Source organism: Staphylococcus pasteuri (genome assembly GCF_030547725.1).
GTDB lineage: Bacteria > Bacillota > Bacilli > Staphylococcales > Staphylococcaceae > Staphylococcus > Staphylococcus pasteuri.
Window position 1 is genome coordinate 1 of the sequence record NZ_JAUOQO010000010.1, and the last position, 57,671, is coordinate 57,671.

Sequence of the window (57,671 nt, forward strand, 5' to 3'; positions counted from 1 at the left end):
GAATTAGCTCAGCTGGGAGAGCATCTGCCTTACAAGCAGAGGGTCGGCGGTTCGAACCCGTCATTCTCCACCATTTATTTTGTTTAAATAAATATGTCGGAGGGGTAGCGAAGTGGCTAAACGCGGCGGACTGTAAATCCGCTCCTTCGGGTTCGGCAGTTCGAATCTGCCCCCCTCCACCATCTTAATGGGCTATAGCCAAGCGGTAAGGCAACGGACTTTGACTCCGTCACGCGCTGGTTCGAATCCAGCTAGCCCAGCCATAAGAGCCATTAGCTCAGTTGGTAGAGCATCTGACTTTTAATCAGAGGGTCAGAGGTTCGAATCCTCTATGGCTCACTCAAAACATCTTTCTTAGGAAAGATGTTTTTTTTATTGTTTTATGTAAACGAATACATTATTCTATAACTAATACTTAAAAGAGGTGGAGAATAAGATGAAAAATATAGATATTATTGGGGTACCTTCAACATTTGGTCAAAGAAAATTAGGAGTCAATCTTGGTCCAGATGCAATAAGGTATGCTGGTTTACAAGATAGATTAGAAAATATTGGTCTAAATGTTAGTGATAGAGGTAATATTGATGTACCGACAATAGATTTAAAAAAATTCAACTCTGAGCAAGAAGGTTTAAGAAACTATGATGAAATTGTTCAAGTTTCAAACACTTTAAGTGATAAAGTTGATCAAACTATATCCAATAATAGTTTTCCTCTAGTGATAGGTGGCGATCATTCTATTGCAGTAGGCTCTATTTCTGGAATAAGTAAACACTACTCTAATTTAGGGGTAATTTGGTATGATGCACATGGTGATTTAAATATTCCTGATGAATCTCCATCTGGTAATATACATGGTATGCCATTAAGAATATTACTTGGAGAAGGGCCAAGTGAACTTGTGAATTTAAATGATTTTCAACCTAAACTAAAACCTGAAAATGTTGTTCTTATTGGTATGCGAGATTTAGATAAAGGGGAACGTCATTATATTAAAGAACAAAATATTAAAACTTATACAATGGCTGATATTGATAAGTTAGGTATTGAGTCTGTAATAAATGAGTCTGTACAATATTTAAAAAATAGAAATGTCGATGGATTACATTTATCTTTAGATGTTGATGCATTAGACCCTACAGAAACACCAGGAACCGGTACAAGAGTGTTAGGTGGTTTAAGTTATAGGGAAAGTCATTTTGCGCTTGAATTACTTCATGAAAGCAAAATGATTACATCTATGGATTTAGTTGAAGTTAACCCATTAATTGATTTACATAACAATACAGCGGAACAAGCTGTTTCATTACTTGGTACATTTTTTGGAGAAACACTACTATAATTTAATTTATGTAACTTGCATGTTAATCGACATGCAAGTTTTTTTCATTTTTATTAGTGTTCATATGACACGTGTTCTAATGATTGATATAATGAATAATATGGAAAATGTTATCGGAGGAGATGTTATGGATTTTTCCAATTTTTTTCAAAATTTTAGTACTTTAAAAGTCATAACTAGTGTCCTCGATTTATTGATTGTGTGGTATGTTCTTTATTTACTGATTACAGTTTTTAAAGGTACAAAAGCAATACAATTATTAAAAGGTATTGTTGTAATAGTAATCGGTCAACAAATCAGTAAAATACTAAATTTGACTGCAACTTCAAAATTGTTTGACATTGTGATTCAATGGGGAGTATTGGCATTAATTGTAATATTCCAACCAGAAATTCGAAGAGCTTTGGAACAATTAGGTAGAGGTAGTTTCTTAAAACGTTATACCAACGCCTATACTAAAGATGAAGAGAAATTAATTCAATCTGTATCAAAAGCGGTTCAATATATGGCTAAACGTCGTATTGGAGCACTTATAGTTTTTGAAAAGGAAACTGGTCTTCAAGATTATATTGAAACAGGTATTCCTATGGATTCTAAAATTTCTCAAGAATTATTAACCAATGTGTTTATACCTAATACACCATTACATGATGGTGCAATGATAATTCAAGGAACTAAAATAGCAGCAGCAGCAAGTTATTTACCATTATCAGATAGTGTTAAAATATCTAAAAGTTTAGGTACAAGACATAGAGCAGCTGTAGGTATTTCAGAAGTATCTGATGCTTTTACAGTTATTGTGTCAGAAGAAACTGGTGATATTTCAGTTACTTTTGATGGTAAGTTAAGAAGAGATATTTCAAATGAAGTGTTTGAAGAGCTATTATCTGAACATTGGTTTGGCACACACTTTCAAAAGAAAGGTGTGAATTAATATGTTAGAAAGTAAATGGGGATTAAGATTCGTTGCACTGATATTAGCTATATTTTTCTTCTTATCAGTGAATAATGTATTTGGGAATATCTTTAACTCTGATGACATATCACAGAAATCAACAAAAACAATACAAGATGTTCCAGTAGAAGCGATATATAACCATAAAGATTTACACGCTACACATGTACCAGACACAGTAGATGTAAATATTTCTGGTACACAATCAAAGTTAATAAAAATTGAAGATCCCGATGATTTAAAAGTTGTTGTAGATTTATCAGGTGAAAAAGCTGGTAAATATCAAAAGAAATTTCAAGTTAAAGGTTTAAATAATAGCATTAATTATAATGTTAAACCTAAATCAGCCAACATCACATTAGAAAAGAAAATAACTAAAACAATGCATGTAGAGCCTGATGTAAGTCAAAGTGATATTGCAGATGGTTACCAAATTGATAATCAAAAAATTTCACCTGAAACAGTTAAAGTAACTGGTGGAGAAGAACAATTAAAACAAATTGCTTACTTAAAAGCAACATTCAAAAATTCTAGTAAAATAAGTAAAGATACTAAAGATATTGCTACAGTAAATGCTTATGACAAAGATTTAAATAAAATGAATGTTTCTATTAACCCAGATGAAGTTGATTTGAAAGTGTCTGTTAAACCTTATAGTAAAAAGGTTAAAGTTAACACAAAGACGACTGGAAAATTAAAAGACAATAAAAAGGTAGATAATGTTAAATTAGATGACGATGAAGTTGAAATTTATGGTAGTAGAGAAGATATACAGGGTATAAATAATATTACAGCTGAAATAGACTTAGATGATATTTCAGAGTCCACTGAGAAAACTGTAAAATTTGATTTACCTAAAAGTGTAAGTAGGGTTAACCCTGAAGAAACAAAAGCTTATATCACAGTTAAATAATTGAAAGAAATAAAAGGAGAGTAAAACATGGGAAAATATTTTGGTACTGACGGTGTCAGAGGTGTAGCAAATGAAGAATTAACACCTGAACTAGCGTTTAAGCTAGGTAGATATGGTGGTTATGTATTAGCACATAATAAAGGGGAAAATCACCCTAGAGTCCTTGTTGGTAGAGATACAAGAGTTTCAGGAGAAATGTTAGAATCAGCACTCATTGCAGGACTTATATCTATTGGAGCTGAAGTCATGCGATTGGGTATTATTTCAACGCCAGGTGTAGCATATTTAACGAGAGAAATGGACGCAGAATTAGGTGTAATGATTTCTGCATCACATAATCCAGTTGCAGATAATGGTATTAAATTCTTTGGTTCTGATGGTTTCAAATTATCAGATGATCAAGAAAATGAAATCGAAGAATTACTTGATCAAGAAAATCCAAGTTTACCAAGACCAACTGGTACAGAAATCGTTCATTATTCAGATTACTTTGAAGGTGCACAAAAATATTTAAGTTATTTAAAATCTACTGTAGATGTTAATTTAGAAGGTATGAAAATTGTTTTAGATGGTGCAAATGGTTCTACATCTTCTTTAGCACCATTTTTATTCGGCGATTTAGAAGCTGATACTGAAACAGTGGGTTGTAGTCCAGATGGATACAATATTAATGAAAATTGTGGTTCTACACATCCTGAAGCTCTTGCAAAAAAAGTTCTTGAAACTGGAAGTGACTTTGGTTTAGCATTTGACGGAGATGGAGATAGAATTATTGCTGTTGATGAAAATGGTAAAATCGTTGATGGAGACCAAATTATGTTTATTATTGGTCAAGAAATGCATAAAAACCAAGAATTAAATAATAATATGATAGTTTCAACTGTAATGAGTAATTTAGGTTTTTATAAAGCTTTAGAAAATGAAGGCATTCAATCTAATAAAACTAAAGTTGGAGACCGTTACGTTGTAGAAGAAATGAGAAGAGGAAATTATAATCTTGGTGGTGAGCAATCAGGTCATATCGTATTAATGGATTATAATACAACAGGTGATGGCTTATTAACTGGTGTACAATTAGCAGCTATCATCAAAATGTCAGGTAAATCATTAAGTGAGTTAGCTTCACAAATGAAAACATATCCTCAATCATTAATAAATGTAAGAGTAACAGATAAATATCGCGTTGAAGAAAATATTGATGTTAAAGAAGTAATGACTAAAGTTGAAGTTGAAATGAATGGAGAAGGTAGAATTTTAGTACGTCCTTCTGGAACAGAGCCATTAGTAAGAGTAATGGTTGAAGCTTCAACAGATGAAGATGCAAAAAGATATGCCCAACAAATTGCTGATGTCGTAGAAGACAAAATGGGTTTAGATAAATAATTCAAATAAAGAACGTGCCATAAATGAAAAGGCACGTTCTTTAAATATATATAATAAAAATGGACCAGAAGCTTACATCTGGTCCATTTTTGATTCAACAAATATTATTTTGAAATAAGTTCATTATATTCTTTTTCAATTTCTTCTGCTAATGGTCCTTCAACTTTAGCATACGTTTGTAAGAATGATTTTACACCATGTTCTTGAATATAATTATTCTTTTCAACAGTTTCTTGGTCAGCTTTATCATCATATTTTAAAAGTAGGGCAGCTGCTTTAACTAAGCCATCTCTTTCTAAATTATGTTCATATAAATAATTTAATGGTTTAATAATACGATCTTTAGGACCAATTTTACGTAGAGTTCCGCGACCAACACGTGTTACTTCATCAGATAGATAAGAGTTATTGAAACGTTCAATAATTTTTTCTACATATTGAGATTGTTCTGATTTAGAAAAATCAAATTCACGTGTGATATAATCACTTGTTTCAGCTAGTACACGTCTTAAACCAGCTTCGATAGTGCTATCTTGAACTGCATCTAAAACAGTTGCTTTATTATCGTTATAACCAGCATATGCTAAGAAAGCATGTCCTGTATTAACAGTTAATAATTTTCTTTCAATATAAGGTGTTAAATCATCAACATATTTAATATGGTCTAATTCTTCGCCATACCAAGCATCTTTTTCAACAACCCATTCATAGAAAGGTTCTACCATAACATCTAAAATATTTTCATTTTTTTGTAATGGAACAATTCTATCAACTGCAGAGTTTGCAAAATGAATATTGTCGCCTAAAGGACCAGTAATATCTAAAATAGCTTTTTTAAGTGTATCTGTAGCCATAATAGCATTTTCACAAGCAACGATATTAACATGGTTTTCTTTTTCTTTTAAATATGGAGCAAATGATTTTGCAATAATAGGTAAAATGTTAACACCAACAGCAGTTGTAATTAAATCAGCTTCTAAAATAGCTTGTTTCAATTCATCTGAAGGTTTAGCAGAATTAATCGCATCTACATTGTTTACTCTTGTAGTAGTTTTAGCTTCATCTGCTAAAATAACATCGTATTCATGTTCCGTTTGTAATGCATTAATAATTTCATCATTTACATCTGCAAATGTAACTTTAATATTATTATCAGCTAAAATATATCCAATAAATCCACGACCAATATTACCGGCACCAAAATGTACTGCTTTCATTATGCATCAGCCTCCTCAAAGACTTGTTTAATTTCGTCAGCAGATTTAGCGTTGATAATACGTTCTACATTTTCTTCTTCACTGAAAGTAATCGCAATTTTAGATAATAAGTCTAAGTGTTCTCCGTCTTTACCAGCGATACCAACGACAACTTTAACTTCTTCGCCATTCCAATCAACACCTTCAGGAATTTGTAATAAACTTAAGCCTGATTGAATGACATTTCCTTTAGCTTCTTCAGTACCGTGAGGAATTGCTAAACCGTTACCCATAAATGTTGAAACAACATCTTCACGATCTTTCATTGCTTGAATATAATTTTCAGTTACAGCTCCGCTATCAACTAGAGCTTGTCCTGCTTTCTCGATTGCATCGTTTTGGCTTGCTACTGATACGTTAATAAAAATGTTTTCATTACTGAATAATTCGCTCATTATAAATACACTCCTAAATTAATTGTTTTTTAATTCGTTTTAAAAATTGCTTTTCCAGTATAATTTTAAAGTCATGTGGATTTTTCATAAAATCATCTAAGTTTTCCAAATGGTTGCTTAGTGTTTCGGAAATTGTACTAACAAGATCTACCATGATTGCATTATCTGGAATAAACATACTTAACATATAATTAATGTAGTCATTGTCATTTTGAATATTACTCATCTTTATAGGTTCCTCCAAAATAGTTATGAGGATACATGGTTCTTTAAACATTGAATCTCTCATATGAGGAATAGCTATAGGGTAGGGGCTTAGTATCCAATTAGGATTTTCCTCCAACCGATGTTGTAATAATTCAGCGAATGACTGACCATCATCAATAATACGATGACTTACTAGGTAATCAGATAAATATTGATTCCAATTATCTACTGATTTATATTCTATTTTCACGGAATCAACTAACTTTAAACCTTGACGTATTGTTTCCATAATATCTTCAGGTGAATAATTAATTAATTCTTTTCCTTCATTTTGATTCATATGGTGTGCTTCTTTAGTATTTAAAAATGAAGCGACATATCCTATGTCAGAATCAGGGAGTAAAGGATTAACTGTTAAAAATGGCCTATCTATATCCAAATTTACGGTGGATATAATACCATCGTATTGAGATAAATCAAGCACGTTTAGATCACTTACAGAAGCCTGTGTAATTCGTTCAATTTCACTAAACACTTGTTCAAGTCTAGTTGCTAATAGACGGCTTGTACCTATGCCACTACTACAGACGACTAAAATATTTAAAAATTGATGTCCTTGGTTTTTAATTGATCCTCCAAAATGAAGGACAATAAAAGCAATCTCGCTATCAGGAAAGATTAACTCTGGCCAAACAACATGCAATGCTTTGCTCACATTATCAAATAGTCTTGGATATTTGTACTTAATCATATCGGTCAAAGGATTATATGTTTCAATATTTGATTCTAAACGATTGATTGCTGGATTAATATGCAATGATAATCCATTAATTAGAGTAGTTTTTTCATCAAAGTATTGACCCGAAATCTCTTCTACGTTTTGCACGAAAGATTTTATTTTTTGTTCATTTTTCTTATCTTCAAATAAAGTATCTTTAGTATCTTTACGTTTTGAACCCCGCAAGTGAATGGTAATAAATGTGACTTCAGCTTGGTTGAATTGGACATCATATAAATCTTCTAGACGTTTAGCAATTTCACTAGCTACTTCATGTTCAAATGTATGTTTTACCGATTGATAAATATCTTCATTAAGTGATACATATTCATTGTTTTGCATACGAGTAATACTTAGTACAATATGAACGGTTAACGTGAGATAGCTAGATTCTGTTAGTGAATAGGGAAGCTCTCCTAAATAATCCATTAGAATTCTCTCAACTTTAAATATTCGGTCTAAATCCACAAGTGATTGTTGAGATTGATGTAATGATTGATAGACAAAATGATTTTCAATAACTGAATAAACACTTGTACTATTTAAATTATTTACCATTAGCTGACTTAAGAACTCTCTTTTTTTAGATTCAGTACCATTTAACATAACACCTTCGCCACGTTTTCGTGTTAAGGATAATTGATATGATTCTAAATCATGTTCTAATTCATCCAATAATTTAGCTAATGATTGGATAGAAACGCTGATTTCTTGAGCAAGACTATACTGTTTAACGGCATGTTTAGATTGAATAAGAGCATATAAAATAATGACCTTTTGTTCTTCAACTGATAAGTCTATAGTTTGTTGTTGCGTCATTTCATATTTTAAGCTTTGAATAGCTTGTTGATCCCCATTTAAACGAATACCTTTTTTGTTAACTCGGTCAAGTTGAATTGAAAAGGTATCTATATATGATTCAACGTGCTTTAATTCTCTATGAATAGTACGAGAGGACACTGCCAGTTGTTGAGCAATGTCATATATAGTGACATATTGTCCGTGATACTTGATTAAAAGTTCTATAATCTCTTTTTCACGTGTACTCAATAACATGGCGGTATCCTCCATTAATATTAATATTTAAAAATTATTGTTCTTCTTTTTTAAGGTTATTTAGTAATTCTTCATATCTTGGTGAGTTTAAGAAGTTATCAACTGAAATGTGAATTGCATTTGGTACTTGTTTAATTGCACGGTCAGTTAATGTTTTTTGAGTGATAACTAATTGAGCATCACTTGGTAATTGGTTAATTGCTGTGTTTGTAACATTTACATCTGAGATGCCAGCTTTTTTGAATTTATTACGTAACATACTAGCACCCATTGCACTAGAACCCATACCCGCATCACATGCAAAGATAACATGGTCAACATTACTGTAATCGTGGGCATCAACATCTTCAGTGTTATAATTATCTAATAATTGATCAGCATTATCTTCATCATCAGATTGTTCTGTTGAAGTAGCAGCACCTGCAGCGCCAGCACCTGTTGCAGCACCAGCAGTAGTAGCTTTAACTGATGAATCATTATTATCTTTATTAGTTAATTTTGAAGATACACTTGATTTTTTACCTTTAGTTGCTTCCATTTGAGCAGTAGCTGCTTCTAAATCTTGTTTAGGTTCTTTAGTGAACTTAAGAATAATTGCTGAAACAGCGAAAGAAACTAATGTCGCTAATACTACACCTAATAACATATGAAGGAATTCACCTTTAGGTGCGTTAATACAATAAGTGATAAATGATCCTGGTGACGCTGGACTTCTAAATCCAAATCCAGTTGCTTGATAAGTAGCAACGCCAGTCATACCACCTAAAATAACTGAGATAAATAACATTGGTCTCATTAATACGTAAGGGAAATAAATTTCATGAATTCCACCTAAGAAGTGGATGATTCCTGCACCGTAAGAAGTAGCTTTTGCAGTTCCTTTACCAAAGAACATATATGCAAGTAAAATACCAAAACCAGGTCCAGGGTTTGATTCAATTGTATAAAGTATTGATTGACCTGCTGTAGCAGCTTGGTCAGCACCAAGTGGTGTGAATACACCATGGTTGATAGCGTTATTTAAGAATACAATTTTAGCTGGTTCAACTAAAATACTTACGATTGGAAGTAAATGAGCATGAACTAAAGCCTCAACTGCAACTGATAATATATGCATGATGAATTTCATGATTGGAGCTAAAATTTCAAAACTTAAAATTGTCATGATGAAACCTAGGATACCAGCAGAGAAGTTATTGAATAACATCTCGAAACCTTGTGGTGTTCTAGGTTGAACAAATTCGTCAGTTTTTTTCATTAACCAACCAACTAATGGTCCCATAATCATTGCACCAAGTAACATTGGTGTGTCAGGTAATGCTACGATAACCCCCATAGTTGATGTAGCAGCAATGATACCACCACGTAATCCGTGGATTAAACGTCCACCACTAAATGCGATTAATAATGGGATTAAAAATTTAATCATAGGATCAGCTAATTGAGATAAATCTTTATTAGGCATCCATCCATTGTCTATAAATATAGCAGCGATAAATCCCCAAGCGATGAACGCGCCAATGTTTGGCATGATCATACTACTAAGAAAAGAACCGAATGCTTGAACTTTACGGCCAAAACCTTTGTTTTCTTGTTTCTGAGCCATATCTACACCTCTTTTTTAATTAGTATTTGACTATATTTATTGTAAATCTAAGTAGACAATTACTACAACAAGAACAAAATTCAAATTTGTCATAATAATCATGACAACAATCATTCTATAATATATAGGTAAAGATAATGTAAATTAAAAGCTTTATTACAATGAATTTTAAATGGAAATGGTAGTACATATTTTTTACAAAAACCTTGTGAAAATATTTGCAATTAAGACAAACTACATTGTACAATAGGTTCTAATGGAAGGGAGGATAGTAAAACAATATTACAAAGCGCCTGTGCAAGCTATTAATGACATGTGAGGATTAGAAATTAAATCTATTTGTATAAATTTCTATAGCGTACATTTATAACTTGTAGACGAGGAGGATAGTGATCGAATAGATCGGCGGATGCTATCCCGGATGTGGCTCATTCGTTAGCTTATTAAGTAAAACAGTAGGGTAACCTATTGGACAAAGTTAATAAGATCGCCAATTAATATTATATAAAATGAAAAACGTTAGAAGTTTAAGTGTGATAATTTATCACGCTTATTTTCAAGTGTGGTTAAACTAAGATAAAAGTTACTACAAATATGAACGCTAATGATAGTAGATTACTAAACTAAATTATAAGTAATAAATCATTGCTACTAACGTTATTTCAATAACTGGAGGAAAAGTAAATATGTGCGGAATAGTAGGATATATTGGCTATGATAATGCCAAAGAATTATTATTAAAAGGTTTAGAAAAATTAGAATATAGAGGTTATGATTCAGCTGGTGTTGCTGTAGCAAACGACGAAGGCACTAAAGTATTTAAAGAAAAAGGTCGTATTGCAGAATTACGCAAAGTAGCGGATAGTAGTGATATTGATGGCACTGTTGGAATCGGTCACACTCGTTGGGCAACACATGGTGTACCTAACTATGAAAACTCACATCCACATCAATCAACTACTGGTCGTTTTACACTAGTACATAATGGTGTAATTGAAAACTATGAAGAATTAAGAAATGAATATTTAAATGATGTTAAATTTGTTTCTGAAACAGATACAGAAGTTATCGTTCAATTAATTGAATACTTCTCTAAACAAGGTTTTGAAACAGAAGATGCATTTACTAAAGTTGTTTCATTATTACATGGTTCTTACGCTTTAGGTTTATTAGATGAAGAAGATAAAGATACTATGTATGTAGCTAAGAATAAATCACCACTTTTAATCGGTGTTGGTGATGGTTTTAATGTCATTGCATCAGATGCATTAGCTATGTTACAAGTAACTAATCAATATAAAGAAATTCATGACCATGAAATTGTTATCGTTAAACGTGATGAAGTTATTATCAAGGATATTAACGGTCAAGTTCAAGAACGTGACGCTTATACTGCTGAAATTGATGCATCAGATGCTGAAAAAGGTGTTTACGATCACTACATGTTAAAAGAGATTCACGAACAACCAGCTGTTATGCGTCGAATTATACAAGAATATCAAGATGACGAAGGTAATCTAAAAATTGATAAAGACATAGTAGATGATGTTGCACAAGCTGATCGTATCTATATTATCGCTGCTGGTACTAGCTATCATGCTGGTTTAGTTGGTAAAGAATTCTTAGAAAAATGGGCAGGTGTACCAACAGAAGTACACGTAGCTTCTGAATTTGTTTATAACATGCCTTTATTATCTGAAAAACCATTATTCATTTATATTTCACAATCTGGTGAAACTGCAGATAGTCGTGCCGTATTGGTTGAAACTAAAAAATTAGGTCATAAAGCGCTAACAATAACTAACGTATCTGGTTCAACATTATCACGTGAAGCGGATCACACATTATTATTACACGCAGGTCCAGAAATTGCCGTAGCTTCTACTAAAGCATATACAGCACAAATTGCTGTATTATCTATTTTAGCTCAAATAGTTGCTAAAACACATGGTCGTGAAGCAGACATTGATTTATTAAGAGAATTAGCGAAAGTTACTACTGCAATCGAATCTATCGTAGACGATGCACCTGTAATGGAACAAATTGCTACTGATTTCCTTGAGACAACACATAATGCATTCTTTATTGGTCGTACTATTGATTATAATGTCAGTCAAGAAGGTGCATTAAAACTTAAAGAGATTTCATATATTCAAGCTGAAGGATTTGCTGGCGGTGAATTAAAACATGGTACGATTGCATTAATTGAAGATCGTACACCAGTTATTGCTTTAGCTACTCAAGACAATGTAAACTTATCTATTCGTGGTAATGTTAAAGAAGTTGCTGCACGTGGTGCTAGTACTTGTATTATCTCAATGGAAGGTTTAGAAAAAGAGGGAGATACGTATGTCATTCCTCATGTTCATGAATTATTAACACCATTAGTTTCAGTAGTAGCACTACAATTAATTTCTTATTATGCAGCGCTACACAGAGATCTTGATGTTGATAAACCACGTAACTTAGCAAAATCAGTTACAGTTGAATAAATTTAAAAATTAAAAGTGATGAATACCATAATTTTGGTATTAAGAAACTTTAACATGTTGATATAAGGATAATCCCTTTTAGTTATGAGTTGACTAAAAAGGGATTATTTTTATTGCACTTTTCTTAAATAAGTGACAAAATTTTAAGTAATATAGAACTTAACATATTGGAGGATTATATGGACAACATAAAAGCGATATTTTTAGATATGGATGGTACAATTTTACATGAAGATAATAGAGCATCTGAATATACTAGAGACGTCATTAATTCACTAAGAGATAATGAATTCAAAGTATTCTTAGCGACTGGGCGTTCATATTCTGAAATTCATCAACTAGTACCAGAAGGTTTTTTAGTTGATGGTATTATAAGTTCCAACGGTACAACTGGTGAAGTTAATGATAAAAATATATTTAAGCATAGTATGTCTTTAGATTCTGTGAATCAAATTGTGAAATTAGCACAACAACATCACATTTATTATGAAGTATTCCCATTTGGTGAACAACGCCTAGTATTAAAAGAAGATCAATCTTGGATGAGTGAAATGGTGAGTGGCAGTGAAACGCCTCCTAATAATGTAGGACAAAGCGAATGGGCATCAAGACGAGAAGCCATAAAAGATAAAATTCAATGGGTAGATCAATTTCCTGAAAAGGATTATTCAAAAATATATCTATTTAATACAAACTTAGATAAAATTAGTCGTTTTCGTGATGAACTTCAACAAAATAAAATATTACTAAATATTAGTGTATCTAACTCTTCACGTTATAACGCTGAAACAATGGCTTATAATACTGATAAAGGTACAGGTATCAAAGAAATGATTGAATACTTTAATATTAAACAAGAAGAAACACTTGTGATAGGTGACAGTGATAACGATAGAGCTATGTTTGAATTTGGACATTATACAGTTGCAATGAAAAATGCTCGTACAGAAATTCAATCATTAACAGACGATGTAACTGAATATACTAATGAAGAAGATGGCGCAGCCAAATACTTAAAAAAACATTTTCTAAGTTAAGATATTGATTGAAATAGATATAATAAAAAGGTCGAAGTACAATTTTAAATATTTGTACTTCGACCTTTATTATTAATTATTTATTATTAGGATTATTATTATCAATTGTATCTTTAGCTGTTTCTTCTAAATTATCTTTATGAGATGTTGTAGAATTTGATAAATCATCTTTGTGTTGAGTAGCTTTATCGTTTAATTCTTTTTTAGAATCTTGAGTAGTAGATTTTGCGTTATCTTTTAAATCAGATGAATGTTGATCAACTTTATCTTTAGTTGTATCTTGTAAATCTTGTGTTTTTGTAGTTTTATTATTTGTGTCTTTATTTGCAACTGCTTTATTAGCTTTATTCTTTTTAGAGTTAGTTGTAACTTTTTCGCCACGGCGAATAAAGTATTGAACGATACCCATAAGTAAAGCATAGTAGATAAATAGTGTTACTAAAATAACAATGATTTGAAGTGTTACTAATAAGATTTGAGCAACAGTTTGTGACATACTACCAGTTGCCATTTGTACTAACGTTACTAGTACACGAGTAATAATTGTTATTAGTAAATTAATTAATAAAATACCAATAAAGAATTTCAACCATGTTTTATGACCATTCTTAATTGCTTTAAATCCATCTTTAACACTTGTCATAGCAGATTGTTTTGGATTTTCAGTATATGCTGCAGTGTAATTAATGATTAAAACAAAGAAGAACCAATAAAAGATAGATGTGATAAATCCAACGATTAATGTTACAGCAATTTGGAATGTTAAATATGCTGGCATTGGATTATCCATTTTGCTTAAAGGACCTTGTAAAGCACTAACTAATGGTGAAAGTGCCAAGTTTAATAATTTATTTACAAAATATAAAATGACTGACATGATAACAATCATTAATATTGTAATTAATGCTAGTAATAAACTTTTAGCATAGTGACCTTTTTTAAAGGCGATAAATAAATCAGAGAATTTAACTTTATCTTTTCTGATAGCTCTAGAAATAACATTTATAGCACCAGCTAATAACTGATAACCTAAAAATATAAATAATAAGATGACTAATACAGCTACACCAATAATTGGAATAAGTAATGGTCCTGCTGGTTGACCGAATTGCATCATCATTTGTAATTGCATCATTTGTTGGCCAATCATAGCCATTGCAACTCTACCGACTAAGAAAATGACGATAAAGCTTATTAATGTAAATAATATTGCTTTAAGATTCTGGGGTTTAGCATTCTTAAATGCTAAGTTATAATATTTAAACAAATTTTAAGCACTCCTTTTCGTTAATATAAATACAATATCAAAAATTTGGACTTTTTCAAATTAATATCTAACATAATAGGGTATTAAGTGTTAAAATGTTCTAATGAATTTAATATGAAAGGAGATATCATCATGAAATTTGCAATTATAACTGATGTACATGGTAACTTTGATGCATTAGAAACTGTATTAGATGATATTGATAGTAGAGAAGATATTGAAAAAATTTATAATCTTGGAGATAATATCGGAATCGGACATGAAACAAACAAAGTATTAGACCATATTTTCGATCGCGATGATATGGAAATGATTGCAGGTAATCATGATGAAGCTATTATGTCGGTTGTAAACGGCACTCCTTATCCGGAAGATTTAAAAGATAAGTTTTACGAACATCATCAATGGATTGCTAGCCATTTAGATGAAGAATATTATGAAGAATTAAATCAATTACCTCGATTTATCGAAAAAGAAATTTGCGGTAAAAAAGTGTTATTTATACACTATGAGATTGAAAATGATAAATTATCTTCTCCTATAGATGAAGTACCTTTTAGTCCTATAGTCAAAGATGATGAACAAGAAATGACACAATTATTTGCAGATAAAGATGCAGATTTAATTATTTTTGGTCATAATCACAGATTGCATATGTTTGACGATAAAAATAAAATGTATTTTAATCCAGGTTCTGTTGGATTAAATAACGGTTCAAATGCTGTTTATGGTATTGTTACTATTACAGAAACTGATATTTCAATTGAAAGAGTTAAAGTTGCATTTGATAATGAAGAATTTTTAGAGGGATTTGAAGCTAAACAAGTACCTGCTAGAGATTTTATATTTGATAAATTTATATAAAATAGAAGTTGCCTCTCCACAAGTTAATTTGAAGCATGGAGAGGCAATTTTTTTATTTAATGATGATGTTCTTGACCATGAATGCCTGAACATAATGTCGCGTCATCGTGATCATGATTTGCTGTTTCAAGTTGAATCGTCATATGTTGGATGTTTAAATGCAATAAGTCATGTTCAATTTGCTTAAGTAGTTGTTCTCCTTCTTTGATAGTTAACGTATCAGCAACAACTGCATGACAACTTAAGGCATTTAAATCATTAGAAATAGTCCAAACATGATAATCATGCACACTTTGGATAACGCTATGATTTGTTAGCGACTGTATAATTGCATCTAAATCAACATCGCTAGGTGTTCCTTCCATTAAAATGTTGATTGAAGATTTAGCTATACCATATGCACTTTTTAAAATAATGACGGACACTAAAATACTAGCGATAGGGTCAGCGATAGTCCAACCTAATGTCCAAATCAAAATGGCTGCTACAATCGCACCGATGGAGCCAAATAAGTCACCAAGTACATGTAAAAAAGCGCCTCTCATATTAAGGTTATGTGACGTGTCACCGCTTTTAAACATTAAAATTGCAACTGCAACATTAACGATTAAACCAATTAAACTAATAATAAACATTTCTTTCGATTGTACTTCAGGTGGTGCGAAAAATCGTTTGATTGCTTCTATTACTATTAAAATACTAATGACAAACAACGTCACGCCATTAAAAAGTGCTGCTAATACTTCAAAACGTTTATAGCCATAAGTCTTAGATGTAGTTGCATGTTTTTCTGCATAGATAAATGCGATTAACGCTACAAAAAGTGATAAAGAGTCACTAAACATATGAAAACCATCGGACAGTAATGCAAGACTATTAGCTAAAAAACCACCAATGATTTCTACTAACATAAATAGTCCGATAATAAGAAACGAGATAAATAGAACTTTTTTATTATTTGTGTGTACATGACCATGAGAATGATCATGATGATGTTGTGTTGTCATATTATTTTTCACCTTCTATTGGATGACTCGCATGATGAATAGCTTGCTTTAATAGGGTAGAGACATGTTGATCATCTAAAGAATAAATCATACTTTGACCTTGTCGTTTAGATTTAACTAGGTTGACTGATTTTAATAATTTAAGTTGATGAGAAACATTAGATTGTGATAGGTCTAATGTGTGTGAAATATGCCCTACACTAGATTCACCAGTTGCTAACAATTCCATGATTCTAATACGATTTATATCACTTAAAGCTTTGAAAATATCAGTAACTCTTTCTAATGTTTGATGATGGAATGTTTCAAGTTTACTTTCAGTCATACGAACACCTCTTAATATATGAATACTTGTTCATATATTAATGTACAATGGTTTGAAATTAAGGTCAATAATATAATGGAAGTTTAATTGGATATTTAAGTGGTAAATGAGTTATTACAAGAAATAAAAAGGAGGACGTTGGAATGAGTATATTAGTAATTGGTGCTAACGGTGGCGTAGGTTCTAAATTAGTAGATCAATTAAAAGAAGATAATGTTGACTTTACTGCCGGTGTTAGAAAAGATAAGCAAGTGTCAGAATTAGAAAATAATGACATTAAAGCTCTAAATATTGATGTTGAAAATGATAGTATCGAAGACTTAACAAACAAATTCCAATCATTTGATAAAGTGATTTTCTCTGTTGGTTCAGGTGGAAGTACAGGTGCAGACAAAACTTTTTATGTAGATTTAGATGGTGCTGTTAAAACAATCAAAGCAAGTGAAAAAGCAGGTATCAAACATTATGTTATGGTCTCAACTTATGATTCAAGAAGAGAAGCGTTTGACGCAAGTGGGGATTTAAAACAATATACGATTGCAAAACATTATGCTGATGATTATTTAAGACATTCAGATTTAAATTATACAATTGTACATCCAGGTGGACTCAAAGATGATGCAGGAACTGGAAAAATTAAAGCGGATTTATATTTCGATAGTTATAGCACAATTCCACGTGAAGATGTTGCACGAGTTCTAAAATATGTTGTAACTTCAGATAAATTCAGTAATCAAGAATTCCAAATTTTATCTGGAGAATCAACAATTGAAGATGCTTTAAAAGCATATGAATAATTAATTATAAGTTCAAATTATAATATGACTTAGGGGATATATTACAATCGTCCCCTAAGTTTTTTTATTTATAATAAACATGGAATATTTTTATGATTAAAATGAGGGATTTTATAACTTATCATCATTGCAATATATTGTTATAATAACTAGAACCATTTATTTTATAATAGAATCGTTAATTAAAATATAAAGATAATATTGTTTTGTAAATATTTATCAAAATCAACATAACCATTGAATTATGAATTATGATACAATCACATGTAGTGAGTTGAAATGATTATATAACATTTCAAACTAAAGTAACATATACATATTATTAGAACTTATGTTAGGAGATTTTTATATCACTAACAATTGATTAACATATACAACTAGAGTAATGGAGGTGTAGTAATGCCGCTGTTTTTAAAACCTATTTTTCATGAAAAATTATGGGGTGGTAATAAATTAGAATCATTTGGGTACAATCTTCCTAGCAAACATATTGGAGAATGCTGGGGTATTTCAGCACATCCCAATGGTACCAATGAAATTACCAATGGTCTTTATGCAGGCCAAACATTAGATAAAGTATGGGCAGAGCATCGAGAATTATTCGGTGAATTTCCAAGTAAAGATTTTCCATTGCTCGCAAAGATAGTAGATGCTGAATCGCCTTTATCTATTCACGTACATCCAGATGATTCATATGCTTATGAACATGAAAATGGCCAATATGGTAAATCAGAGTGTTGGTACATTATTGATGCGGAAGAAGGCTCTGAAATTGTTTTAGGGACGACTGCAGAATCTAGAGAAGTTTTTCAACAACAACTAGAACAAGGAACATTTGAAAATGATTTAAAGAAAGTAACAGTTAAGCCTGGCGAATTTTATTTTGTACCAGCTGGAACACTTCATAGTATAGGATCAGGAATTATCGCATATGAAGTGATGCAATCATCTGATATATCCTATCGTATTTATGATTATAAAAGAGCCAAGCATACAGGCGAGTCTAGAGAGTTAAATATACAAAAAGCTTTAGATGTGATGGAATTTAATAGTGATTTACCTAATATTATTCCAGAAAAAGAAATTATAGAAAGTCACCAATGTACGCATATTGTATCTAATGATTTCTTTACTATAGTAAAATGGGAAATTTCTGGCACATTAAATTATATGAAACCACGTGAATTTTGCTTAGTTTCTGTAATTGAAGGCGAAGGTAAACTTATTACAGATGGTGAAGTATTTAATATACAAAAAGGAAGTCATTTTGTATTAACTTCAGAAGATCTCGATAATATATTTGAAGGAGATTTTTCTTTAATTATTAGTTATATATAAACTTATATATTTAATACAAAGGATGTTCATAATTATGAAACAATTTTTATATATTTCTTTATTATGTGGTGTCATTTCAGGTGCAGGTGTGTTTTTTAATATGCCACATTATCCATCATTTATAATACCGAGAATAGTTGCTATTGTGGGAGTTATTAGTGCTATTCTTACAATTCGAGACAAAGAAAGTAGTTTTATGCTATCAATAGGCGGCATAATGATTAATTTGTTACCATTATTAGGCTCATTCCTACCTACACATTAAATAGCATAATAATTTTTATTGATAGTATACACATGCGCAGACTGATGATAAGTGTCATTGGTCTGTTTTTTAATAAAATATGTGAAAATAGTTGTAGTAGCGTCGTTTTGTTAGATATAATAAGGTAATTACAAAAACTTATTTTACATATAATAAGGTGAGGAGATTCGTGATGACAGAAGAAATTAATTACTTTTGGTTAAATTGTGGTTATAATAGGTGGAATCATAATGAACCTTTAGTAGGTCAAACGACATTATTTGAATCAGGTGCGCAATTTAATCCAACTCAAGGATATAGAGCATTTAAAAAAGCTAAAGCTGGAGACCAAGTCATTTTTTATCAAGTTCAAACTGATACAGGGCTACTTGGTTTTGGTGAAATCATTAGTGTCCAAGCTGGCGCCCAAAATAAAATTAGAGTTGAATTTCGTTTTAATGAAGTACTAAAACCTTTAACAACTGATTATTTAAAACGAAGCGAAGCGTTAGATTTTCGTATGAGTAATATGAAAGAAACGTTATTTAATCAAATTAGAAAAGAAGAATTTGATTTAATCATTCAACTTGGAAAAGGCGAAACAAAAATACCGCGTTATTTCTTTATGTCTGAAACTGAAGATTTTGAACCTGGTAAAAATTATACTATTTTTACTCACACATATAATGGCATTAAAAGAAATGGATATCATTTTTACACACAATTAGAAGTTGGAGATAATGTAATTATTTACAATAAATACCAAAACCAATCTGTTATAGGTATTGGTGAGGTTTCTAGACACATACATGAAAAGCCACCAATTCCTGGTAGAACTAATAGTACGGCAATTGAAATCATGTTTGGTAAACATATTACGCCAATTTCATTGAGTTATTTAAATAAACACCCTAAACTTAAAAACTTATATTTTCTTCAAGAAAATGCAAAACAAGCTATTGCAAGTATGTCACAAGTACAATATGACGCTATTTTAGAAATGAGCGATAATAATGGTATTAAAAATCCATTTGAAACTGTAGAAAAATCTCATTTATTAGAAGAAAACCAACAAGAAAATACACTTAAACCATTTATTTTATTAGTAGTTGATAAAAAAGAAGAGGGCTTAAAAGCCGCTAATGATTTATTACAAAAAACAAATGCTAATCCTATCATTACAACAGGCCATCCGGATTTTAGTGAAGATATGCTATACGGTAAGTATTTACCTAATGAAAGTGGCGCTCTATACTATCGTGAAGGTTTTATAACTCAAAATATGCCTAAAAAAGATAAAAGTTACCTTGTTATTGATAACTTTAATAGAATCGATCCAGATATATTCCAAACATATATTAACGTACTAGAAGGTTATGAAGTAACATTGCCTAGATATAATAAAGAAGGTAATATGATTAAATGGTCTAAAGACAAAGACTCATTTTATCATTTTAACCCGAATTGGCATATTATAGGTGTCACATACGACACTTTAGAAGAAATACAAGAGAAGTATACACAACAATTCTTAAAATATACTAGAATTGTGAAGGTTAACCAAGATTAATAATAAGTTGATTTTATGGAGTCGTTCAACTATTGCCATTCAAGTTATGTAACGGTAATTAGTAGATTTTCATAAAATCAACTTATTTTTTGTATATGAAAGGCTTAATTTGGTTTATAAATTTTCAAATAGGAAAAATGAGTAATGAGAAAGTAAGGAGTGGTGTTTAATATGGCAATTATTTATTATGATGGCAATTGTGTATATTGTTATAACTATGCAATATGGCTAATCCAAAATGGATTATCACATAAATACGAATTTGCTACTTTAGAAGGTGACTATGGTCAAAAATTATTTGATAAACATCCAGAAGCAAAAAATAGAAATAGTGTGATAGTTCTAGATGGTGATCATTTGGAATATCAATCAACAGCAATAGCATCATTAATTACATCTTTACCAAATCAGTATAAATTGTTAGGCGTACTATTGCGTATTATTCCTAAACCAATTAGGAATTTCGGTTATCAATTATTTGCAAATAATAGAGATAAAATGTGGAAGACACATTGGCATAAACCAAATGATTATGAGGCATCATTCTTTTTAGATAATAATCAAAAGATTAAATTAGTTCATTCTCAATTATAAACGACTAATTGAGAATGAAAATATTAGTTAAATTAAAAACAAATGTATTTTCAGTTTTTAAATATGTTTTATTGGGGTAATATAAATGTGAAAGGTTTATGAACTAGATTAGAATTATTATAAATTAAAGTGTCATATTCCTTTACAGATTATAATAATTCTAATATAATATATGTACAATCAATAAAACGATAACTCAAAGGAGCGTATATTAATATGGCAAATAATCAAGAAGTAGTAAAAGAATTAAATCAACAAGTTGCAAACTGGACTGTAGCGTATACTAAACTTCACAATTTCCATTGGTATGTAAAAGGACCTAACTTCTTCTCATTACATGTTAAATTTGAAGAACTATATAATGAAGCAGCACAATATGTTGACGATTTAGCAGAACGTATTTTAGCAGTAGGCGGTAACCCTGTTGGTACTATGAAAGAAAGTTTAGATATGTCAATTATTGATGAAGCAGGAAAAGGTTATGCTGCTGAACAAATGGTAGAAGAATTATCTAAAGACTTTACAAACATTTCTAATCAATTAGAAAAAGCTATCAAAGTTGCTGGCGAAGCTGGTGACGATGTTTCTGAAGATATGTTTATCGGTATGCAAACATCAGTAGATAAACATAATTGGATGTTACAATCTTACCTTGGTAAATAATGACGATTAAGAAAAGCATGGTTTGACGATGAACCATGCTTTTTAATATTAAACTAATAATAGTAATATTCTTGAGGTTATAAAAAGAGATTAAGTGTTATCTATGGAAGACATCACTTAATCTCTATTTTTTATGTTTTAATTATTCGGCAATTTCAAGTGCTATTTCCATCATTTGAGTAAATGAAGTTTGACGTTCTTCAGCTGTTGTAGCTTCATCTCTTAAAATGTGGTCACTAACAGTAAATACGCCTAATGCTTTTTTGCCAGCATGAATAGCATTTAAATATAAACCTGCTGATTCCATTTCAATACCTAAAATGCCCATTTTCTTCCATGCATCATTAAATTTATCATCTGCATTATAGAATGTGTCTGATGATAATACGTTACCAACATGTGATACAGCACCAATTTTGTCAGCTGCTTGTTTGGCTTTAGTAACTAAATCAAAGTCAGCAATCGGCGCAAAATGACCTGGAATGTGATACTGATCTACATAATTTGAGTTAGTTGAAGCGGCTTGTGCAATGATGACATCATATAAATTAACGTTTTCTTGCAAGGCACCACATGAACCTACACGAATGATTGTTTCAACATCAAAGAAATTGAATAATTCATAAGAATAAATTCCAATGCTAGGAATACCCATACCAGAACCCATTACTGAAATTTCTTTTCCTTTATAAGTTCCTGTGTATCCAAACATATTACGTACTTCATTAAATTGTTCAACATTTTCTAAAAAGTTATCTGCAATATATTTTGCACGAAGAGGATCTCCGGGCATTAATACAGTTTTAGCGATTTTTACTCCATTTGGTTGAATATGAGGTGTACCATTTGTCATTTGTCATCTTCTCCTTAATTACTTAATCATATTTAAGATAACATTTGTTTAATTTTTTTGCTAATTTTTGTACTATATATATGAAGGGTATGTTTATTGAATACATTCGCTTAACATAGAAAAATATAGAGTTTGTATTCAATGTAAATAAGTGAGGAGGACCTTTTAATGAATTATGCAAAATTTATAGATCACACACAATTAAAGCCTGAATCAACACGTGAACAAATTGATAAAATTATTAATGAAGCAAAAGAATATGGCTTCAAATCGATTTGTGTAAATCCAACACATGTTAAGTATTCAGCTGAACAATTAAAAGGAACTGACGTACTCGTTTGTACGGTAATTGGCTTTCCACTTGGTGCATCAACTAAAGAAGTAAAAGCGTTTGAAACTAAAAATGCCATTGAAAATGGTGCTTCTGAAATAGACATGGTTATTAATATTGGTGCATTAAAAGATGGTCGATTAGATGAAGTAAAGGATGATATTGAAAGTGTTGTAAAAGCATCAAATGGTAAAACAGTAAAAGTCATAATTGAAACTGTATTATTAACTGATGAAGAAAAAGTAACAGCTTGCAAAATTGCAAAAGAAGCTGGTGCAGACTTTGTAAAAACATCTACTGGTTTTGCTGGTGGAGGCGCTACAGCTTCTGATGTTAAATTAATGAAAGATACTGTAGGAGAAGCATTAGAAGTAAAAGCATCTGGTGGTGTTCGAAATTTAGAAGATTTTAATAATATGCTAGAAGCTGGTGCTACACGTATTGGAGCTAGTGCTGGTGTACAAATTATCCAAGGCTTAGAGTCTGATTCAAACTATTAAATCATTTCAGCAAAGTAAATCATATTAAATCAAGAAACAACCATCTAAAAGGAGGCTTTGTTTATGAGAATGATAGATATAATTGAAAAGAAACGTGACGGGTATGCATTAACAAAAGAAGAAATAGACTTTTTCATTAAAGGTTATACGAATGGCGATATTCCTGATTATCAAGCATCTAGTTTGGCAATGGCTATTTTCTTCCAAGATATGACTGAAGAAGAACGTGCAAATTTAACTATGTCAATGGTAAATTCAGGCGATGTCATTGATTTATCAAATATTGATGGAATTAAAGTAGATAAGCATTCAACAGGTGGTGTTGGTGATACTACTACACTAGTATTAGCTCCTTTAGTGGCTTCAGTAGGTGTACCAGTCGCGAAAATGAGTGGACGAGGATTAGGACATACTGGTGGTACAATTGATAAACTTGAATCAGCAAAAGGTTTCCATGTTGAATTATCAGAAGATGAATTTGTTAAACTTGTTAATGAAAACCAAGTAGCCGTTATGGGACAATCGGGTAATTTGACTCCTGCAGATAAAAAATTATATGCATTAAGAGATGTCACAGGAACAGTCAACTCTATTCCTTTAATAGCATCTTCTATAATGAGTAAGAAAATTGCGGCTGGTGCCGATGCAATAGTTTTAGATGTTAAAACTGGTAGCGGCGCATTCATGAAAACGATTGAAGATGCAGAAGCTTTAGCCCATGCTATGGTACGAATTGGAAATAATGTAGGTAGAAATACGATGGCAATTATTTCAGACATGAGCCAGCCACTGGGTAATGCTATTGGTAATGGTTTAGAATTAAAAGAGGCTATTGAAACATTAAAAGGTCAAGGTCCAGATGACTTAACGGAATTAGTACTTACTCTAGGATCACAAATGGTAGTACTTGCTAAACAAGCATCAACACTTGATGAAGCACGTGAATATCTAACACAATCTATTGAATCCGGTAAAGCATTGGAAAAATTTAAATCATTTATTAGTAATCAGGGTGGCGATGCTTCTATTGTCGATCATCCAGAAAATCTTGCTAATGCAAAATTTAAAATTGATTACGCTGCAAAACAAGATGGCTATATAACAGAAATGATTGCAAATGAGATAGGTGTTGCATCAATGATGTTAGGTGCCGGTAGACAGACTAAAGAAGATGTGATTGATTTAAGTGTTGGCATAGTATTAAATAAAAAAGTTGGCGACAAAGTCAAAGCCGGTGAATCTATATTGACGATTCATAGTAATAAAGAAAATATTGATGATATATTTGATAAATTGAATGAAAGTATTAGAATTGATAGTGAAAGTCATACACCAACATTAATTCACAAAATAATTACGGAGTAGGAGATGTAAATAATGACTACACCATTTAAAAGGGTTCATCTTATTGTAATGGACTCGGTAGGTATAGGAGAAGGACCTGACGCTGCAGCATTTAATGATGAAGGCTCACACACTTTAAAACATACACTTGAAGGATTTAATCAGTCATTACCTAACTTAGAAAAATTAGGTCTTGGCAATATTGATTCTTTACCAGTTGTCTCTAAAGTTGACCAACCACAAGCTTTTTACACAAAGTTAAGTGAAGCATCAGTTGGAAAAGATACAATGACTGGTCATTGGGAAATTATGGGATTAAATATTATGCAACCATTTAAAGTATATCCTAATGGATTTCCAGATGAATTAGTTGAAGAAATAGAAAGAATGACTGGTCGTAAGGTTGTTGCCAATAGACCCGCTTCAGGTACACAAATCATTGATGAGTGGGGAGAACACCAAATGAAAACTGGCGATTTAATCGTCTATACTAGTGCAGACCCAGTACTTCAAATTGCTGCACATGAAGATATTATCCCACTTGAAGAACTATACGATATTTGTGAAAAGGTTAGAGAATTAACAAAAGATCCTAAATATTTAATCGGTAGAATTATAGCACGTCCATATGTTGGTGAACCAGGTAACTTTACACGTACCTCTAATCGACATGACTATGCATTAAAACCATTTGGTAAAACTGTTATGAATTCATTGAAAGAAAACAATTACGATGTTATCGCTATCGGTAAAATTAATGATATTTATGATGGTGAAGGCGTTACAGAAGCTATTCGTACTAAAAGTAATATGGACGGTATGGATCAATTAATAAATGTAGTTAAAAAAGATTTCAATGGTATAAGCTTTTTAAATTTAGTTGACTTTGATGCGCTTTATGGACATCGACGCGATAAACCAGGTTATGCTCAAGCGATTAAAGACTTCGACGAAAGATTACCTGAACTCATCGAAAATTTAAATGAAGATGATTTAGTTATTATAACAGCAGATCATGGTAATGACCCAACAGCAGACGGCACAGACCATACGAGAGAATATATACCAGTATTAATGTTTAGTCCAAAAATTAAGGACTATCATGAATTACCAGGTGATACAACATTTAGCTCAATTGGGGCTACAATTGCAGATAATTTCAACGTAGAATTACCCGAATATGGAAAAAGTTATTTAAAAGAAATGGGAGTGGAACACGAATGAAATTATTAAGATGGACTTTAGGTTTAGTATTTGGATCAGCAGGTGTACTACATTTTACACATGAAAGAAATTTTAGAACGATTGTTCCTGATTATTTACCATTACAAAAGACAGCGGTTCTTGTCACTGGTGTATTTGAAATATTCTTTGGTGTAGCTTTATTAATTAAACGCCCAGCAAGTTGGTTGAAAAAAGGTATTAATTTATTCCTATTAGCAGTTTTACCAGCTAATGTTTATATGGCTAGAAAGAAATTACCACTAGGAGATAAACAAGTACCAGCATGGGCTTTATGGTTAAGACTACCTCTACAATTCGTTATTATGGGGTTAGTTAAAAAATTATAATAATAGCAATATGTAAAAAAAGACGTTATCCATTTTAGGATAACGTCTTTTCTTTATGATTAAGTTTATTATTTACCTTCTCCAAATACATCATGCCATTGGTCACGTTTATCTAAGAATGCTTGTGCAATTTCTTTTGCACCTTCAAGTGAATGGCTTGCAGCCCAACCACATTGAACTTCATTACATGCAGGAACTTCAGTTGCATTTAAAACATCGTTTAATGTTTTTTCAACTATGTTTAATACATCATCATAATCATCGTGATTAATGAATGATACATAGAAACCAGTTTGACAACCCATTGGACTTAAATCAACAACTTTATCTGTATGATTTCTAATATTTTCAGCCATTAAATGTTCTAAAGAATGTAATCCAGGCATTTCCATATGATCTTTATTTGGTTGTTTGAAGCGAATATCATATTTATTAATTTTATCGCCATTTAAGCCTTCCATAGTACCTGCTAATCTAATAAATGGTGCTACCACTTTAGTGTGATCTAAATTGAAACTTTCTACGTTCATTTTTGCCATTATATTACCCTCCTTGAATATACGTACAAACTCATTTAATGAATAACTAAATTGTAACAATACTATTTTGTTTTTACAATTTTAAGATAAGAATGATTAATGGTTAAATTACAAGTTTGAATTGTAAGAAAATTGTGTAAACATTAATAAATGTAATGACATTTAAAAGTAAATCCGATAAAATGAGTAATAATTAATTGAACGATAAAGTTTATGGGTATCTTTAGAAAGATAGTGGATTAGTAGAATGGGAGTTTGGTAATATGAGCGAAAAGCAAAATATATTAGATTATATTGAAAATAATAAATACGAATATGTAGAAATGAGTCATCGCATACATGAAAGACCAGAACTAGGAAATGAAGAAATTTTTGCATCTAGAACATTGATTGATACATTAAAAGCAAATGGTTTTGAAATCGAAACTGATATTGCAGGACATGCTACAGGTTTTATAGCAACATATGAATCTGATAAAGAAGGACCAGTGATTGGTTTCTTAGCAGAATATGATGCATTACCCGGTTTAGGACATGCTTGCGGTCACAATATTATAGGAACTGCAAGTACATTAGGTGGTATTGCTTTAAAACAAGTTATTGATCATATAGGTGGTTCTGTAGTTGTTTTAGGTTGCCCAGCAGAAGAAGGTGGAGAGAATGGTAGTGCCAAAGCCTCTTACGTTAAAGCAGGCATAATAGATGATATTGATATTGCTTTAATGGTACATCCTGGCAACGAAACTTATAGAACGATTAATACACTTGCAGTAGATGTATTAGATGTGAAATTTTACGGAAAAAGCGCGCATGCATCTGAAAATGCAGATGAAGCACTTAATGCATTAGATGCAATGATTTCTTATTTCAATGGTGTAGCGCAACTTAGACAACATATTAAAAAAAGTCAGCGTGTTCATGGTGTGATTTTAGATGGCGGTAAAGCTGCCAATATCATCCCTGACTTTACACATGCACGATTTTATACAAGAGCCACTTCAAGAAAAGAGCTAGACGTATTAACTGAAAAGGTTAAACAAATTGCACGTGGAGCTGCTATTCAAACGGGTTGCGACTATGAATTTGGTCCTATTCAAAATGGAGTGAATGAACTTATTAAATCTCCTAAATTAGATGATTTATTTGAGAAATACGCAACTGAAATGGGAGAAGCGGTCATTGATGATGATTTTGGTTATGGTTCTACAGATACTGGTAATGTCAGCCATGTAGTTCCAACAATACATCCCCATATTAAAATTGGTTCTAGAAATCTTGTAGGTCATACGCATCGTTTTAGAGAAGCGGCAGCAAGTTTACAAGGGGATCAAGCATTAATTAAAGGGGCAAAAATTATGGCATTAATGGGTTTAGAATTAATAAATGATACGTCGTTATTCAATGAAATTGTTGAAGAACATCATCATATGAAGGGACATGTGAAATAATGAGTGAAAATGTATATAGTCCAAAATTAACTTTAAGTGATTTATACCAGGATAATGTAGTATATACTTCTAGACCTTCATACATTTCTAACCCATGGCTTAAACCAGATGAACATCAGTCTAATTTTTTAACAGGGCGAGAATTACTTATTGCGAATCAGTTTCCCGTTATAGTGCATGAAGCAAGTGTAACTGATAAGCTAGAGAAATTATTTGAAGAGGTAGGAAAACGTATTCCACCAAGTATTTATAAGTTTAGTGATCAACAAACATATGAATCATTAATTAAAAAATTAGCACATGAAGAAAGAAAAAAGATATATTTTCAATATATACATGACGAAGATGTACTTGAAAAATCATACTACGCTTTAAACAAAGATGTATTTGTAGCTTTGAATAATAAAGCAAGAATACCAGAATGGACGAATGGTAAATATCTTCCTCAAAGAGAAATTATACCTATAGAGCAATTCGATGAAGCTATAGAACATTGGAATTATCCATTTGTTATTAAACCGGGAGACGATTTACCAACTGCTGGTGGATACGGAGTGATGATTTGTTATAATAATCAAGATTTAGCTAAGGCTAAAAAACGTATTAAAGATGCAACTGAAGCTACAGAACAATTAATCATTGAACAAAAAATTGAAGCTGTTCAAAATTACTGTGTTCAATTTGCTTATTCAGAAGATATAGGGATTCAATATTTAGGAACAGCTAGACAATTAACCAATGAATATGGCTTTTATAATGGTAATGAAAACGTTGAAGATGTACCACAACACGTCATTGATGCTGGTAGAGAGATTATGTCAATAGGAGTAAGTTTAGGCTTCTTCGGTGTGGCAGGGTTTGACTTGTTATTAGATGAACATAATGATGTTTACGCAATAGATTTAAACTTTAGACAAAATGGTTCTACTAGTATGTTATTACTAGCTGATGAATTAACTAATGGATACCATAAATTTTATAGTTACTTTTCTGATGGTAATAATGACCATTTCTTTAACACTATTCTTAGATACGTGAAAAAAGGAGTATTATATCCATTATCTTATTACGACGGTGACTGGTACGGCGTCAATAAAGTCAATTCAAGATTTGGATGTATATGGCATGGTAAAGATAAAGCATATATTCAACAAATGGAAGAAGCATTTTTAAATGATTTAAAAGTTAAATAAAATAGCGACCCTTGAATTTTAAGTACAATAGCTTAATTTTCAAGGGTATTTTATAAAAAAGAAACACTAATAATATCATTAATTAGTATAAATGATTAATCCAATCAATGAATAAGTACGGTATAGCATCATCGCTCTGTTGACTAACGAAAATGAGTCATTTAATATTTTTATTAAGTGATAAAATATAATATATGAATCGAGGGTGTAAAATGTCTTACAAAGAAGAACCATTTTTCAAAGAAATGTTAATTAATGAACATTTATATTTTGCTTCTAAAAATAAAAAAATAGTACGTTTAACGAAAAATGAACAATTATATGTAACTGTTTGGACTGATGATGAAACGGCGAAACAATATTTAAATGATAATGACATTAGTTATGATAAGATAGTGAAAATAGATTTAGACCGTTTTGTCGCATATGATTTAGATGAATTATTTGATGAAACAGATAAAGTACTCATAGATATAACTAATGAACAGAGTGGAAAACTAGTCAATATTTATGAAATTTCGAGAGAGTTAATGTCTGAACTTGATAAAATTAGAATTAAAGAATTTGTTAAAGATGTTGCTAAATATGACCATGTTTATGGTCTGACAAATAAAAGTGAAAAGAATTTTATCTTAATTGAAGATGATAGAGAAAATAAACCTCAAATTATGCCTGTATGGAGCTTGAAGAAAAGAGCGCAAAAAGTAAAAGAAGAAGATTTTGAAGAATGCGATTTAATTGAGATTGAGACAAGTGTATTTGACGACTGGCTTGATAAATTACGCGATGATGACAAAGCGGTAGGCATAGATTTAAAACCTGGTGTGATTGGTACAGTGGTATCCGCACAAAAATTATCAAATGAAATGACAACCTAATTGAATAGTATATTTGCTAAGATAAAAAGGAGTGAATTGAAATAAATAAGTTTCAATTCACTCCTTTTATGAGTTAATGATCTAATGTTAAATGTAAAGCACCTATAGCTCCAGAGAACGCACCATGCTCAATATAATAAGGTTTAAATCCTCTCAATACAGTATAATCTTCTATGACTTTACGTAATAATGGGTTGTTATTAAATGAAGATCCTATGTAAACTACATTTTCTGTTTGATGTTCTCGAGCAACAGTAATTGCCATTGTGGTAATCACTTCGCCAACAACACCAACTACAGAAGCGAGTTTATTTTCAATTGAAAAATCTTCATTCACATGATGTAAGACATTTCCAAAATTAGCTGCAGTTAAGTCGCCAGGAATAGGGGGTTCACAATCTTTATAGATATGTTTTACTTTCAAGTCTATTGAATCCCTGTCACCATTTTGAGCTAAATCTGTTAATTGTTTATAATCTGTTACTTGGCTTAATAAATAACCTAAACCTTGTATCATTCCGCCACCAGTACCGATACCGCCTACGCGTTGTTGTTGCTCACCGTCATAATAATGAAGAGACGTACCTGTTCCAACATTAGCAAAAATATATTGATTGATGTCATGTCCTTGTTCATTTAGTAGAATTCCAAGCCCTTTTGAAGCAGCATCAAACTCAACATATATTTGTGTTGGTTTGGAGATGTGTTCTGCAATAATACTTGCTTGACCTCCAGTTAAGCTTAAACTTTCAAAATCGATTTCATTTAACCATTTTATTACTTTATCAATATTGACAGTTAATTCAGTGTGATATTCACGTTGGTGTTCAGATTCTTGAACGATTTTGATTAACGTTCCACCAGCATCGATTCCTATTTTCATATTACTCCCACCTCAAATCAAAAATGCATCACCCATAATAGTATAATAAATTAAACGAAATACAAGAGTTTATTTCATATTCAACTTAAAATACAAATTTATCAAACGTATTGCATTATTTATTAAGTTGAAGTTAGACCTATTAAATGAACTGTTCAATTAAGACAGTTATATTTAAAATGATAATTTAAGTGTAAGTAATTTCGATTAATATGAGAAATAGTATTACAATAGGGTAAAGTAATATATAATAAGTGAGTATTAAATGAATAGGGGATTGACTTATGACTACAAAAAAGCAATTTGAAGATATTACAATTCAAGTTTTTGAAGAGCGATACCGTGAAGATATATTAAATTTTGAATTGAGTGAAAGACAACAAATATATTCTTCCTTGCCTAAATCAGTATTAGAAGAGGCACTTAATGATGAAGACCGAGTTGCTAATATAGCTAAAAATAGCGAAGGGGAAGTTGTCGGTTTCTTTGTTTTACATCAATATTATCAACATGAAGGCTATGATACGCCAGAAAATGTCGTCTATGTACGATCATTATCAGTAAATGAGCGATATCAAGGGCATGGATACGGTACTAAAATGATGATGTATCTACCTCAGTATGTCCAAACACTATTCCCAGATTTTAACCACTTATATTTAGTGGTCGATGCTGAAAATCAATCTGCTTGGAATGTATATGAACGTGCAGGTTTTATGCATGCAGCTACTAAAGAGGAAGGGCCAATTGGAAAAGAACGATTATATTATTTGGACTTGGATTCTAAACATGTATCCTCTTTGAAACTAGAAGAAAATGAGTCTTCAGAAGAGGCGAATATTCATTTAATCAATTTACTTAAAGATGATGAAAAAGTTGGTTTCATAGGTATTGAACAAGTTGAAGACCGTATGCGTATTTCAGGCATTGAAGTAAATAAAACACATCGGAATGAAGGTATTGCTGAAAGCGCGTTAAGACAATTACCAACCTATATACGTAAACATTTTGATAATATTAAAGTATTATCCATTACACTATATGGAGAAAATAACGAATTAAGTCCATTATGTATTAATAGTAATTTTGTAGAAGTAGAACAAGCAGAAGATTATATTTTATTTGAAAAGTATATAAATTATTAACAGAGATTGCGTAAACACCGATTGTCATTTATAATTTATTTTTGTTACTATTAATTAATGAAATTTGACCAACTTATTTAAGATAAAAATCCTTTGAAAGGAAGTATTTTATAATGAAAATTAAAGATTATACAAAAGAAATGGTAGATGAGAAATCATTTATTGATATGGCTTATACGCTTTTAAATGAAAAAGGCGACACAATGAATTTATACGATATTATCGATAAATTTAGAGAATTAGGTAATTATGAATACGATGAAATCGAGAATCGTGTAGTACAATTCTATACTGATTTAAATACAGATGGTCGATTTTTAAATGTTGGTGAAAACCAATGGGGTATTCGTGATTGGTACTCAGTAGATGATATTGAAGAAAAAATCGCGCCAACGATTCAAAAATTTGATATTCTTGATGATGATGACGAAGAAGATAAAAACCTTAAATTATTAGGTGAAGATGAAGCGGATGACGATGATGATATTCCAGCAGTCACAGATGATCAAGAAACATTAAATGATCCTGAAGATGAACAAGTTGAAGATGATATTAATGAAAATGATATTGTCATTGACGAAGAAGATGAAGACGAAGATGACTTCGACGATGAGGAAGATGACGAAGAATATCAAAGTTAAATTTCTAATTGACTTTTATCCTAAAAATGATAGAATTTTATTTGGGCTCCTTTAAATAGGACACGTGTATAAATGTAATACGCTCCCCTTACTGATATGTGAGAGGGAGCTTTTTTTATTTTTAATTAAACAAGATTCCAATGAGGTAATTAATATTGTAGAATAAGTATTATTTAAAACGAATGATTAAATAGACTATGATATAAAACGAATCAAAGTAAATCGCACGTATACATCGTTCCTCATAAACTAAATACATACTTAATTTAAATGCTTTATTAAAAATTCAGGAGGTCAAATTATGACAAAGTTTATATTTGTAACAGGTGGCGTAGTTTCGTCTTTAGGTAAAGGAATTACTGCTGCATCATTAGGTAGATTATTAAAAGATAGAGGTCTTGAAGTTACGATTCAAAAATTTGATCCATACTTAAACGTTGATCCAGGTACTATGAGTCCATATCAACATGGTGAAGTATTCGTTACAGATGACGGTGCTGAAACAGATTTAGACTTAGGTCACTATGAACGTTTTATTGATATTAATTTAAATAAATATTCAAACGTAACTGCTGGTAAAGTATATTCTCACGTGCTGAAAAAAGAACGTCGCGGTGATTATTTAGGTGGAACAGTGCAAGTTATTCCACACATTACAAATGAAATTAAAGAACGTTTATTATTAGCTGGAGAAAGTACAAATGCAGATGTAGTTATCACTGAAATTGGTGGTACAACAGGTGATATTGAGTCTCTTCCATTTTTAGAAGCAATTCGTCAAATTAGAAGCGACTTAGGTAGAGAAAATGTAATGTATGTACATTGTACATTATTACCATATATTAAAGCTGCCGGTGAAATGAAAACAAAACCAACACAACATAGTGTTAAAGAATTGCGTGGTTTAGGTATTCAACCAGACTTAATTGTAGTTCGTTCAGAATATGAAATGACTCAAGATTTAAAAGATAAAATTGCATTATTCTGTGATATTAATAAAGAAAGCGTTATTGAGTGTCGTGATGCAGACTCACTTTATGAAATCCCGTTACAATTGAGTAAACAAGATATGGATGACATTGTCATCAAACGTTTACAATTAAATGCTAAATATGAAACTCAATTAGATGAATGGCAGCATTTACTTGATACTGTAAATAGCTTAGATGGTAAAATTACTATCGGTTTAGTAGGTAAATACGTAAGCTTGCAAGATGCTTATTTATCAGTCGTTGAATCACTTAAACATGCAGGCTATCCTTTCAAAAAAGATGTCGTTGTTAAATGGATTGATTCAAGTCTTGTAACAGATGATAATGTTGAGAGTTATTTATCAGATGTAGACGGTATCTTAGTACCAGGTGGATTTGGTTTCCGTGCAAGTGAAGGTAAAATTTCAGCTATTAAATATGCACGTGAAAACAATGTTCCTTATTTTGGTATTTGTTTAGGTATGCAGTTAGCTACAGTAGAATTTGCACGTAATGTATTAGGTTTAGAAGGTGCACATTCAGCAGAGTTAGATCCAAGTACACCACATCCAATCATCGATTTATTACCAGAACAAAAAGATATTGAAGATTTAGGTGGCACATTAAGATTAGGTTTATATCCATGTGCAATTAAAGATGGTACGTTAGCACATTCTATTTACAATGAAAATAATATTGAAGAAAGACATCGTCATAGATACGAATTTAACAATAATTATAGAGAACAATTAGAAGCTAATGGCATGGTATTCTCAGGTACTAGTCCAGATGGTAGATTAATAGAAATGGTAGAAATTCCTGAAAAAGATTTCTTTATTGCTTGTCAATTCCATCCAGAATTCTTATCAAGACCTAACAGACCTCAACCAATATTTAAAGCTTTTGTTGAAGCATCATTAAAACATCAACAAAAATAATACGAAAAACACGCCAGGACATAAATCTCAAAATAAAAGCACTAAGATGATTTATTTTAATCATCTTAGTGCTTTCTTTATACCCAATACTTCGTATTGTATGGCTTCGCATTCTGAGGGTACAGTTTCAGCCAGAAATACTACACAGATAAATCTGTGAGAATTTGTAAGGTCTTCAACTAGTACTGTTCCCTCAGGAGTCTTGCCATAAATACTACGTATTTATAAGTAACTTTACATTTAAAATACTAAAAAAGTAATTTCTATATTATTTCAATAGAAATTACCTTTTTTCACTTGTCGAAGAATTTTATGTTCAGCGTTTTTTTGATAAATATTTTATAATTCTAAATCACGTGTCATTTCGATCATTTGTGTATAAATGTCGTAATAAATGTAGTTAAACGCGATAGGGTGAGGTTGAACAATTTTATCGTAGTCTTCAGTGTAAACGATAGGTCTTGGGGTAGATAAATTGATGAAATGCATTAAATGCTCTGGAAAGTCATCACTTTTTGGGCGATTACATATAAGGACAAAATCAACATCTAAATCAATTAATTGTTGAACATCTTTTTCAACGTCATCGTTGTATGTAGGAGAAAATAAAAATACTCTATCAGTCGTATCTAAATCATTCATATGTTTTAAATCTGCTAATGCACGACTGGATTTTAATTTTTCATTACTATTCAATATAAAGTCTTCGTAAAATTTTAAATCTTCATATCCTTTAATATATACATGACCTTCGCCACCAATAGCTTGGACTAAGCATTGAGCTCCCATTTGTATATCTAAAGACTGTTTTTCGATCCTATCGAAGATGCCAATTAATTGTGTATTGAGTATTTTTGACATAATTAACCTCCATTCTATTCATTAAAATATTTTAAATAAACGTCTCATTGAATGCAATGATTAAAAATAATTTTAATTGTATACGTTTGCAAAATGAGATGTAGTAAGGATTGTGAAAATTGTAAATTTTAAATCATCTATTCGAATGCAATTAAGGATTAAGTTTGTTATAATGAGTTTGAAAAATACGTGCATAAGCACTCAAGGAGGAACTATAATGCCTTTAGTTTCAATGAAAGAAATGTTAATCGATGCAAAAGAAAATGGTTATGCAGTTGGTCAATACAACTTAAATAACCTAGAATTCACTCAAGCAATTTTAGAAGCTTCACAAGAAGAAAATGCACCAGTTATTTTAGGTGTATCTGAAGGTGCTGCTCGTTACATGAGCGGATTCTACACTGTAGTTAAAATGGTAGAAGGATTAATGCATGACTTAAACATCACAGTACCAGTTGCAATCCATTTAGACCACGGTTCAAGCTTTGAAAAATGTAAAGAAGCTATCGACGCTGGATTCACTTCAGTTATGATTGACGCTTCACATAGTGCATTCGAAGAAAATATCGAAATCACTTCTAAAGTGGTTGAATATGCTCACGAAAGAGGCGTATCAGTAGAAGCTGAATTAGGTACTGTTGGAGGACAAGAAGACGATGTAGTAGCTGACGGTGTTATCTACGCAGACCCTAAAGAATGTCAAGAACTAGTTGAAAAAACTGGAATTGATACTTTAGCACCTGCTTTAGGTTCAGTTCACGGTCCATATAAAGGCGAACCTAAATTAGGATTCAAAGAAATGGAAGAAATTGGTGCATCAACTGGATTACCATTAGTATTACATGGTGGTACTGGTATCCCAACTAAAGACATTCAAAAAGCAATTCCTTACGGTACAGCTAAAATTAACGTAAACACTGAAAACCAAATTGCTTCAGCAAAAGCTGTTCGCGATGTATTAAACAATGATTCTGAAGTTTACGATCCACGTAAATATTTAGGACCTGCTCGTGAAGCTATTAAAGCAACAGTTAAAGGTAAAATTAAAGAATTCGGTACTTCAAACCGTGCTAAATAATTAATATCAATGAACAAGCCATTAAACTTAGGTTTAATGGCTTGTTTTTTATGCTATAATTATTACGTATTTTATAAGGCAAACGTCATTTTTAAATAAAAACAAATAAATCGCATGAGGTAAAAGTAAATAACATTTTAATCATATTTATTGGTGTATATTGAATAAAATGGCTATGATGTTTTAATATTTATGAACTATTTTACAAATAAAGTAAAACTATTTTATAATGCAAATAATGTGAAATTTTAATAAACGATAGAAACAAAGGAGATAAAAATATGGCTCAAGAAGTAATCAAAATTAGAGGTGGAAAGAAGCTTAATGGTGAAGTAGAGATAAGTGGTGCGAAAAATAGTGCAGTAGCAATTATTCCGGCTACTTTATTAGCTCAAGGGCAAGTAAATTTAGATGGATTACCACAAATCTCTGATGTAGAAACACTTGTAAGCTTGCTAGAAGATTTAAATATTAAAACTAAATTAAATGGTAAAAAATTAGATATTGATACCACTGAAATAGAAAACGCGCCACTTCCAAATAACAAAGTTGAATCTTTAAGAGCTTCATATTATATGATGGGTGCGATGCTCGGTCGTTTTAAAAAATGCGTTATTGGTCTTCCGGGTGGATGTCCTTTAGGTCCCCGTCCAATTGATCAGCATATAAAAGGATTTAAAGCTTTAGGTGCTGAAATAGATGAATCAAGTAATACATCAATGAAAATTGAAGCTAAACAATTAAAAGGTGCAAATATCTTTTTAGATATGGTAAGTGTTGGTGCCACTATTAATATTATGCTAGCTGCAGTACATGCAGAGGGGCAAACGGTTATAGAAAATGCAGCAAAAGAACCAGAAGTAGTGGATGTAGCTAACTTCTTGATTAGTATGGGAGCACAAATTAAAGGAGCAGGTACAACAACAATTAAAATAACTGGTGTTGATACATTACATGGTACTGAATATCAAGTGATTCCTGACCGTATAGAAGCAGGCTCATATATGTGTATGGCAGCAGCTGCTGGTGAAGAAGTAGTCATCAATAATATAGTTCCAAGACACGTAGAAGCTTTAACTTCTAAATTAAAGGAAATGGGTGTCGATATTGAGTTGAACGACGAAAAGGTTATTATCAGAAAGAATGAACCTTACCAAAGCGTTGATATTAAAACATTAGTATATCCTGGTTTTGCAACGGATTTACAACAACCCATCACACCTTTATTATTTATGACTAAAGGGCCATCTTTTGTAACTGATACGATTTATCCTGAGAGATTTAAGCATGTTGAGGAGTTACAACATATGGGAGCGGACATTAATAAAGATAATGGTACTGCGACGATTAAACCTTCAAAACTTAAAGGAGCAGAAGTATATGCAAGTGACCTAAGAGCAGGGGCTTGCTTAATAGTAGCAGGTTTAATTGCCGAAGGTGTAACGACTATTTATAATGTGAAACATATTTATCGTGGCTATACACAAATCGTTGAGCATTTAAAACAATTAGGTGCAGATATTTGGACTGAAACTATTTAAAAAATGTGGTATAATTAATATACTTAAAATTATAAGCACTTATTTAAGTGCATTAGTATTAAGATATTAGAGTGAGAGGTGAGTATCATGGAAGTTTGTCCTTATTTAGAAGAAACTTTTAAAATTTTAGGACGCAGTTGGAATGGCTTGATTATTAATTATTTATCAAGATGTGAAGATCAATCTGCACATTTTTCCGATTTGAAAAGAGACTTAAAAACAATCACGCCTCGTGCACTAAGTATAAAATTGACTGAATTAGGAGATTGGGGTTTAGTAGAAAAAAGAATAATTTCTACTAGTCCGGTTACTATTATTTATGAACTAACTGATAAAGGACGTTCATTAGCCGCATCTTTAAAACCAATTGAAGAATGGGCTCAAAATAATATAAATCTTGAACCAGAACCTGAAACTGTTAAATAGTACTTATAAATTGTACTACGTATAGTTTCTAAACCATTAAAATACTTAATTGCATATAGTATTTGATGGTGTGATTGATTTTTGAAAGAGATTGGGACATAAACGTTTAGGATTAGAACAACATTATTAAGTGTTTGTTAAAAATCCTGCTTCGGAAAGCATTGATTGTTTGTCTGAAGTGTTTAACTTTTATGTCTCTATCTCTTTTTTTGTTACTTAATTTTAAAAAAAGTGAAAACAAAACAAATCAAGTTCAATTTAATATGATGAGCAGATATGTTTAACTTTTAATAAAAGTGGTTAGAATAGTTGTATAACAATTCTAAGGAGTGAAGTTTGATGAGACAATTCACTAAACAATATATAAATGGTGAATGGGTTGATAGTACTAGCGGTGAAACAATAGATGTAATTAACCCTGCAACTGAAGAAGTTATTGGCTCAGTAGCCAAAGGTAATGAAGAAGATGTTAACAAAGCTGTAGAAGCAGCTGATAATGTATATTTAGATTTCCGTCATAGTACGGTTGAATATAGAAGAGATTTATTAGATAAAATCGTTAAAGAATATGAAAATAGAAAAGAAGATATCATTCAAGCGATTACTGATGAATTAGGTGCACCATTATCAGTTTCTGAAAATGTACACTACCAAATGGGTCTTAACCATTTTACAGCAGCAAGAGACGCTTTAGATAATTTCGAATTTGAAGAACGTCGTGGTGATGATTTAGTTGTTAAAGAAGCGATTGGTGTGTCAGGATTAGTAACACCTTGGAACTTCCCTACAAACCAAACATCACTTAAACTAGCTGCAGCTTTTGCAGCAGGTAGTCCAGTAGTGTTGAAACCATCTGAAGAAACACCATTCGCAGCCGTAATTTTAGCTGAAATTTTCGATAAAGTAGGTATGCCAAAAGGCGTATTTAACTTAGTAAATGGTGATGGTGAAGGTGTAGGTAATCCACTTAGTGAACATCCAAAAGTAAGAATGATGTCATTTACTGGTTCTGGTCCTACAGGTTCAAAAATTATGGAAAAAGCAGCTAAAGACTTCAAAAAAGTATCACTAGAACTTGGTGGTAAATCACCATATATCGTATTAGACGATGTAGATATTGAAGCCGCAGCTAAAGCAACTACTGGTAAAGTTGTTAATAATACAGGACAAGTTTGTACTGCAGGTACACGTGTTTTAGTACCTAATAGTATTAAAGAAGACTTCTTAAAAGCGGTTAAAGAACAATTCAGTTCTGTTAAAGTAGGTAACCCTAGAGAAGAAGGTACTCAAGTTGGTCCTATTATTAGTAAAAAACAATTTGATCAAGTTCAATCATATATTGATAAAGGTATTGAAGAAGGTGCTGAATTATTCTATGGTGGCCCTGGTAAACCAGAAGGATTAGAAAAAGGATATTTCGCACGTCCAACTATTTTCATCAATGTAGATAATAATATGACTATAGCTCAAGAGGAAATCTTTGGACCAGTAATGTCAGTTATCACTTATAACGATTTAGACGAAGCTATTGAAATTGCAAATGATACTAAATATGGTTTAGCTGGATATGTTATTGGTAACGACAAAGACACATTACACAAAGTGGCTCGTTCAATTGAAGCTGGTACAGTGGAAATTAACGAAGCAGGTCGTAAACCAGATCTACCATTTGGTGGTTATAAACAATCTGGATTAGGTCGTGAATGGGGCGACTATGGTATCGAAGAATTCTTAGAAGTTAAATCAATCGCAGGTTATTATAAATAAATAAAGTTAAATCTGAATAAGGTTTAATATCAATCATGCCAATGTACAATATTGAAGAATATTTGTGCATTGGCATTTTTATATTAACTTTTCAAAAAATCATTTTGTATTTAAATTAAAAATTTGCTATAGTTATTCTAGTATTTAGAAGGTAATGAATTACATTAACGAAAAACTTTGAAATCATTTTCGTTCACTGTTCTATCATCATCTTTTTACCACAAAAAATAAGGAAATGGGTGCAAGTCTATGCCTGAAAGAGAACGAACATCTCCTCAATATGAATCTTTCCACGAACTATACAAGAACAACACTACAAAAGAACTCACTCAAAAAGCGAAATCTTTAAAATTAACTAATTACAGCAAATTAAATAAGAAAGAACTTGTACTAGCTATCATGGAAGCTCAAATGGAGAAAGATGGCAATTATTATATGGAGGGTATTTTAGATGATATCCAACCCGATGGTTATGGTTTCTTAAGAACTGTAAACTATTCTAAGGGTGAAAAAGACATCTACATTTCAGCAAGTCAAATTCGTCGATTTGAAATAAAAAGAGGCGATAAAGTAACAGGAAAAGTCCGTAAGCCAAAAGATAATGAAAAATATTATGGTTTGTTACAGGTCGACTTTGTAAACGATCATAATGCTGAAGAAGTAAAAAAACGTCCTCACTTCCAAGCGTTGACGCCTTTGTATCCAGATGAAAGAATTTTACTAGAAACAGAACCTAAGAATTATTCCACACGAATTATGGATTTAGCTACGCCTATTGGTTTAGGTCAACGTGGTCTTATTGTAGCGCCACCAAAAGCTGGTAAAACATCCTTACTAAAAGAAATAGCTAACGCAATTATTACAAATAAACCAGATGCTAAATTATTTGTTTTATTAGTAGGTGAAAGACCCGAAGAGGTTACAGATATTGAACGTTCTGTAGAATCTGCAGAAGTTGTACATTCAACGTTTGATGAACCACCTCAACATCATGTTAAAGTTGCAGAGCTATTATTAGAAAGAGCAAAGCGTCTAGTAGAAATTGGTGAAGATGTTATTATTTTAATGGATTCTATCACACGTTTAGCTAGAGCTTATAACTTAGTTATTCCTCCAAGTGGTCGTACTTTATCTGGTGGTCTTGATCCAGCTTCACTACACAAACCTAAAGCCTTTTTTGGTGCAGCTAGAAATATCGAAGCGGGTGGTAGTTTAACTATTTTAGCTACAGCACTAGTAGATACAGGTTCACGAATGGACGATATGATTTATGAAGAGTTCAAAGGAACTGGAAATATGGAATTACATCTAGACCGTAAATTATCTGAACGTCGTATTTTCCCTGCCATTGATATTGGTAGAAGCTCAACTCGTAAAGAAGAATTATTAATTAGCAAAGCAGAACTAGATACATTATGGCAACTTCGAAATCTATTTACTGATTCTACTGATTTTACAGAAAGATTTATTCGTAAGTTAAAACGTTCAAAAAATAATAAAGATTTCTTTGAACAATTACAAAAATCAGCTGAAGAAAGTACGAAAACAGGTAAACCTATTATTTAATGTTACAAAGGGTTGCGTTTTACATTAAATACTATTATAATTACACAGTATTGGGTAAAAAACTCACAAATAACTCTGTTCCAGATGGTTCAGGGCAAAGGAGCTGAAAACAATGAAACAAGGAATTCATCCTGAGTATCATAAAGTTATCTTTTTAGATACTACTACAGATTTTAAATTTTTAAGTGGTTCTACTAAAACATCTTCAGAAACAATGGAGTGGGAAGATGGAAATGAATACCCAGTTATTCGTTTAGATATTTCTTCTGATTCACATCCATTCTATACTGGACGTCAAAAATTCGCTGCTGCGGATGGTCGTGTGGAACGCTTCAACAAAAAATTTGGTCTTAAATCAAATAATAACTAATTTAAGTTTAGACTGTCTACGCCATTGTAATGGATTTGTAGGCAGTTTTTTTATTTTATAGTGAGAAATCAATCATGTTAATAATGCATTTTTACCGTAATTAATATATAACTTAAAGTGAGTGAAAAAGTATGATTGTTAATATAACATTTAAACAAGCAAGTCTAGTAAATAAGTTATAAGCAAATTTTCAAAAATGATTTAACGAATCAATTGTTAAAATAGCATTTATGAAATTTCAAAATATGATATAATTAAGCGATTATGTTTTGAAAAAAGGTGGAACGTTTAATGTATGAAACTTATCATTCCGGATGGATCGAATGTATTACCGGAAGTATGTTTAGTGGTAAATCAGAAGAACTTATTCGTCGTTTAAGACGAGGTATTTATGCTAAACAGAAAGTCATTGTTTTTAAACCAGCTATAGATGATCGTTATCATAAAGAAAAGGTAGTTTCACATAATGGAAATGCTATTGAAGCAATCAATATTGCAACAGCTAGAGAAATACTCATTCATGATGTATCACACGTAGATGTTATAGGGATTGATGAAGTTCAATTTTTCGATGAAAATATTGTAAGTATCATACAACAACTTGCAGATAATGGTCACAGGGTTATTGTAGCCGGATTAGATATGGATTTTAGAGGAGAACCCTTTGAACCTATACCTAAATTATTATCTTTAAGTGAGCACGTGACTAAATTACAAGCTGTTTGTGCAGTATGTGGTAGCCCTTCAAGTAGAACACAAAGACTTATAGATGGGCAACCGGCTAAAGCAGATGATCCAATAATTCTAGTCGGTGCAAATGAAAGTTACGAACCTAGATGTAGAGCACATCACATAGTGGCTCCAAGTGAAAATGAGAAGGAGGAAATGTAGTGTTTGATCAATTAGAAATTGTAGAGGAAAGATATGAACAATTAAATGAAATGTTAAGTGACCCTGATGTCGTTAATGATTCAGATAAATTACGTAAATATTCTAAAGAACAAGCAGATTTACAAAAAACTGTAGATGTTTACAGAAGCTACAAAAGCAAAAAAGAAGAATTAAGTGATATTGAAGAAATGTTGAATGAAACTTCGGATAAAGAAGAAGTTGAAATGTTAAAAGAAGAAAGTGCAACATTGAAAAATGAATTACCAGAAATGGAAGAACAACTTAAATTATTACTAATTCCTAAAGACCCTAATGATGAGAAAGATGTTATCGTTGAGATTAGAGCAGCAGCTGGTGGGGATGAAGCGGCAATTTTTGCTGGTGATTTAATGAGAATGTATTCTAAGTACGCAGAAATGCATAACTTCAAAACTGAAATTGTTGAAGCTTCTGAAAGTGATCATGGCGGTTATAAAGAAGTTAGTTTTTCAGTATCAGGTAATGGTGCGTATAGTAAATTAAAATTTGAAAATGGCGCACACCGTGTTCAACGTGTACCTGAAACAGAATCAGGTGGTAGAATTCATACTTCCACAGCAACCGTTGCAGTATTGCCAGAAGTAGAAGATGTTGAAATTGAAGTTAGAAATGAAGATTTGAAAATTGATACGTATCGTTCTAGTGGTGCAGGTGGACAACACGTCAATACTACCGATTCAGCAGTACGTATTACTCACTTACCAACAGGTATTATAGCTACTTCTTCAGAAAAATCACAAATACAAAACAGAGAAAAAGCTTTAAAAGTATTAAAAGCAAGATTATATGACATGAAGTTACAAGAAGAACAACAAAAATATGCTTCACAAAGAAAATCAGCAGTAGGTACAGGAGATCGTTCAGAACGTATCAGAACATATAACTATCCTCAAAGCCGTGTAACTGACCATAGAATTGGCTTAACTTTACAAAAATTAAGTCAAATCATGGAAGGAAATTTAGATGAAGTTATTGATGCTTTAACATTGTCTGAACAAACAGATAAATTGAAAGAATTAAACAATGGTGAGTTATAAAGATTATTTGGCAAACGCTATTTCTTTAGCAAAAGAGAAGGATTTTGAACAGACACGAGCTGAGTGGTTATTATTAGATACATTTAATTGGACACGAACAGATTATCTCATACATATGAATGATGAGATGTCTGAGGCTGATAAAGCTAAATTCGGATTGAATTTACAAAGAATGTTATTAGGTGAACCAATACAATATATTGTTGGTTTTCAATCGTTTTATGGACAACGTTTTAAAGTTTCTGATCAATGTTTAATCCCAAGACCAGAAACAGAAGAAGTCATGCTCCACTTTTTAAATTTATGTCAAAATGACGATACTATAGCTGATATTGGTACTGGTAGTGGTGCTATAGCCATTAGTTTGAAAATGTTAAAGCCTTCTTTAAAAGTTATCGCTACAGATTTATATGAGGATGCACTAGATGTAGCTCGCAGTAACTCAGAACAATTTGATGTGTATATTAATTTAATGCAAGGAAATGCTTTGAAACCATTGATTGAACAAAACATTAAACTAAACGGCCTTATTTCTAATCCACCATACATTGATGTGAAAGATGTAAAAGATATGTCTAAAACAGTTGTCGATTATGAACCGCATCAAGCTTTATTTGCTAAAAGTGAAGGTTATGCAATTTATAAGTCTATATTAGAAGATTTACCTAAAGTGTTACTTCCAAAGGCACATGTTGTTTTTGAAATTGGCTATAATCAAGGGCAAACTTTAAAAGAAATCGTTCATAACATGTATCCCGATAAAGAAGTAGCAGTTTATCAAGATATCAATCAACTTGATAGAATTTTAGAAATAAAATGGTAAATAAAAGTGATAATAGATAAGTTTCGTTGTTATTTTTATTCGTTTTAATATAAATATGCAAGGTTAATCAAAACTTGATGTATATTAAACGTCGTTATTAATGGGGTGGGAATGAGCATTCTTTCATGTATAAAATGAAAGACATAAAGCTATCCCACTCCTTTTTATTTTTAATTTAACTATGGGAAAGAGGTGTGATTTGAAATTGGAAACTAAGATATGGGATTTAAGAGAATATAGTAAAAATATCGAACAATATCCATATATAAAAGAGATCAAAGATGTCGTGTTAAATGGTGGTCTTGTAGCACTACCAACAGAGACAGTATATGGTTTAGGTGCTGATGCTACTAATCAAGAAGCGGTTAGTAAAATATATCAAGCTAAAGGAAGACCATCAGATAATCCGTTAATTGTACACATACATGATATTTCTCAAATGGATCGTTTCATTGATAAGTTAGACCCAAAAGTACGACAATTAATGGATGCTTTTTGGCCGGGACCTATATCATTTATCTTACCTCTAAAATCAGGATATTTATGTGAAAAAGTAACAGGTGGACTAAATTCTATTGCTGTAAGAATGCCTAGCCACTTGATTGGTAGGGGTTTATTACAATTAATTAATAAGCCTATAGCTGCACCAAGTGCAAATATTAGTGGTAGACCATCTCCTACAACCTTTGACCATGTATTTAATGATTTAAATGGTAGAATTGATGGCATTATAAATGGTGATCAAAGTGAAGAAGGATTAGAAAGCACTGTATTAGATTGTACACAGTATCCTTTTAGAATTGCACGTCCAGGATCAGTTACACAATCTATGATTGAAACAATTATACCTCATAGTATTGCACAATCAGATTTTAATGAAAGTGCTAAACCTATCGCACCTGGTATGAAATATAAACATTATTCACCAGATACTCCGATAACTATTCTTGAAGGATTAAGCCAGAAAATTCCAGATAATGATAAATGGAATCAAACAGCTTTCGTTGTTCCTAAAAGTTTAAGTCATTATTTACCTAAAGAATCTATTTTTATTAAATTATGTGAAGATAAAGATGATATCAAACAAGCAAATCATTTAATATATAGTATTTTACATGATATAGATCAGCGAGATGATATTGTTCAAGCATATATTTTTGGTTTTGAAAAAAATGATAACACTGAAGCTATCATGAATAGAATGTTAAAAGCTGCTGGAAATCAAATTGTTAATGAGGTGTCTTTATGAAATTAATATTTGTATGTACTGGTAACACTTGTCGTAGTCCCATGGCTGAAAGTATTGCACAATCAGTATTTAATAAATTAGACATTACCATTGAGTCAAGAGGCATATTTGCTATGGAACAACAACCTATTTCAAAGTTATCTGAAGAAATATTAACTGAAAATGATTTGCCTCAACCTTCATTAACACAGAGTTTTTCTAGAGAAGATATAGATGCTAATATTATTCTAACAATGTCTAAATCGCATAAGGACATTATATTGTCTCAATATGGTACTGATGCTCTTCCAAATGTATTTACTTTGAGTGAATTTGTAGGGGAAGTAGATGATATTTATGATCCTTATGGTGGAGACAAGTTTACTTATCAACAAACATTTAACCAAATTTATGACTTAATTATGAAAATCGACCCAAAAGTTCTGTTAGAGAATTATATATAATTAGTATATGTTACGCTTTAAATACGTTATAATAAGGGAGTATAGCAATTTTGCTATGTTCCTTTTTATTTTTTTAGGGGGGTGGGTTTCAAATGCAAGATTTTTCAATGTTGTTAGACGAATTAAAAGCAATGTCCTTTTTTAATGAAAATGAGATATGCTTGATTGGTTGTTCAACTTCTGAAGTTATTGGTCAGCGAATTGGTTCTGTTGGATCAATGGAAGTGGCTGAATCAATATTTAAAGAGTTAGAAAAAGTGAAACAACAGACAGGTGTTTCATTCGCATTTCAAGGGTGTGAGCATATTAATAGAGCAATCACTATTGAAAGATCCGATTTTAATCCACTAACAATGGAAGAAGTTACAGTTGTACCAGATGTTCATGCAGGTGGTAGCTTAGCTACATACGCATATCAACATATGGAAGACCCAGTTGTTGTTGAACATATTTCAGTTCCGAAAGGTATAGATATTGGTCAAACATTAATAGGCATGCACATTAAACATGTTTGTGTGCCAGTTAGAACTAGTATTAAGCAAGTGGGGGAAGCAATCGTTACTATTGCTACATCAAGACCTAAAAAAATTGGTGGCGAACGTGCAAAATATAATTAATTAGTTGAAAGAAGGGGATTATATGTCTTACATCGAAAAGCAAGATAAAGTGATTTTTGAAGCTATTGAGAAAGAGTTTAATCGACAAAATAATAATATTGAGTTAATTGCATCTGAAAACTTTGTTTCAGAAGCTGTTATGGAAGCACAAGGATCTGTATTAACTAATAAATATGCGGAAGGTTATCCAGGCCGTCGTTATTATGGTGGCTGTGAATTTGTAGACGTTACAGAATCAGTAGCAATCGACCGTGCTAAAGCATTATTTGGAGCAGAACATGTTAATGTTCAGCCTCACTCTGGTTCTCAAGCTAATATGGCAGTTTATTTAGTAGCATTAGAATATGGAGATACTGTTTTAGGCATGAATTTAAGTCACGGTGGTCATTTAACTCATGGTTCACCAGTTAATTTTAGTGGTAAATCTTATAATTTTGTCGAATATGGTGTAGATAAAGATACAGAACTTATTAATTATGACGAAGTACGTAGATTAGCAATTGAACATAAACCTAAATTAATTGTCGCAGGTGCATCTGCTTATTCACGTCAAATTGATTTCAAAAAATTTAAAGAAATAGCTGATGAAGTTGGCGCTAAATTAATGGTGGATATGGCTCATATTGCTGGTTTAGTCGCTGCAGGTTTACACCAAAACCCAGTTGAATATGCTGACTTTGTTACTACAACAACACATAAAACATTACGTGGACCACGTGGTGGCATGATTTTATGTAAAGAAGAATACAAAAAGGCAATAGATAAAACGATTTTCCCTGGTATTCAAGGTGGTCCTTTAGAACATGTTATCGCAGCAAAAGCAGTAGCATTTGGTGAAGCTTTAGACAATAATTTTAAAGTTTATCAAAAGCAAGTGATTAAAAATGCACAAACATTAGCGGATACCCTTTCAAAAGAAGGATTTAGAATCGTTTCAGGTGGTACAGATAATCACTTAGTAGCTGTAGACGTTAAAGGCTCTGTAAATATTACTGGTAAAGTTGCAGAAGAAACACTTGATAGCGTTGGCATTACTTGCAATAAAAATACTATTCCATTTGATCAAGAAAAGCCATTTGTTACAAGTGGTATTAGATTAGGAACACCAGCGGCCACTACTCGTGGTTTTGATGAAAAAGCATTTGAAGAAGTAGCAAAAATTATTGGTTTAGCTTTGAAAAATCATGAAGATGAAGCTAAATTAAAAGAAGCAAAAACGCGTGTATTAGCGTTAACTGAAAAATATCCTTTATATCAATAAAATACAAGGATATACAGAATATTGGAGGAAATGAAAATGAGTAAAGTACATGTATTTGATCATCCATTAATTCAACACAAATTGAGTTACATTCGTGATGCTCGTACTGGAACTAAAGAGTTTAGAGAACTAGTAGATGAAGTTGGTATGCTTATGGCATACGAAGTTACAAGAGATCTAGAGTTACAAGATGTTGAAATTGAAACTCCAGTAACTAAAATGACAGCTAAACGCTTAGCAGGTAAAAAATTAGCAATTGTACCTATTTTAAGAGCTGGACTAGGCATGACTGAAGGTATTTTAAGTTTAGTTCCTGCAGCAAGAGTAGGGCACATCGGTTTATATCGTGATCCTGAAACACTTAAAGCAGTAGAATACTTCTCTAAAATGCCTCAAGATATTGATGAGCGTGAAATCATCGTTGTGGATCCGATGTTGGCAACAGGAGCATCTGCAATAGAAGCTATTACTTCATTGAAAAACAAAGGTGCCAAAAATATTCGTTTCATGTGCTTAATTGCTGCGCCAGAAGGTGTTGAAAAAATGAAAGAAGCTCATGATGATGTTGATATTTATATTGCAGCATTAGATGAGAAACTTAATGACAAAGCTTATATTACACCTGGATTAGGTGACGCAGGAGATCGATTATTCGGTACGAAATAGATATTGAAAACGGAGATAGATACGTTTGAAGAAAAAAATTATGACTATATTTGGAACTAGGCCGGAAGCTATTAAAATGGCGCCACTAGTTAAAGCGATTGAAAACGATGAGCAGTTGGAAGTATGCGTGGTTGTTACGGCTCAACATAGAGAAATGCTAGACGCTGTATTAAAAACGTTTGATATTGTTCCTGATTATGATTTGAATATTATGAAAGAAGGACAGACACTTTCGGAAATAACTTCAAAATCAATGATTGAATTGGAATCTATCATCAAACATGTTAAACCTAATATGGTATTGGTACACGGAGATACAGCGACTACATTTTCAGGAAGTCTAGCAGCGTTTTATAATCAAGTACCAATAGGTCACGTTGAGGCTGGATTACGAAGTTATGATAAATATTCACCTTATCCAGAAGAAATGAATAGACAAATGGTAGGAGTACTAACTGACATTCATTTTGCACCGACTTTCAATGCTAGGAAACATTTGCTTGACGAAGGTAAGGATATAAACTCAGTTGTGGTAACTGGTAATACAGCGATTGACGCATTAAATTATACAGTTAATGACGATTATCATTCTGACATTTTAAATAGACATAAGAATAAAAGAATATTGTTATTAACTGCACATCGTCGCGAAAACATTGGTGAACCAATGGAACATATTTTTAAAGCTGTTAGAAAGCTTGTAGATGAAGATGAGTCACTCGTAGTTGTTTATCCAGTGCATATGAATCCTAAAGTTCGTGATATTGCACAACATATTTTAGGCAAACATGACAGAATAGAACTTATTGAACCTTTAGATGTTTTAGATTTTCACAATTTTGCTAAACAAGCGCATCTCATTTTGACAGACTCTGGAGGGATTCAAGAAGAAGCCCCTTCATTACACAAACCAGTATTAGTATTAAGAGATAATACTGAGAGACCTGAAGGTGTTGAAGCTGGTACATTAAAAGTAGTTGGTACTTCGATGAATAATGTCTATAAAGAAACCAAAAAATTGTTAGAAGATAAAAACCTTTACAAGAGTATGAGTGAGGCAAATAATCCATATGGAGATGGAAGCGCTTCTGATAGAATTGTAAATCATATCAAATATTATTTTGATTTAATAAGTGAAAAACCAAAAGATTTTAAACAATAAAAGATGTATACCGTTTAAATGTGGCTAATTTGTGACAATTTTAGCTTAAAATTCAACAACAATTTGAATAGAATTGACACCGTTGTAGGCGCTATATTATCATTTAGATTGTATGAGTGGAACGGTTTACATGATTGTATAAGACACTCGGAGGCAAACAAATGGGTCGTTTCTACATCATTTTCAAACAATATATACAATATTATCTCTATTTATTGATATTATTAGGTATATTGTATCTCTTTTCACCCCATCCTTTTTTATTAGGTTTGATTATTGGTACATGTGGATCTTTAGTTAATACATACATCTTTGAGATCTATTTATTTCATGCACAAAAAGCTGAGTCAAACCATATATCAACAGGAAATATGTGGAGATATTTAGTGGCTATTGTCGTGTGTATAATATGGTTTTTCTTTAAAGATCACATCAATATCATTGGGGTGTTAATAGGGCTAATGATTTCTTATATCGTAATCATCTGTCGCCCTCTACTTAATAGGGAGTAAAATTTAAAACGAAAGAGGTGAGAATATGGATCATAAAGACCCGAAAGTAAGTTTGGATATTTTCGGTTTTGACCTTGTATTTAACATGGCAAGTGTAATGATGGTGTTAATTACAGCAGTTCTCGTTTTTTTACTAGCAATTATTTGTACACGTAATTTAAAGAAACGACCAACTGGTAAACAGAACTTTATTGAATGGGTTTTTGACTTTGTTAGAGGCATCATCGAAGGTAATATGGCATGGAAAAAAGGTGGACATTTTCACTTCTTAGCAGTGACATTAATTTTATACATCTTCATTTCTAATATGTTAGGTTTACCATTTGCAATAGTAACTAAAGATCACTACTTATGGTGGAAATCACCTACCGCAGATGCAACAGTTACATTGACATTGTCAACTACTGTTATTCTATTAACATATTATTATGGTATTAAAATGCGTGGTACAAAGAATTATTTCAAAGGTTATGTTCAACCGTTTTGGCCACTTGCAATTATAAACGTGTTTGAAGAGTTTACTTCAACATTAACACTTGGACTACGTTTATATGGTAATATCTTTGCAGGTGAACTATTACTAAGCTTATTAGCTGGATTATTCTTCCAAGAACCAGCATGGGGTTGGATAATTAGTATACCTGGTTTAATTGTTTGGCAAGGATTCTCAATCTTTGTAGGTACAATACAAGCATATATCTTCATTATGCTTTCAATGGTTTACATGTCACACAAAGTGGCAGATGGACACTAAATTTAAAAATTATATACAATCTTAGGAGGAAAATTTATTATGAATTTAATCGCAGCGGCAATCGCAATTGGTTTATCAGCATTAGGTGCAGGTATCGGTAACGGTCTTATCGTATCTAGAACAGTAGAAGGTGTAGCACGTCAACCAGAAGCTCGTGGTCAATTAATGGGTATTATGTTCATTGGTGTTGGTTTAGTTGAGGCTTTACCTATCATCGGTGTTGTAATTGCATTCATGACATTTGCTGGATAAGACATTTATTTAAGGCGAAGTCTAATAGACTCTCGCCGTTCGTTTTATTTTTTATTGCTTAATGATTATTTTGACGAAAGGAGTGTCATGATCCCGTGACTGCAACAGCTAATATGTTCGTTATCGGTGCAGCTTCAGGCGTTGAATGGGGAACAGTGATAGTTCAAATTGTTACTTTCATTATCCTATTAGCGTTATTGAAAAAATTTGCTTGGGGTCCATTAAAAGAAATAATGGATAAACGTGAACGTGATATCAACAAAGATATCGACGATGCGGAACAAGCTAAGTTAAATGCACAAAAACTTGAAGAAGAAAATAAACAGACACTTAAAGAAACTCAAGATGAAGTTCAAAAAATTCTAGAAGATGCGAAAGTTCAAGCACGTAAACAACATGAAGAAATCATTCATGAAGCAAACGTTAGAGCTAATGGCATGATTGAAACTGCTCAAAGCGAAATTAATAGTCAAAAAGAACGTGCCATTGCAGATATTAATAACCAAGTATCTGAATTATCAGTTCTTATTGCTTCTAAAGTTCTTAGAAAAGAAATTTCAGAGCAAGATCAAAAAGAATTAGTTGAAAAGTATCTAAAAGAGGCAGGCGATAAATAATGACAAAAATCGCTGACAAATACGCAAAAGCATTGTTTGATGTTTCTGCAGATACAAATCAATTGGATAGCATTTATGAAGAATTAGAAACAATTAGCCATTCTTCATTCGATTACATTAATGATTTAAAAGCCATTGATAGCAATCCTAAACTTACATTACAAAAGCGTCAAAACTTTGTAGGAGAGGTTTATGGTAATGCTAATCAGTACATTGTTAATATGTTGAAAGTGCTAGCAGAAAATCGTCATCTTTCTCACATTGAAGATGTCTTTAAAGCTTTTCAATCACAATATAATCAACATAACAATCAAGATTTCGCATTAATAGAATCAACATATGATTTAAATGATGAAGAAATATCAAAAATTGTAGAACTAGTTAAACAACAAACAAACTTATCTAAAGTAATTGTTAGTACTAAAATTAATCAAGATTTAATTGGTGGTTTTAGAGTTAAGGTCGGCACGACTGTTATGGATGGCAGTGTTAAAAATGATCTTATTCAATTACAACGTAAATTTAAAAGAGCAAACTAATTAATAAAGAGGAGTGACATAGATGGCCATAAAAGCTGAAGAAATCAGTGCATTACTTCGCTCACAAATTGAGAATTATGAGTCAGAAATGTCCGTAACAGATGTTGGTACAGTATTACAAATTGGTGATGGTATCGCATTAATTCACGGATTAAATGACGTTATGGCTGGTGAGCTAGTAGAATTCCAAAACGGCGTGCTCGGTTTAGCACAAAACCTTGAAGAATCTAATGTTGGTGTGGTTATCTTAGGACCATACACAGATATTAGTGAAGGTGACGAAGTTAAACGTACAGGACGTATTATGGAAGTACCTGTAGGTGACGAACTAATTGGACGAGTAGTAAATCCATTAGGTCAACCTATCGATGGACAAGGTCCTATCAACGCAACAAAAACAAGACCAGTTGAGAAAAAAGCAACTGGAGTAATGGATCGTAAATCAGTTGATGAACCATTACAAACTGGTATTAAAGCTATCGATGCATTAGTTCCAATTGGACGTGGTCAACGTGAGTTAATCATTGGTGACCGTCAAACAGGTAAGACAACTGTTGCAATTGATACAATCTTAAACCAAAAAAATGAAGATACAATTTGTATCTATGTAGCTATTGGTCAAAAAGATTCAACTGTAAGAGCCAATGTAGAAAAATTAAGACAAGCTGGCGCTTTAGATTATACAATCGTTGTATCTGCATCAGCAGCTGAACCAGCGCCATTATTATATATCGCGCCATATTCAGGTGTAACAATGGGCGAAGAGTTCATGTTTAACGGTAAACATGTTTTAATCGTTTATGATGATTTAACTAAACAAGCATCAGCTTATCGTGAACTTTCATTATTATTACGTAGACCTCCAGGCCGTGAAGCATACCCTGGTGATGTGTTCTATCTACATAGTAGATTACTTGAAAGAGCAGCTAAGTTAAATGATGATTTAGGTGGCGGATCTATTACTGCGTTACCAATCATTGAAACTCAAGCAGGAGACATTTCAGCTTATGTTCCAACAAACGTTATTTCAATTACTGATGGACAAATTTTCTTACAATCTGATTTATTCTTCTCAGGTGTAAGACCTGCGATTAACGCTGGACAATCAGTATCACGTGTTGGTGGTTCTGCTCAAATTAAAGCGATGAAAAAAGTAGCAGGTACTTTACGTTTAGACCTTGCTTCTTATAGAGAATTAGAATCATTTGCTCAATTTGGTTCTGATTTAGATGAATTCACAGCTAAAAAATTAGAACGTGGTAAACGTACTGTTGAAATCTTAAAACAAGATCAAAATAAACCACTTCCTGTAGAAAACCAAGTATTAATTATCTTTGCATTAACTAAAGGATATTTAGACGATATTCCTGTTGAAGATATTACTCGTTTTGAGGATGAATTAAACCACTGGGCAGCTTCAAATGCGACAGAATTACTTTCTGAAATCAGAGAAACTGGTGCTTTACCAGATGCTGATAAATTTGATTCTGCAATTACCGAATTCAAAAAAAGCTTTAGTAAATCAGAATAATAAAGAATAGTAATTAAAGGTGGTGAGATAGTGGCTTCTCTAAAAGAAATAGATACACGTATAAAATCAACCAAAAAGATGAAACAAATCACTAAGGCGATGAACATGGTTTCAAGTTCTAAATTACGTAGAGCTGAAAACAATACTAAACAATTCAAGCCTTATATGGATAAAATGCAAGATGCTATTACAGCAGTAGCTGGTTCTAACAAGAATTCAAACCATCCTATGCTTCGTCAAAGAGATGTAAAACGTAGTGGTTATCTTGTCATAACAAGTGATAAAGGATTAGCGGGTGCTTATAGTGCCAACGTTCTTAAAAAATTAATAAGTGACATCAAAGAAAAGCATAATGATAGTAGTGAATATAGCATTGTTGTTTTAGGTCAACAAGGTGTTGACTTCCTTAAAACACGAGGCTACGAAATAGAAAATTCATTAGTTGAACTACCAGACCAACCTTCATTTAAATCTGTTCAAGCGCTAGCAAAACACGCAATTGATTTATATAGTGAAGAAAATATTGATGAATTGAATATTTACTATAGTCATTATGTCAGTGTATTAGAAAATAAACCTACTACTAAAAAGGTTCTTCCATTATCTCAAGAAGATTCAAGTCAAGGTCATGGTCATATGTCTACATATGAATTTGAACCCGATAAAGAATCTATCTTAAGCGTCATCTTACCGCAATATGTTGAAAGTTTAATATATGGTACGATTTTAGATGCTAAAGCAAGTGAGCATGCGTCACGTATGACTGCAATGAAAAATGCTTCTGATAATGCTACAGAACTTATTGATGACTTATCATTAGAATATAACAGAGCTAGACAAGCAGCAATCACACAACAAATCACTGAAATTGTTGGTGGTTCGGCAGCACTTGAATAAAATTAAAAGGAGGAAAATAGCATGGGAATTGGCCGTGTAACTCAAGTTATGGGTCCTGTCATTGATGTTCGTTTTGAACATAACGAAGTCCCTGATATTAATAATGCCCTTATTATTGAAGTTCCAAAAGAAGAAGGAACAGTTAGCTTAACACTAGAAGTTGCACTACAATTAGGTGATGACGTTGTTCGTACAATCGCAATGGATTCAACTGATGGTGTTCAAAGAGGCATGGATGTTAAAGATACAGGTAAAGACATTAGTGTACCTGTTGGTGACGAAACACTAGGAAGAGTGTTTAACGTACTAGGCGACACGATTGACTTAGAAGAAAAACTTGATGATTCAGTTCGTCGTGATCCTATTCATAGACAATCACCTGGATTTGATGAATTATCTACTGAAGTAGAAATTCTTGAAACAGGTATTAAAGTTGTAGATTTATTAGCACCTTACATTAAAGGTGGTAAAGTTGGATTATTCGGTGGTGCCGGAGTAGGTAAAACAGTATTAATTCAAGAATTAATTAACAATATTGCTCAAGAACATGGTGGTATTTCAGTATTCGCGGGTGTTGGTGAACGTACTCGTGAAGGTAATGATTTATACTATGAAATGAGCGATAGTGGCGTAATTAAGAAAACAGCAATGGTATTTGGTCAAATGAACGAACCACCTGGCGCACGTATGCGTGTTGCTTTATCTGGTTTAACAATGGCAGAATACTTCCGTGATGAACAAGGACAAGACGTTTTATTATTCATTGATAACATTTTCAGATTTACGCAAGCAGGTTCAGAGGTATCAGCGTTATTAGGTCGTATGCCTTCAGCCGTTGGTTACCAACCTACACTTGCTACAGAAATGGGTCAATTACAAGAACGTATTACGTCTACAAATAAAGGTTCTGTAACATCTATTCAAGCAGTGTTCGTACCAGCCGATGACTATACTGACCCAGCACCAGCAACAGCATTTGCTCACTTAGATTCAACTACAAACTTAGAGCGTAAATTAACAGAAATGGGTATCTACCCAGCTGTTGACCCATTAGCTTCAACTTCTAGAGCATTAGAACCTTCAATAGTTGGACAAGAGCATTATGAAGTTGCACGTGATGTACAATCTACATTACAAAAATACAGAGAATTACAAGATATTATTGCGATTCTAGGTATGGATGAATTATCTGAAGAAGATAGACAAACAGTAGAACGTGCACGTAGAATTCAATTCTTCTTATCACAAAACTTCCACGTTGCTGAACAATTTACTGGTCAAAAAGGATCTTATGTTCCAGTTAAAACAACTGTAGCTGATTTCAAAGATATCTTAGAAGGTAAATATGATCATATTCCTGAAGATGCATTCCGTTTAGTAGGTAGCATGCAAGATGTAATTGCGAAGGCTAAAGACATGGGTGTTGAAGTCTAATAATTAGGAGGTAT

At 32.0% G+C, this 57,671-nt stretch carries 57 protein-coding genes and 3 tRNA genes; 49 read left to right on the forward strand and 11 right to left on the reverse strand.

Annotated features, from left to right (window positions below; genetic code table 11):
• The first annotated feature begins 98 nt into the window (after positions 1-98).
• The 7 genes from Q4528_RS10720 to glmM all read left to right on the forward strand — a co-directional run bounded on the left by Q4528_RS10720 (position 99) and on the right by glmM (position 4,593).
• A tRNA-Tyr gene (locus tag Q4528_RS10720) sits at positions 99-182 on the forward strand.
• Positions 183-188: 6 nt separating this feature from the next.
• Positions 189-263, forward strand: a tRNA-Gln gene (locus Q4528_RS10725).
• Positions 264-266: 3 nt separating this feature from the next.
• Positions 267-339 (forward strand) — tRNA-Lys (locus Q4528_RS10730).
• Positions 340-436: 97 nt separating this feature from the next.
• Entirely contained in the window at positions 437-1,342 is a 906-nt protein-coding gene (gene rocF / locus Q4528_RS10735) for an arginase (RefSeq protein WP_046466886.1), read from the forward strand.
• A 127-nt stretch (positions 1,343-1,469) separates the two neighbouring features.
• Positions 1,470-2,276: a diadenylate cyclase CdaA gene (cdaA, locus tag Q4528_RS10740; protein ID WP_026083467.1), complete on the forward strand. Its 807-nt coding sequence runs from the start codon at positions 1,470-1,472 to the stop codon at positions 2,274-2,276.
• A gap of 1 nt (position 2,277) precedes the next feature.
• Positions 2,278-3,210, forward strand: a complete 933-nt coding sequence (locus Q4528_RS10745; RefSeq protein ID WP_046466887.1) for a CdaR family protein — start codon at positions 2,278-2,280, stop codon at positions 3,208-3,210.
• A gap of 27 nt (positions 3,211-3,237) precedes the next feature.
• A complete protein-coding gene (glmM, locus tag Q4528_RS10750; RefSeq protein WP_017636992.1) occupies positions 3,238-4,593 on the forward strand; it encodes a phosphoglucosamine mutase in 1,356 nt (451 codons plus the stop codon).
• Positions 4,594-4,697: 104 nt separating this feature from the next.
• On the opposite strand, the gene Q4528_RS10755 is transcribed toward glmM, so the two are convergent.
• The 4 genes from Q4528_RS10755 to Q4528_RS10770 are packed head-to-tail and all read right to left on the reverse strand — an operon-like array spanning position 4,698 to position 9,891.
• Entirely contained in the window at positions 4,698-5,810 is a 1,113-nt protein-coding gene (locus Q4528_RS10755) for a mannitol-1-phosphate 5-dehydrogenase (RefSeq protein WP_017636993.1), read from the reverse strand.
• Positions 5,810-6,244 (reverse strand): PTS mannitol transporter subunit IIA, encoded by a 435-nt coding sequence (locus Q4528_RS10760; RefSeq protein WP_017636994.1) that lies wholly within the window; start codon positions 6,242-6,244, stop codon positions 5,810-5,812. Before Q4528_RS10760 ends, Q4528_RS10755 begins: the two co-directional genes overlap by 1 nt.
• Before the next feature lie 13 nt (positions 6,245-6,257).
• Complete coding sequence (locus tag Q4528_RS10765) at positions 6,258-8,285, reverse strand: BglG family transcription antiterminator (RefSeq protein WP_017636995.1); 2,028 nt, start codon at positions 8,283-8,285, stop codon at positions 6,258-6,260.
• A 34-nt stretch (positions 8,286-8,319) separates the two neighbouring features.
• Positions 8,320-9,891 (reverse strand): PTS mannitol transporter subunit IIBC, encoded by a 1,572-nt coding sequence (locus Q4528_RS10770; protein ID WP_072291872.1) that lies wholly within the window; start codon positions 9,889-9,891, stop codon positions 8,320-8,322.
• A 686-nt stretch (positions 9,892-10,577) separates the two neighbouring features.
• Between Q4528_RS10770 and glmS the strand changes: the two genes are divergently transcribed.
• Together glmS and Q4528_RS10780 are read left to right on the forward strand one after the other, a co-directional pair.
• Positions 10,578-12,383 (forward strand): glutamine--fructose-6-phosphate transaminase (isomerizing), encoded by a 1,806-nt coding sequence (gene glmS, locus Q4528_RS10775; protein ID WP_029056158.1) that lies wholly within the window; start codon positions 10,578-10,580, stop codon positions 12,381-12,383.
• A 179-nt stretch (positions 12,384-12,562) separates the two neighbouring features.
• Positions 12,563-13,420, forward strand: coding sequence for an HAD family hydrolase (locus tag Q4528_RS10780; protein WP_303521529.1), 858 nt, complete (start codon positions 12,563-12,565; stop codon positions 13,418-13,420).
• A 76-nt stretch (positions 13,421-13,496) separates the two neighbouring features.
• Here Q4528_RS10780 and Q4528_RS10785 read toward each other — a convergent pair whose 3' ends face one another.
• Positions 13,497-14,687 carry a YtxH domain-containing protein gene (locus tag Q4528_RS10785; RefSeq protein ID WP_303521530.1) on the reverse strand — a complete coding sequence of 397 codons (1,191 nt, stop codon included), beginning with the start codon at positions 14,685-14,687 and terminating at the stop codon, positions 13,497-13,499.
• Between the two features lie 132 nt (positions 14,688-14,819).
• On the opposite strand from Q4528_RS10785, the gene Q4528_RS10790 reads away from it, so the two are divergent.
• Positions 14,820-15,551, forward strand: a complete 732-nt coding sequence (locus tag Q4528_RS10790; RefSeq protein WP_017637000.1) for a metallophosphoesterase family protein — start codon at positions 14,820-14,822, stop codon at positions 15,549-15,551.
• Positions 15,552-15,607: 56 nt separating this feature from the next.
• On the opposite strand, the gene czrB is transcribed toward Q4528_RS10790, so the two are convergent.
• Together czrB and Q4528_RS10800 are read right to left on the reverse strand one after the other, a co-directional pair.
• Positions 15,608-16,558 (reverse strand): CDF family zinc efflux transporter CzrB, encoded by a 951-nt coding sequence (czrB, locus tag Q4528_RS10795; protein WP_046466890.1) that lies wholly within the window; start codon positions 16,556-16,558, stop codon positions 15,608-15,610.
• 1 nt (position 16,559) lies between these two features.
• Positions 16,560-16,883 carry an ArsR/SmtB family transcription factor gene (locus Q4528_RS10800; RefSeq protein ID WP_017637002.1) on the reverse strand — a complete coding sequence of 108 codons (324 nt, stop codon included), beginning with the start codon at positions 16,881-16,883 and terminating at the stop codon, positions 16,560-16,562.
• Positions 16,884-17,026: 143 nt separating this feature from the next.
• Between Q4528_RS10800 and Q4528_RS10805 the strand changes: the two genes are divergently transcribed.
• From Q4528_RS10805 to Q4528_RS10830, 6 genes are all read left to right on the forward strand, one after another.
• Positions 17,027-17,680 (forward strand): SDR family oxidoreductase, encoded by a 654-nt coding sequence (locus Q4528_RS10805; protein WP_046466891.1) that lies wholly within the window; start codon positions 17,027-17,029, stop codon positions 17,678-17,680.
• A gap of 399 nt (positions 17,681-18,079) precedes the next feature.
• A complete protein-coding gene (locus Q4528_RS10810; RefSeq protein WP_046466892.1) occupies positions 18,080-19,018 on the forward strand; it encodes a type I phosphomannose isomerase catalytic subunit in 939 nt (312 codons plus the stop codon).
• A 34-nt stretch (positions 19,019-19,052) separates the two neighbouring features.
• On the forward strand, positions 19,053-19,283 hold the full coding sequence (locus Q4528_RS10815; protein ID WP_017637005.1) for a hypothetical protein: 231 nt from the start codon (positions 19,053-19,055) through the stop codon (positions 19,281-19,283).
• Positions 19,284-19,455: 172 nt separating this feature from the next.
• A complete protein-coding gene (locus tag Q4528_RS10820; RefSeq protein ID WP_017637006.1) occupies positions 19,456-20,832 on the forward strand; it encodes an EVE domain-containing protein in 1,377 nt (458 codons plus the stop codon).
• A 171-nt stretch (positions 20,833-21,003) separates the two neighbouring features.
• The gene (locus Q4528_RS10825; protein WP_046466894.1) at positions 21,004-21,426 is read left to right on the forward strand and encodes a thiol-disulfide oxidoreductase DCC family protein; all 423 of its coding nucleotides are present in this window, start codon (positions 21,004-21,006) and stop codon (positions 21,424-21,426) included.
• Positions 21,427-21,642: 216 nt separating this feature from the next.
• Positions 21,643-22,089 carry a Dps family protein gene (locus Q4528_RS10830; RefSeq protein ID WP_017636802.1) on the forward strand — a complete coding sequence of 149 codons (447 nt, stop codon included), beginning with the start codon at positions 21,643-21,645 and terminating at the stop codon, positions 22,087-22,089.
• Positions 22,090-22,231: 142 nt separating this feature from the next.
• Here the strand turns inward: Q4528_RS10830 and deoD are convergent, their stop codons facing one another.
• Positions 22,232-22,942, reverse strand: a complete 711-nt coding sequence (deoD, locus tag Q4528_RS10835; RefSeq protein ID WP_017636801.1) for a purine-nucleoside phosphorylase — start codon at positions 22,940-22,942, stop codon at positions 22,232-22,234.
• 168 nt (positions 22,943-23,110) lie between these two features.
• Here deoD and deoC point away from each other — a divergent pair, with 168 nt between their 5' ends.
• The 4 genes from deoC to Q4528_RS10855 all read left to right on the forward strand — a co-directional run bounded on the left by deoC (position 23,111) and on the right by Q4528_RS10855 (position 26,688).
• The gene (deoC, locus tag Q4528_RS10840) at positions 23,111-23,773 is read left to right on the forward strand and encodes a deoxyribose-phosphate aldolase (protein ID WP_046466895.1); all 663 of its coding nucleotides are present in this window, start codon (positions 23,111-23,113) and stop codon (positions 23,771-23,773) included.
• A gap of 63 nt (positions 23,774-23,836) precedes the next feature.
• On the forward strand, positions 23,837-25,138 hold the full coding sequence (locus Q4528_RS10845; RefSeq protein WP_046466896.1) for a pyrimidine-nucleoside phosphorylase: 1,302 nt from the start codon (positions 23,837-23,839) through the stop codon (positions 25,136-25,138).
• Between the two features lie 12 nt (positions 25,139-25,150).
• A complete protein-coding gene (gene deoB / locus Q4528_RS10850) occupies positions 25,151-26,341 on the forward strand; it encodes a phosphopentomutase (protein WP_017636798.1) in 1,191 nt (396 codons plus the stop codon).
• Positions 26,338-26,688, forward strand: a complete 351-nt coding sequence (locus Q4528_RS10855; RefSeq protein WP_017636797.1) for a DoxX family protein — start codon at positions 26,338-26,340, stop codon at positions 26,686-26,688. The genes deoB and Q4528_RS10855 overlap by 4 nt, the downstream gene beginning before the upstream one ends.
• A 68-nt stretch (positions 26,689-26,756) precedes the next feature.
• Here Q4528_RS10855 and Q4528_RS10860 read toward each other — a convergent pair whose 3' ends face one another.
• Positions 26,757-27,227, reverse strand: coding sequence for an S-ribosylhomocysteine lyase (locus Q4528_RS10860; RefSeq protein WP_017636796.1), 471 nt, complete (start codon positions 27,225-27,227; stop codon positions 26,757-26,759).
• A gap of 263 nt (positions 27,228-27,490) precedes the next feature.
• On the opposite strand from Q4528_RS10860, the gene Q4528_RS10865 reads away from it, so the two are divergent.
• The 3 genes from Q4528_RS10865 to Q4528_RS10875 all read left to right on the forward strand — a co-directional run bounded on the left by Q4528_RS10865 (position 27,491) and on the right by Q4528_RS10875 (position 30,746).
• Positions 27,491-28,675: a M20 family metallopeptidase gene (locus Q4528_RS10865; RefSeq protein WP_017636795.1), complete on the forward strand. Its 1,185-nt coding sequence runs from the start codon at positions 27,491-27,493 to the stop codon at positions 28,673-28,675.
• Entirely contained in the window at positions 28,675-29,868 is a 1,194-nt protein-coding gene (ldmS, locus tag Q4528_RS10870; protein ID WP_046466897.1) for an L-aspartate--L-methionine ligase LdmS, read from the forward strand. The genes Q4528_RS10865 and ldmS overlap by 1 nt, the downstream gene beginning before the upstream one ends.
• A gap of 212 nt (positions 29,869-30,080) precedes the next feature.
• Positions 30,081-30,746, forward strand: coding sequence for a DUF2750 domain-containing protein (locus Q4528_RS10875; RefSeq protein ID WP_017636793.1), 666 nt, complete (start codon positions 30,081-30,083; stop codon positions 30,744-30,746).
• Between the two features lie 73 nt (positions 30,747-30,819).
• Here Q4528_RS10875 and coaW read toward each other — a convergent pair whose 3' ends face one another.
• Positions 30,820-31,629 carry a type II pantothenate kinase gene (coaW, locus tag Q4528_RS10880; RefSeq protein ID WP_017636792.1) on the reverse strand — a complete coding sequence of 270 codons (810 nt, stop codon included), beginning with the start codon at positions 31,627-31,629 and terminating at the stop codon, positions 30,820-30,822.
• Between the two features lie 284 nt (positions 31,630-31,913).
• Here coaW and Q4528_RS10885 point away from each other — a divergent pair, with 284 nt between their 5' ends.
• The 3 genes from Q4528_RS10885 (at position 31,914) to pyrG (ending at position 35,324) form a co-directional block, all read left to right on the forward strand.
• Entirely contained in the window at positions 31,914-32,774 is an 861-nt protein-coding gene (locus Q4528_RS10885) for a GNAT family N-acetyltransferase (RefSeq protein ID WP_029056173.1), read from the forward strand.
• A gap of 113 nt (positions 32,775-32,887) precedes the next feature.
• Entirely contained in the window at positions 32,888-33,415 is a 528-nt protein-coding gene (rpoE, locus tag Q4528_RS10890) for a DNA-directed RNA polymerase subunit delta (protein ID WP_017636790.1), read from the forward strand.
• 301 nt (positions 33,416-33,716) lie between these two features.
• Positions 33,717-35,324, forward strand: coding sequence for a CTP synthase (gene pyrG, locus Q4528_RS10895; protein WP_017636789.1), 1,608 nt, complete (start codon positions 33,717-33,719; stop codon positions 35,322-35,324).
• A 339-nt stretch (positions 35,325-35,663) separates the two neighbouring features.
• Here the strand turns inward: pyrG and Q4528_RS10900 are convergent, their stop codons facing one another.
• Positions 35,664-36,185 (reverse strand): DUF2529 domain-containing protein, encoded by a 522-nt coding sequence (locus Q4528_RS10900; RefSeq protein ID WP_017636788.1) that lies wholly within the window; start codon positions 36,183-36,185, stop codon positions 35,664-35,666.
• Between the two features lie 217 nt (positions 36,186-36,402).
• Between Q4528_RS10900 and fdaB the strand changes: the two genes are divergently transcribed.
• From fdaB to atpD, 23 genes are all read left to right on the forward strand, one after another.
• Positions 36,403-37,263 (forward strand): class IIb fructose-bisphosphate aldolase FdaB, encoded by an 861-nt coding sequence (gene fdaB, locus Q4528_RS10905; protein ID WP_017636787.1) that lies wholly within the window; start codon positions 36,403-36,405, stop codon positions 37,261-37,263.
• A gap of 281 nt (positions 37,264-37,544) precedes the next feature.
• Positions 37,545-38,804, forward strand: a complete 1,260-nt coding sequence (murA, locus tag Q4528_RS10910) for a UDP-N-acetylglucosamine 1-carboxyvinyltransferase (protein WP_017636786.1) — start codon at positions 37,545-37,547, stop codon at positions 38,802-38,804.
• Positions 38,805-38,891: 87 nt separating this feature from the next.
• Positions 38,892-39,230 (forward strand): winged helix-turn-helix transcriptional regulator, encoded by a 339-nt coding sequence (locus tag Q4528_RS10915; RefSeq protein ID WP_017636785.1) that lies wholly within the window; start codon positions 38,892-38,894, stop codon positions 39,228-39,230.
• Between the two features lie 339 nt (positions 39,231-39,569).
• Entirely contained in the window at positions 39,570-40,997 is a 1,428-nt protein-coding gene (locus Q4528_RS10920) for an aldehyde dehydrogenase family protein (RefSeq protein WP_029056175.1), read from the forward strand.
• 249 nt (positions 40,998-41,246) lie between these two features.
• Positions 41,247-42,563: a transcription termination factor Rho gene (rho, locus tag Q4528_RS10925; RefSeq protein ID WP_072291873.1), complete on the forward strand. Its 1,317-nt coding sequence runs from the start codon at positions 41,247-41,249 to the stop codon at positions 42,561-42,563.
• Between the two features lie 112 nt (positions 42,564-42,675).
• Complete coding sequence (locus Q4528_RS10930; RefSeq protein ID WP_017636782.1) at positions 42,676-42,933, forward strand: type B 50S ribosomal protein L31; 258 nt, start codon at positions 42,676-42,678, stop codon at positions 42,931-42,933.
• Positions 42,934-43,224: 291 nt separating this feature from the next.
• Positions 43,225-43,824: a thymidine kinase gene (locus Q4528_RS10935; protein WP_017636781.1), complete on the forward strand. Its 600-nt coding sequence runs from the start codon at positions 43,225-43,227 to the stop codon at positions 43,822-43,824.
• Positions 43,824-44,900 (forward strand): peptide chain release factor 1, encoded by a 1,077-nt coding sequence (gene prfA / locus Q4528_RS10940; RefSeq protein ID WP_017636780.1) that lies wholly within the window; start codon positions 43,824-43,826, stop codon positions 44,898-44,900. Before Q4528_RS10935 ends, prfA begins: the two co-directional genes overlap by 1 nt.
• Positions 44,887-45,723, forward strand: a complete 837-nt coding sequence (gene prmC / locus Q4528_RS10945) for a peptide chain release factor N(5)-glutamine methyltransferase (protein ID WP_046466899.1) — start codon at positions 44,887-44,889, stop codon at positions 45,721-45,723. The genes prfA and prmC overlap by 14 nt, the downstream gene beginning before the upstream one ends.
• A gap of 205 nt (positions 45,724-45,928) precedes the next feature.
• Positions 45,929-46,972: an L-threonylcarbamoyladenylate synthase gene (locus Q4528_RS10950; RefSeq protein ID WP_046466900.1), complete on the forward strand. Its 1,044-nt coding sequence runs from the start codon at positions 45,929-45,931 to the stop codon at positions 46,970-46,972.
• Positions 46,969-47,415, forward strand: coding sequence for a low molecular weight protein arginine phosphatase (locus Q4528_RS10955; protein WP_017636777.1), 447 nt, complete (start codon positions 46,969-46,971; stop codon positions 47,413-47,415). Before Q4528_RS10950 ends, Q4528_RS10955 begins: the two co-directional genes overlap by 4 nt.
• A 92-nt stretch (positions 47,416-47,507) precedes the next feature.
• The gene (locus Q4528_RS10960; RefSeq protein ID WP_017636776.1) at positions 47,508-48,032 is read left to right on the forward strand and encodes a TIGR01440 family protein; all 525 of its coding nucleotides are present in this window, start codon (positions 47,508-47,510) and stop codon (positions 48,030-48,032) included.
• A 22-nt stretch (positions 48,033-48,054) separates the two neighbouring features.
• Positions 48,055-49,293, forward strand: a complete 1,239-nt coding sequence (glyA, locus tag Q4528_RS10965; protein ID WP_017636775.1) for a serine hydroxymethyltransferase — start codon at positions 48,055-48,057, stop codon at positions 49,291-49,293.
• A gap of 36 nt (positions 49,294-49,329) precedes the next feature.
• Positions 49,330-49,959, forward strand: a complete 630-nt coding sequence (gene upp / locus Q4528_RS10970) for a uracil phosphoribosyltransferase (protein WP_017636774.1) — start codon at positions 49,330-49,332, stop codon at positions 49,957-49,959.
• 40 nt (positions 49,960-49,999) lie between these two features.
• Complete coding sequence (gene wecB / locus Q4528_RS10975; RefSeq protein WP_046466918.1) at positions 50,000-51,121, forward strand: non-hydrolyzing UDP-N-acetylglucosamine 2-epimerase; 1,122 nt, start codon at positions 50,000-50,002, stop codon at positions 51,119-51,121.
• Positions 51,122-51,282: 161 nt separating this feature from the next.
• Positions 51,283-51,633, forward strand: a complete 351-nt coding sequence (locus tag Q4528_RS10980) for an ATP synthase subunit I (RefSeq protein WP_081581205.1) — start codon at positions 51,283-51,285, stop codon at positions 51,631-51,633.
• 25 nt (positions 51,634-51,658) lie between these two features.
• A complete protein-coding gene (gene atpB, locus Q4528_RS10985) occupies positions 51,659-52,387 on the forward strand; it encodes a F0F1 ATP synthase subunit A (protein WP_303521550.1) in 729 nt (242 codons plus the stop codon).
• A gap of 39 nt (positions 52,388-52,426) precedes the next feature.
• The gene (gene atpE / locus Q4528_RS10990; protein WP_001048816.1) at positions 52,427-52,639 is read left to right on the forward strand and encodes a F0F1 ATP synthase subunit C; all 213 of its coding nucleotides are present in this window, start codon (positions 52,427-52,429) and stop codon (positions 52,637-52,639) included.
• A 95-nt stretch (positions 52,640-52,734) separates the two neighbouring features.
• Positions 52,735-53,256, forward strand: a complete 522-nt coding sequence (locus tag Q4528_RS10995) for a F0F1 ATP synthase subunit B (RefSeq protein WP_046466901.1) — start codon at positions 52,735-52,737, stop codon at positions 53,254-53,256.
• A complete protein-coding gene (locus Q4528_RS11000) occupies positions 53,256-53,795 on the forward strand; it encodes a F0F1 ATP synthase subunit delta (RefSeq protein ID WP_017636770.1) in 540 nt (179 codons plus the stop codon). Before Q4528_RS10995 ends, Q4528_RS11000 begins: the two co-directional genes overlap by 1 nt.
• 22 nt (positions 53,796-53,817) lie before the next feature.
• Positions 53,818-55,326: a F0F1 ATP synthase subunit alpha gene (gene atpA / locus Q4528_RS11005; protein WP_017636769.1), complete on the forward strand. Its 1,509-nt coding sequence runs from the start codon at positions 53,818-53,820 to the stop codon at positions 55,324-55,326.
• A 30-nt stretch (positions 55,327-55,356) separates the two neighbouring features.
• Positions 55,357-56,223, forward strand: coding sequence for an ATP synthase F1 subunit gamma (gene atpG / locus Q4528_RS11010; protein WP_017636768.1), 867 nt, complete (start codon positions 55,357-55,359; stop codon positions 56,221-56,223).
• Positions 56,224-56,244: 21 nt separating this feature from the next.
• Positions 56,245-57,657 (forward strand): F0F1 ATP synthase subunit beta, encoded by a 1,413-nt coding sequence (gene atpD / locus Q4528_RS11015; protein ID WP_017636767.1) that lies wholly within the window; start codon positions 56,245-56,247, stop codon positions 57,655-57,657.
• The last annotated feature ends 14 nt before the right edge of the window (positions 57,658-57,671 follow it).

Coding starts and splice junctions, on each gene's coding strand:
- murA (WP_017636786.1), top strand. CDS start 37,545: ATGGCTCAAGAAGTAATCAAAATTAGAGGTGGAAAGAAGCTTAATGGT.
- pyrG (WP_017636789.1), top strand. CDS start 33,717: ATGACAAAGTTTATATTTGTAACAGGTGGCGTAGTTTCGTCTTTAGGT.
- rocF (WP_046466886.1), top strand. CDS start 437: ATGAAAAATATAGATATTATTGGGGTACCTTCAACATTTGGTCAAAGA.
- atpB (WP_303521550.1), top strand. CDS start 51,659: ATGGATCATAAAGACCCGAAAGTAAGTTTGGATATTTTCGGTTTTGAC.
- glmS (WP_029056158.1), top strand. CDS start 10,578: ATGTGCGGAATAGTAGGATATATTGGCTATGATAATGCCAAAGAATTA.
- wecB (WP_046466918.1), top strand. CDS start 50,000: ATGACTATATTTGGAACTAGGCCGGAAGCTATTAAAATGGCGCCACTA.
- Q4528_RS10915 (WP_017636785.1), top strand. CDS start 38,892: ATGGAAGTTTGTCCTTATTTAGAAGAAACTTTTAAAATTTTAGGACGC.
- Q4528_RS11000 (WP_017636770.1), top strand. CDS start 53,256: ATGACAAAAATCGCTGACAAATACGCAAAAGCATTGTTTGATGTTTCT.
- glmM (WP_017636992.1), top strand. CDS start 3,238: ATGGGAAAATATTTTGGTACTGACGGTGTCAGAGGTGTAGCAAATGAA.
- Q4528_RS10865 (WP_017636795.1), top strand. CDS start 27,491: ATGAGCGAAAAGCAAAATATATTAGATTATATTGAAAATAATAAATAC.
- Q4528_RS10955 (WP_017636777.1), top strand. CDS start 46,969: ATGAAATTAATATTTGTATGTACTGGTAACACTTGTCGTAGTCCCATG.
- deoC (WP_046466895.1), top strand. CDS start 23,111: ATGAATTATGCAAAATTTATAGATCACACACAATTAAAGCCTGAATCA.
- Q4528_RS10900 (WP_017636788.1), bottom strand. CDS start 36,185: ATGTCAAAAATACTCAATACACAATTAATTGGCATCTTCGATAGGATC.
- rpoE (WP_017636790.1), top strand. CDS start 32,888: ATGAAAATTAAAGATTATACAAAAGAAATGGTAGATGAGAAATCATTT.
- Q4528_RS10855 (WP_017636797.1), top strand. CDS start 26,338: ATGAAATTATTAAGATGGACTTTAGGTTTAGTATTTGGATCAGCAGGT.
- Q4528_RS10780 (WP_303521529.1), top strand. CDS start 12,563: ATGGACAACATAAAAGCGATATTTTTAGATATGGATGGTACAATTTTA.
- Q4528_RS10820 (WP_017637006.1), top strand. CDS start 19,456: ATGACAGAAGAAATTAATTACTTTTGGTTAAATTGTGGTTATAATAGG.
- prmC (WP_046466899.1), top strand. CDS start 44,887: ATGGTGAGTTATAAAGATTATTTGGCAAACGCTATTTCTTTAGCAAAA.
- Q4528_RS10765 (WP_017636995.1), bottom strand. CDS start 8,285: ATGTTATTGAGTACACGTGAAAAAGAGATTATAGAACTTTTAATCAAG.
- atpA (WP_017636769.1), top strand. CDS start 53,818: ATGGCCATAAAAGCTGAAGAAATCAGTGCATTACTTCGCTCACAAATT.
- Q4528_RS10885 (WP_029056173.1), top strand. CDS start 31,914: ATGACTACAAAAAAGCAATTTGAAGATATTACAATTCAAGTTTTTGAA.
- Q4528_RS10800 (WP_017637002.1), bottom strand. CDS start 16,883: ATGACTGAAAGTAAACTTGAAACATTCCATCATCAAACATTAGAAAGA.
- Q4528_RS10830 (WP_017636802.1), top strand. CDS start 21,643: ATGGCAAATAATCAAGAAGTAGTAAAAGAATTAAATCAACAAGTTGCA.
- Q4528_RS10845 (WP_046466896.1), top strand. CDS start 23,837: ATGAGAATGATAGATATAATTGAAAAGAAACGTGACGGGTATGCATTA.
- Q4528_RS10920 (WP_029056175.1), top strand. CDS start 39,570: ATGAGACAATTCACTAAACAATATATAAATGGTGAATGGGTTGATAGT.
- Q4528_RS10745 (WP_046466887.1), top strand. CDS start 2,278: ATGTTAGAAAGTAAATGGGGATTAAGATTCGTTGCACTGATATTAGCT.
- rho (WP_072291873.1), top strand. CDS start 41,247: ATGCCTGAAAGAGAACGAACATCTCCTCAATATGAATCTTTCCACGAA.
- Q4528_RS10935 (WP_017636781.1), top strand. CDS start 43,225: ATGTATGAAACTTATCATTCCGGATGGATCGAATGTATTACCGGAAGT.
- fdaB (WP_017636787.1), top strand. CDS start 36,403: ATGCCTTTAGTTTCAATGAAAGAAATGTTAATCGATGCAAAAGAAAAT.
- Q4528_RS10930 (WP_017636782.1), top strand. CDS start 42,676: ATGAAACAAGGAATTCATCCTGAGTATCATAAAGTTATCTTTTTAGAT.
- Q4528_RS10770 (WP_072291872.1), bottom strand. CDS start 9,891: ATGGCTCAGAAACAAGAAAACAAAGGTTTTGGCCGTAAAGTTCAAGCA.
- Q4528_RS10760 (WP_017636994.1), bottom strand. CDS start 6,244: ATGAGCGAATTATTCAGTAATGAAAACATTTTTATTAACGTATCAGTA.
- Q4528_RS10860 (WP_017636796.1), bottom strand. CDS start 27,227: ATGGCAAAAATGAACGTAGAAAGTTTCAATTTAGATCACACTAAAGTG.
- deoD (WP_017636801.1), bottom strand. CDS start 22,942: ATGACAAATGGTACACCTCATATTCAACCAAATGGAGTAAAAATCGCT.
- ldmS (WP_046466897.1), top strand. CDS start 28,675: ATGAGTGAAAATGTATATAGTCCAAAATTAACTTTAAGTGATTTATAC.
- Q4528_RS10755 (WP_017636993.1), bottom strand. CDS start 5,810: ATGAAAGCAGTACATTTTGGTGCCGGTAATATTGGTCGTGGATTTATT.
- czrB (WP_046466890.1), bottom strand. CDS start 16,558: ATGACAACACAACATCATCATGATCATTCTCATGGTCATGTACACACA.
- Q4528_RS10810 (WP_046466892.1), top strand. CDS start 18,080: ATGCCGCTGTTTTTAAAACCTATTTTTCATGAAAAATTATGGGGTGGT.
- Q4528_RS10875 (WP_017636793.1), top strand. CDS start 30,081: ATGTCTTACAAAGAAGAACCATTTTTCAAAGAAATGTTAATTAATGAA.
- Q4528_RS10960 (WP_017636776.1), top strand. CDS start 47,508: ATGCAAGATTTTTCAATGTTGTTAGACGAATTAAAAGCAATGTCCTTT.
- cdaA (WP_026083467.1), top strand. CDS start 1,470: ATGGATTTTTCCAATTTTTTTCAAAATTTTAGTACTTTAAAAGTCATA.
- atpE (WP_001048816.1), top strand. CDS start 52,427: ATGAATTTAATCGCAGCGGCAATCGCAATTGGTTTATCAGCATTAGGT.
- Q4528_RS10790 (WP_017637000.1), top strand. CDS start 14,820: ATGAAATTTGCAATTATAACTGATGTACATGGTAACTTTGATGCATTA.
- Q4528_RS10805 (WP_046466891.1), top strand. CDS start 17,027: ATGAGTATATTAGTAATTGGTGCTAACGGTGGCGTAGGTTCTAAATTA.
- deoB (WP_017636798.1), top strand. CDS start 25,151: ATGACTACACCATTTAAAAGGGTTCATCTTATTGTAATGGACTCGGTA.
- glyA (WP_017636775.1), top strand. CDS start 48,055: ATGTCTTACATCGAAAAGCAAGATAAAGTGATTTTTGAAGCTATTGAG.
- Q4528_RS10825 (WP_046466894.1), top strand. CDS start 21,004: ATGGCAATTATTTATTATGATGGCAATTGTGTATATTGTTATAACTAT.
- coaW (WP_017636792.1), bottom strand. CDS start 31,629: ATGAAAATAGGAATCGATGCTGGTGGAACGTTAATCAAAATCGTTCAA.
- Q4528_RS10980 (WP_081581205.1), top strand. CDS start 51,283: ATGGGTCGTTTCTACATCATTTTCAAACAATATATACAATATTATCTC.
- Q4528_RS10815 (WP_017637005.1), top strand. CDS start 19,053: ATGAAACAATTTTTATATATTTCTTTATTATGTGGTGTCATTTCAGGT.
- upp (WP_017636774.1), top strand. CDS start 49,330: ATGAGTAAAGTACATGTATTTGATCATCCATTAATTCAACACAAATTG.
- atpD (WP_017636767.1), top strand. CDS start 56,245: ATGGGAATTGGCCGTGTAACTCAAGTTATGGGTCCTGTCATTGATGTT.